At 75.9% G+C, this 47764-nt stretch carries 34 protein-coding genes and 1 pseudogene; 11 read left to right on the forward strand and 24 right to left on the reverse strand.

Annotation, left to right across the window (positions count from 1 at the left end):
- Positions 1 to 189: 189 nt before the first annotated feature.
- From ACI798_RS19785 to ACI798_RS19830, 10 genes are all read right to left on the reverse strand, one after another.
- Positions 190 to 4539, reverse strand: coding sequence for a PKD domain-containing protein (locus ACI798_RS19785; RefSeq protein ID WP_457048736.1), 4350 nt, complete (start codon positions 4537 to 4539; stop codon positions 190 to 192).
- Positions 4540 to 4813: 274 nt separating this feature from the next.
- Positions 4814 to 5491, reverse strand: coding sequence for a hypothetical protein (locus ACI798_RS19790; RefSeq protein WP_457048737.1), 678 nt, complete (start codon positions 5489 to 5491; stop codon positions 4814 to 4816).
- A complete protein-coding gene (locus ACI798_RS19795) occupies positions 5488 to 6243 on the reverse strand; it encodes a CDP-alcohol phosphatidyltransferase family protein (RefSeq protein ID WP_457048738.1) in 756 nt (251 codons plus the stop codon). The genes ACI798_RS19790 and ACI798_RS19795 overlap by 4 nt, the downstream gene beginning before the upstream one ends.
- The gene (locus ACI798_RS19800; protein ID WP_457048739.1) at positions 6240 to 7520 is read right to left on the reverse strand and encodes a DUF1972 domain-containing protein; all 1281 of its coding nucleotides are present in this window, start codon (positions 7518 to 7520) and stop codon (positions 6240 to 6242) included. The genes ACI798_RS19795 and ACI798_RS19800 overlap by 4 nt, the downstream gene beginning before the upstream one ends.
- 169 nt (positions 7521 to 7689) lie before the next feature.
- Positions 7690 to 9180, reverse strand: coding sequence for a sugar transferase (locus ACI798_RS19805; protein ID WP_456943029.1), 1491 nt, complete (start codon positions 9178 to 9180; stop codon positions 7690 to 7692).
- Positions 9181 to 9350: 170 nt separating this feature from the next.
- Positions 9351 to 9914 carry an aminoacyl-tRNA hydrolase gene (gene pth, locus ACI798_RS19810; RefSeq protein ID WP_456943030.1) on the reverse strand — a complete coding sequence of 188 codons (564 nt, stop codon included), beginning with the start codon at positions 9912 to 9914 and terminating at the stop codon, positions 9351 to 9353.
- Between the two features lie 92 nt (positions 9915 to 10006).
- Positions 10007 to 10711: a 50S ribosomal protein L25/general stress protein Ctc gene (locus tag ACI798_RS19815; RefSeq protein ID WP_456943031.1), complete on the reverse strand. Its 705-nt coding sequence runs from the start codon at positions 10709 to 10711 to the stop codon at positions 10007 to 10009.
- Positions 10712 to 10897: 186 nt separating this feature from the next.
- Positions 10898 to 12247, reverse strand: coding sequence for a glycosyltransferase family 4 protein (locus ACI798_RS19820; protein WP_456943032.1), 1350 nt, complete (start codon positions 12245 to 12247; stop codon positions 10898 to 10900).
- A 14-nt stretch (positions 12248 to 12261) separates the two neighbouring features.
- Positions 12262 to 13557 (reverse strand): glycosyltransferase, encoded by a 1296-nt coding sequence (locus ACI798_RS19825; protein ID WP_457048740.1) that lies wholly within the window; start codon positions 13555 to 13557, stop codon positions 12262 to 12264.
- A gap of 124 nt (positions 13558 to 13681) precedes the next feature.
- Positions 13682 to 15214 (reverse strand): DUF4082 domain-containing protein, encoded by a 1533-nt coding sequence (locus tag ACI798_RS19830; RefSeq protein ID WP_457048741.1) that lies wholly within the window; start codon positions 15212 to 15214, stop codon positions 13682 to 13684.
- A gap of 212 nt (positions 15215 to 15426) precedes the next feature.
- On the opposite strand from ACI798_RS19830, the gene ACI798_RS19835 reads away from it, so the two are divergent.
- Complete coding sequence (locus ACI798_RS19835) at positions 15427 to 16131, forward strand: polysaccharide deacetylase family protein (RefSeq protein ID WP_457048742.1); 705 nt, start codon at positions 15427 to 15429, stop codon at positions 16129 to 16131.
- Between the two features lie 7 nt (positions 16132 to 16138).
- On the opposite strand, the gene ACI798_RS19840 is transcribed toward ACI798_RS19835, so the two are convergent.
- Complete coding sequence (locus ACI798_RS19840) at positions 16139 to 17413, reverse strand: hypothetical protein (protein WP_457048743.1); 1275 nt, start codon at positions 17411 to 17413, stop codon at positions 16139 to 16141.
- A gap of 345 nt (positions 17414 to 17758) precedes the next feature.
- Between ACI798_RS19840 and ACI798_RS19845 the strand changes: the two genes are divergently transcribed.
- Genes ACI798_RS19845 through ACI798_RS19885 form a run of 9 tightly spaced genes read left to right on the forward strand, consistent with a single transcriptional unit; the run spans position 17759 to position 27803 of the window.
- Positions 17759 to 18820 (forward strand): glycosyltransferase family 2 protein, encoded by a 1062-nt coding sequence (locus ACI798_RS19845; protein ID WP_456943037.1) that lies wholly within the window; start codon positions 17759 to 17761, stop codon positions 18818 to 18820.
- Positions 18817 to 20055, forward strand: a complete 1239-nt coding sequence (locus tag ACI798_RS19850) for a rhamnosyltransferase WsaF family glycosyltransferase (RefSeq protein ID WP_456943038.1) — start codon at positions 18817 to 18819, stop codon at positions 20053 to 20055. The genes ACI798_RS19845 and ACI798_RS19850 overlap by 4 nt, the downstream gene beginning before the upstream one ends.
- A 3-nt stretch (positions 20056 to 20058) precedes the next feature.
- Complete coding sequence (locus ACI798_RS19855) at positions 20059 to 20823, forward strand: hypothetical protein (RefSeq protein WP_456943039.1); 765 nt, start codon at positions 20059 to 20061, stop codon at positions 20821 to 20823.
- A complete protein-coding gene (locus ACI798_RS19860) occupies positions 20813 to 22852 on the forward strand; it encodes an O-antigen ligase family protein (protein WP_457048744.1) in 2040 nt (679 codons plus the stop codon). The genes ACI798_RS19855 and ACI798_RS19860 overlap by 11 nt, the downstream gene beginning before the upstream one ends.
- Positions 22849 to 23829 (forward strand): glycosyltransferase family 2 protein, encoded by a 981-nt coding sequence (locus ACI798_RS19865; protein WP_457048745.1) that lies wholly within the window; start codon positions 22849 to 22851, stop codon positions 23827 to 23829. Before ACI798_RS19860 ends, ACI798_RS19865 begins: the two co-directional genes overlap by 4 nt.
- Positions 23826 to 24680 carry a hypothetical protein gene (locus tag ACI798_RS19870; RefSeq protein WP_457048746.1) on the forward strand — a complete coding sequence of 285 codons (855 nt, stop codon included), beginning with the start codon at positions 23826 to 23828 and terminating at the stop codon, positions 24678 to 24680. The genes ACI798_RS19865 and ACI798_RS19870 overlap by 4 nt, the downstream gene beginning before the upstream one ends.
- A gap of 10 nt (positions 24681 to 24690) precedes the next feature.
- Positions 24691 to 26280, forward strand: coding sequence for an acyl-CoA ligase (AMP-forming), exosortase A system-associated (locus tag ACI798_RS19875; RefSeq protein WP_456943043.1), 1590 nt, complete (start codon positions 24691 to 24693; stop codon positions 26278 to 26280).
- Positions 26277 to 27506, forward strand: coding sequence for a pyridoxal-dependent decarboxylase, exosortase A system-associated (locus ACI798_RS19880; protein WP_456943044.1), 1230 nt, complete (start codon positions 26277 to 26279; stop codon positions 27504 to 27506). Before ACI798_RS19875 ends, ACI798_RS19880 begins: the two co-directional genes overlap by 4 nt.
- 36 nt (positions 27507 to 27542) lie before the next feature.
- Entirely contained in the window at positions 27543 to 27803 is a 261-nt protein-coding gene (locus ACI798_RS19885; protein WP_456943045.1) for an acyl carrier protein, read from the forward strand.
- A 49-nt stretch (positions 27804 to 27852) separates the two neighbouring features.
- Here ACI798_RS19885 and ACI798_RS19890 read toward each other — a convergent pair whose 3' ends face one another.
- The 13 genes from ACI798_RS19890 to ACI798_RS19950 all read right to left on the reverse strand — a co-directional run bounded on the left by ACI798_RS19890 (position 27853) and on the right by ACI798_RS19950 (position 47324).
- Entirely contained in the window at positions 27853 to 29343 is a 1491-nt protein-coding gene (locus ACI798_RS19890; RefSeq protein ID WP_456943046.1) for an oligosaccharide flippase family protein, read from the reverse strand.
- Positions 29340 to 30581, reverse strand: coding sequence for a glycosyltransferase (locus ACI798_RS19895; protein WP_456943047.1), 1242 nt, complete (start codon positions 30579 to 30581; stop codon positions 29340 to 29342). The genes ACI798_RS19890 and ACI798_RS19895 overlap by 4 nt, the downstream gene beginning before the upstream one ends.
- Positions 30578 to 31177 (reverse strand): acyltransferase, encoded by a 600-nt coding sequence (locus tag ACI798_RS19900; protein WP_456943048.1) that lies wholly within the window; start codon positions 31175 to 31177, stop codon positions 30578 to 30580. Before ACI798_RS19900 ends, ACI798_RS19895 begins: the two co-directional genes overlap by 4 nt.
- Positions 31170 to 32303 carry a DegT/DnrJ/EryC1/StrS family aminotransferase gene (locus ACI798_RS19905; RefSeq protein WP_456943049.1) on the reverse strand — a complete coding sequence of 378 codons (1134 nt, stop codon included), beginning with the start codon at positions 32301 to 32303 and terminating at the stop codon, positions 31170 to 31172. The genes ACI798_RS19900 and ACI798_RS19905 overlap by 8 nt, the downstream gene beginning before the upstream one ends.
- The gene (locus ACI798_RS19910; protein WP_457048747.1) at positions 32300 to 33007 is read right to left on the reverse strand and encodes a NeuD/PglB/VioB family sugar acetyltransferase; all 708 of its coding nucleotides are present in this window, start codon (positions 33005 to 33007) and stop codon (positions 32300 to 32302) included. The genes ACI798_RS19905 and ACI798_RS19910 overlap by 4 nt, the downstream gene beginning before the upstream one ends.
- A complete protein-coding gene (locus tag ACI798_RS19915; RefSeq protein WP_457048748.1) occupies positions 33004 to 34167 on the reverse strand; it encodes a DegT/DnrJ/EryC1/StrS family aminotransferase in 1164 nt (387 codons plus the stop codon). The genes ACI798_RS19910 and ACI798_RS19915 overlap by 4 nt, the downstream gene beginning before the upstream one ends.
- A 91-nt stretch (positions 34168 to 34258) precedes the next feature.
- On the reverse strand, positions 34259 to 35305 hold the full coding sequence (locus tag ACI798_RS19920; protein ID WP_456943052.1) for a Gfo/Idh/MocA family protein: 1047 nt from the start codon (positions 35303 to 35305) through the stop codon (positions 34259 to 34261).
- A gap of 139 nt (positions 35306 to 35444) precedes the next feature.
- A complete protein-coding gene (locus ACI798_RS19925; RefSeq protein ID WP_457048749.1) occupies positions 35445 to 41375 on the reverse strand; it encodes a DUF4082 domain-containing protein in 5931 nt (1976 codons plus the stop codon).
- A complete protein-coding gene (locus ACI798_RS19930; RefSeq protein ID WP_457048750.1) occupies positions 41375 to 42880 on the reverse strand; it encodes a sugar transferase in 1506 nt (501 codons plus the stop codon). The genes ACI798_RS19925 and ACI798_RS19930 overlap by 1 nt, the downstream gene beginning before the upstream one ends.
- 325 nt (positions 42881 to 43205) lie before the next feature.
- On the reverse strand, positions 43206 to 44231 hold the full coding sequence (locus ACI798_RS19935) for a dTDP-glucose 4,6-dehydratase (RefSeq protein ID WP_456943055.1): 1026 nt from the start codon (positions 44229 to 44231) through the stop codon (positions 43206 to 43208).
- Between the two features lie 115 nt (positions 44232 to 44346).
- Positions 44347 to 45429, reverse strand: a complete 1083-nt coding sequence (locus ACI798_RS19940; protein WP_456943056.1) for a TolB family protein — start codon at positions 45427 to 45429, stop codon at positions 44347 to 44349.
- Positions 45422 to 46693, reverse strand: a complete 1272-nt coding sequence (locus tag ACI798_RS19945; RefSeq protein WP_457048751.1) for an MFS transporter — start codon at positions 46691 to 46693, stop codon at positions 45422 to 45424. The genes ACI798_RS19940 and ACI798_RS19945 overlap by 8 nt, the downstream gene beginning before the upstream one ends.
- A 31-nt stretch (positions 46694 to 46724) precedes the next feature.
- Positions 46725 to 47324 carry an acyltransferase gene (locus tag ACI798_RS19950; protein WP_457048752.1) on the reverse strand — a complete coding sequence of 200 codons (600 nt, stop codon included), beginning with the start codon at positions 47322 to 47324 and terminating at the stop codon, positions 46725 to 46727.
- Between the two features lie 187 nt (positions 47325 to 47511).
- Here ACI798_RS19950 and ACI798_RS19955 point away from each other — a divergent pair.
- Positions 47512 to 47764 (forward strand): annotated as a pseudogene (locus tag ACI798_RS19955) (UDP-glucose 6-dehydrogenase); the annotation flags it as partial.

A 47764-nucleotide genomic window follows, 5' to 3' on the forward strand; every position in this document is an offset into this window, starting at 1 on the left:
CCCCCCCCCCCCCCCCCCCCCCCCCCCCGCCCCCCCCCCCCCCCCCCCCCCCCCCCCCCCCCCCCCCCCCCCCCCCCCCCCCCCCCCCCCCCCCCCCCCCCCCCCCCGCCCCCCCGCCCCCGCCCCCCCCCCCCCCCCCCCCCCCCCCCCCCCCCCCCCCCCCCCCCCCCCCCCCCCCCGCCGGGGCGCTCACGCCGTGGCCGGGGCCGTGCCGGCCGGCCCGACCCAGACGTCGTCGACCCGGACCGCCGACGGCGCGGTGGCGCTGCCGGACACGTACTCCTCGAGGAACACGACGCCAGAACGCTGAAGCGCGGCGGTGGTGTCGGTGCGCTCGAGCAACCAGGCGGCCGGCTCGGCCGTCCCGGTGACCCACTGCTTCACCCGCAGGGTCGTCGTCCCCGTCCCGGCGGTCTCGAAGCGGACCGTCAGCGAGGTCCCGGGCGCGTAGGTGCCGGCCAGCCGAGCCGTGCCGAGCACCGTCTCCACGTTGCGCACCATGCGGACGAGCGAGAGGTCCACGGCACCGGTCGCGGTGAAGCGCAGCTTGACCCGGTAATCGGTCAGGCCGACGCGCTGGGTGCCCAGGCTGACGTAGGTCCCGCCCCCGGTGGGTGCCTGCGGCAGCGTCAGTTCCGCCTGGACCGCCACGTCGGTGCGGGAGACCGCGTCCAGGGAGGCCACGGTCCCCTGACCGGCCGCACCGCGCAGCTGTCCCGCGCCGCCGGTGACCGAGCCGTTGCCGGCCATCCCGGCGACGGTCCACGGTCCCCCGCTGTCCGCGGTCCCCCAGCCGTCGGTGACCTGCCGCTCGAAGGAGTCGGTCCCGAGGGCCGGGGACCCGGGCGTCGGGGTCGGCGTCGGGGTCGGCGTCGGGGTCGGCGTCGGGGTCGGCGTCGGGGTCGGGGTCGGCGTCGGGGTCGGCGTCGGCGTCGGGGTCGGGGTCGGCGTCGGGGTCGGGGTCGGCGTCGGGGTCGGCGTCGCGACCGTGACCTGGCGGGTGGTCGTACCGGTCGTGCCGAGGTCGTCGACGACGGTCAGCCGGACCGTGTAGGTCCCCGCAGCGCCGTAGGCGTGCGTCGCGGTGCGGCCGGTGGCCGACGTCCCGTCGCCGAAGTCCCAGGTGTGACCGGCGACCGCGCCGTCGGCGTCGACCGAGGCCGAGCCGTCGACGGCCACCGACAGACCGTCGGGGGTCGCGGTGAAGGCGGCCGTGGGCGCCCGGTTGGCCACCGTGACCGTGCCGGCCGGCTCCGCGCGGAGGTCGTCGACCCGCATCGTGACCGGCGCCGTGGCGCTGCCCGAGGCGTAGAGGTAGAGGAGCACGGCGCCGGGCCGCTGCAGGGCAGCCGTCGCATCGGTCGCGGTGACCGCCCAGGCGGCGGGCTCGGCGGTCGCGCTGCGCCACACCTTGGCCCGCAGCTGCGTCGTCCCGGTCCCCTGGACCTCCACGCGCACGGTCAGCTCCTCACCGGCGGCCACGGAGCCCGGCACCGCGTACTGGCCGAGGGTCCGCTCGGCGCCGTTGACGACTGCGACCAGCATCGCGGTGAGCTGGCCGGTGCTGCGGTACCAGAGCTTGAGCCGGTAGTCGCTGCTGCCGGACCGCCGCAGCGCCAGGCTCGCGTACGCCCCGCCACCGGTGGGGACGGCGGGGAGCACGAGGTCGGCCTGCGCGGCGACGTCCGTCCGCGAGACCGCGGCGAGCCGGGCCGAGGCGTCCCTGCCGGGCGCGGCCGTCAGCCGCCCGCTGCCGCCCGTGACCGCCGAGCTGCCGGCCGCCCCGGTCACCGTCCAGGCGCCGCCGACCTGGGCGGTCCCCCAGCCGGTGGCAACCTCGCGGTCGAAGGCGTCCGCCGCGATCGACCCGATGCCGGTGGGCGGTGCGGAGGCGGTGACCACCTGGCTGCTGGTCGCCGTCGCGCCGTCGTCGTCCGTGACCGTCAGCCGGACCACCTGGGTGCCGGGGGCCGCGTAGGTGTGGGTCAGCGTGCGGCCCTCGGCCGTCGTGCCGTCCCCGAGGTCCCAGGCCCACGACGTCACCGTGCCGTCGGGGTCGGCCGCGGCCGATGCGTCGAGCGCGACGGTGAGGTCGGTGGTCGTGCCGGAGAACATCGCCGTCGGGGGCAGGTTGGGGGTGTTGCCGGTGCTCCCGGCGGCGAAGTGCTGGGCGACCCGGTCCGCGGGGAGCACCGACTGGTAGACGGCCACCTCGTCGACCCGGCCGTTGTACCAGGAGTCGCCCGCGAACTCCCAGCTGTAGCCACCGCCGATCCGCCACCAGCCGTGACTCGGCTCGCCCATGAGCACGTCGGTGCGGGCGGCGACCTGCGCCCCGTCGACGTACAGGACCATCGACCCGGCCCGGAAGGTCGCGACCACGTGGTGCCAGCGACCGTCGTTGTACGCCCGGGGGCTGCTGATGACCTTGTAGGCGTTCTGCCAGACGCCGAAGTTCAGCCGGCCCGCACGGTCGAAGTAGACGAGGCGGTCGTGGGCGGGGGCGATCCCGGTGTTGCGGTTGCCGAACTCGACGACGATGCCGCCGGCCGTGGTCCGGGTGTTGACCCACGCCTCGAGCGAGAAGACCTGCGGGGCCGGCGCCTGGACGGTCGTGGCGGCCAGCCCACCGGCCCCGTTGAGCGCCGCGGCCGTGTCACCGTCTCCGGCCAGTGCGCCGGCCTGGCCACGCGTGACGCCGCCGTTCACCGCCAGGTCGTAGCCGCCGACCTGGTCCAGGGCGAAGCCGGTGTTCCCGAGCGACCACAGCGACTGGGCACCGTCGGCCCGGACCATCTCGACGTAGCCGCGCGCCGGGGTGGTGCCGGCGGACACGGTGACCGACGCCCAGGACCCGCTGTTGCGGTTGCCCTGCGGATCGGCCACGACGACCCGGTAGGTGTGCGCACCCGCGGTCAGGCCGCGGTCGGTGAAGGCCAGCGTCTCCCGGTTCCACCAGTCCTGTCCGCTGGTCACCTGGTACACCGGCGTGGGGACGTCGTCCCGGTAGACGGAGTAGGTGAGGTGCTCGTTGTCGGGGTCGTTGGCTTCACGCCAGACGACCCGGGCGGTGCCGGGGGCGGGCGAGGTGAGGGTGGGCGTGAGGGTGCCCGAACTCGGCGCGACGGTGCTCGGCGCCGTCCCTGGCAGCGCGAAGCGCACCAGGCCCTGCTGCGGCACGCCGTTGACGCTCGGGAACTCGCCGCCGTAGACGAGGTACTGGTCGTTGCCGGTGATCGACCAGGCGGACTGCTCCTGGCCGCTGGCGGTGCCCGGCGCCAGGGTGGGCCACCAGGTCAGCAGGGCGGGCGCCGGCGTGCCGGCGAAGTTGGCGTTGACGAACGTGAAGGGGCCGTTGGTCCCGGCGGCGGTGGCGCTGAAGGCCGCCGCGTACCGGTGCTGCCGGGGCTCGAACTCCGCCCACTCGCCGATGTTGCCGCAGAGGTGCACGTGCGAGCCGGTGTAGACGACCCCGCCGAGCGGCCAGCTGGTGTACGTGTCCCCGCGGCAGGTGCTGGCCCAGAGCAGTGCACCGTCGGTCGCCGAGGCGGCGAAGGCGCTCTCCATGTTGCCGGGGCCGTAGTAGTCGTAGCCGGTGCCGTACACGGCCCGTCCGTCGGTCGACAGGCTCCAGATGGCGGAGTTGGCGCCCTGGTTGGTGATCAGCTGGTTGACCGCGAAGGGACGGGTCGCCCCGCTGACCGGGTCGAGGGCACCGACCCCCGTGGCCTTGACGCCGTTGAGGCTGTCGAAGCGGCCCGCGGCGATGACCTTGCCGCCCGCGACGACCAGCGCCTGGACGTCGTTGCTCGTCCGCGAGTTGGCGGCCGTGTCCAGGACGACGTTGCCCTGGGCGTCCCGCTTGGGGGTGAGGGTCGCCTCGTCCTGCCAGATCGGCAGCACGTTGCCCGCCGTGGAGCCGATGCCGGGCACCGGGGCCCACGGCAGCAGGGCGCCGTTGACCGAGGACACCGCAGCCAGCCGCGTGCGGCTGGTCGTCCCCACCGCGGTGAACGCGCCGCCGAGGTAGACCGAGGTGCCGAGGGTGGCGATCGCCCGCACCTGCCCGCTGACGCTCGGGCGCCAGTCGGCGACGAGCGCACCGGTGGCGGTGTCGTAGGCCGCGACGCGGTTGCGGGGCTGGCCGTTGGCGACGGTGAAGTCGCCCCCGACGAAGACGCGGCTGCCGTCAGGTGAGGCGGCGATCGCCAGGGCCTGGCCGTTCAGGTCCGGCGTGAACGACGTGACCAGCTGGCCCGTGCGGATGTCGAAGGCGAGCAGGTTGTTCCGGACCGTCTCCTGCTGCCCTGGAGCTGCGCCGGCGGGACGGGCCCGCGTGAACTTCCCGGCCACGTAGACGGTGTTGCCGACGACGACCTGCGCCCAGACCACCCCGTTGACCTGGACGGTGGGGAGCACGTCGGCCGTGACGGTCGCCGGCGTGCCGGGGTCCAACGGCGTCGCGTCCGCCCGGGCGGTGGCCGGGACCGCGAGGCCCAGGACCCCGGCGACCAGCAGCAGGCTCAGCAGTCCCGCCACCGCCCGGAAGGACGCAGCAGGCAACGACCACACACGTGCAGACACGCTCGTCTCCCCCATGTACCCGGGCGGGCCGTCATCGGCCGCCCTTCACCGAGAGTGACGGTGACACGGGCACCGGGAGTGTGCGATCACCTGATCAGGTGTCCGGCCACCCACAGGTGGCCCCTGGTCACCCGCGCGGGTAACGCTCCGTCACCGGCGGCGGGGTCCCGGACGTACGACGGCGCCCGCCGGCCTCCGGGGAGGCCGGCGGGCGCCGGTCGGGGCGGGCTCAGTCGGCGGTGCCGGTGAACACCAGGTAGGGAGCGCCGGCCTGGTAGCCGACGGCGACCGTCACCGCGTCGCGGGCGTCTCCGGGCACGGTGAAGACGTAGACGCCGACGGCGTCGCCGCCCGGCTCGACGGTCCCGGTGAAGGGTGCGTACGACGCGTCCTCGAGCGGGGACGCAGGAGTGGCGTCCGGGCCGGTGGTCAGGTCCACGGCGACGGCGTCCAGCGAGACGGGCGCGTCGGTGCCGTTGGTGATCCGCACGGTCACCCGCACCGCGGGACCGGCGACCTGACCGGGACCCTCGGCGCTGCCCTCGACCGCCTCGAGGTCCTGGACCTCGGCCGTGACGCCGTCGCCCACGGCGGCCTGCTCACCCACCACCACGGGCGGCAGGCTCGGCGGCAGCGCCGTCGCGTCCTCGGTGGGACCGGTCGGCTCCGGCGTGGGTGGTGCCGGGGGCACGGTGCCGGTCGGGAGGACCACCTCGGTCGGGTAGGCGGTCGCCGTCGTCCCCGGGGCGGCGGTCGTCGCGGCCGCGGCGGTGTCGCCGTCCCCGCCGCCGCGTCCGGCCACGACCGCGAGGACGGCGAGCGCCGCGCACAGGAGGACGGCCACCCCGGCCAGCAGCAGGCGGCGGCGGGAGGACGGCGCCGGGGTCGCCTCGTCTCGGGGACTCATCGGGGCAGGGCTCCCATCTCGCGGTACCAGCGCCCCAGCGCCAGGACGACGTAGCCGGCCGTGCCGAGGGCCAGCAGCCCGTACGCGCCGAGGAAGACCGCCGGCGCACCGAGCAGGACGAAGACCAGGCAGAGGACGCCGTAGTCGGTGGGCGCGACGAGCAGCGAGCGCAGCACGCTCGGCCGGGTGTCGGTGGCGGCCGCCCGGGTGCGGACGCCGTGCCGGGCCCGCAGCGCCTCGTTGAGCAGGGTCGCGGAGAAGTGCACGACCGCCATGACCGAGAAACCAAGCGGGACCAGCAGCCAGCCACGGGCGAGGCCGTCGACACGGGTCAGGCAGAGCAGCACGGCGAGGTGGAGGCTGGCGATCTTGGCGCTGTCGACCACGTGGTCGAGCCACTCCCCCGCCGGCGACCCGCCGCCGCGGAGGCGGGCGAGCTGGCCGTCGGCCGAGTCGAGGGCGTAGCCGAGCACCAGGCACGCGGCAACCGCGGCGCCGGTGGCCCACGCCGGCGGCGCCACCGCGAGCAGCACGATGCCGGCCGTCGTCCACCCCGCGCTCACGGCGGTCACCGCGTTGGGCGTGAGCCCGGCGTGGAAGGCGAGCGCGGCCAGCACCCGGCCCAGCGGCCGGTTGACGAACCGCGAGTAGGCGGGGGCGCCCTGGGCGCCCTTCTGCGCGCCGGCCAGCCGGCGGACGGTCCCGGCGAGCGTCTCGCCGGCGGCGGGACCCGCCGCGGTCGCGGCGGTCACTGCTGGCCCGCCGGGAGGGAGCGCCAGCCGCCCGGCGCCGGGGTCGGCAGGGGGACGACGTTGTCGGGTACGACCTCGGCCGGCGGCGCCGGCTCGCCGGTGGGCACGGCCGGCGTCAGCGGCAGGTCGGCCGCCGTCGGACGCCGGCGGCCGCTGGGCCGCCGCCGGGGCACGTCGCGCGCGGCCAGCCGCAGGGCCAGCTCCTCGTAGCCGGCGGCGACCTCGTCCCAGTCGTAGCGGGCGGCGAGGATGCGGGCGCGGCGGCCGGCCCGCCGGGTGCCCTCCGGGTCGGCCTCGACGGCGGCCAGCTCCCGCGCCACGTCCTGCGGCGTGCGGAAGAAGCGGCCCGAGTCCCGGACGACCTCGCGGTTGAAGGACACGTCGAAGGCGGTGACCGCCGCCCCCGCGCCGATCGCGCGCAGCAGCGACGGGTTGGTGCCGCCGACGGAGTGGCCGTGCAGGTAGGTCGCGCAGTTGGCGTAGAGCTGGTCGAGCAGCTCCTGGTCCCACACCCCGCCGAGGAAGCGCACCCGCTCGTCGGCGAGCGCGTGCACCCGGCGGGTGTACTCGTCGGCGTAGGGCGCCGACCCGACGACGACCAGCGGCTTGCCCGCCTCGCTGGAGGTGTAGCCCTCGACGATCAGGTCGACGTGGTTCTCCGGCTCGAAGCGGGCGACGACCAGGTGGTAGCCGCCGGGCTCGAGGCCGGCCTCGGCGAGCCGGTGCGAACCCGGGGCGATCAGCGGGGCGCCGTAGGTGAGCAGCGTGGTCGGGGCTGCGAAGGCCTCGCGGTAGTACTCGGCGATGCCCTCGGCGTCGGCGATGAGGACGTCGGACCACCGGACGGCCAGGGCCTCGGTGACGCGGTAGTAGCGCCGGCCGACCGGACCCCACTTCGCGCGCTTCCACTCCAGGCCGTCGACGTGCGTGGCGACCGGGATGCGGGCGGCCCGCAGCGCCGGCAGCAGCGGCGCGTTGGCCGCGTTGAAGAGGATCGCCGCGTCGGTGCGGTGCGCCAGCAGGTGCCGCACCGACAGGGCGGTGTGGCTCAGGGTCTCCAGCGACCGGCGGCGGGCGGCGGGCAGGTGCACCAGCTCCATGCCGAGGTGCCCGGCCGGCGGGGGCTCCTCCGCCCCGGGGGCCGTGCGGCAGTAGACGACCACCCGGTGCCCGCGCTCGACGAGCCGGCGACCCACCTCCTCCACCGCCGTCTCGAAGCCGCCGTAGCGGGCCGGGACACCGCGGGTCCCCACCATGGCGATGCTCGTGCGGGCCATCGGTCGTCCTCCGGGAGGGTGTGGCGCCGCGCGGGTGCGCGAGCGGTGGGCCGGGGACCTCGGGCGGGAGGTCCGCTCCGACGCTAGGAACGGGGAGGAACTGCGCTCGTCCCCCCGCGGGGTGGCACGGGGGTGAGGCGGGGGTGAGACCGCGGCGGACGGCGGCGGCTCAGTAGGCGCCGGAGCTGCTGACCACGGCGCGCACCGTCTTGACGAGGATCAGCGCGTCCAGCGCCAGCGACCAGTTCTCCACGTAGCGGAGGTCCAGGCGCACGGCCTCCTCCCACGACAGGTCGCTGCGGCCGGAGATCTGCCACAGGCCGGTGAGGCCCGGCTTGACCAGCAGCCGGCGGCTGACCGAGGTGTCGTAGCGCTCGACCTCCGTCGGCAGGGGCGGGCGCGGGCCGACCAGCGACATGGACCCGCCGAGGACGTTGAACAGCTGCGGCAGCTCGTCGAGGGAGAAGCGGCGCAGCCAGCGGCCGACCCGGGTCACGCGAGGGTCGTGGCGCATCTTGAACAGCAGCCCGTCGCCCTCGTTGCGGTCGAGCAGCTCGGCCAGCCGGCGGTCGGCGTCGACGGCCATGCTGCGGAACTTGAGGATGGTGAACCGCCGGCCGTTCACGCCCACGCGCTCCTGGCGGTAGAGGACCGGACCCGGGCTGTCCAGCCGGACGGCGAGGGCCAGCGCCAGCAGCACCGGCGCCAGCAGCAGCACGGCGAGCGCGGCGACGGCGCGGTCGACGCCGCCCTTGACCACCCGGCCCCAGCCCTCGAAGCGGGGCTGCTCGATCGACAGCAGCGGCAGGCCCTCGAACGGGCGGATGTGCAGCCGCGGGCCGGCGACCTCGATGAGGCCCGGCGCGACCAGCAGCTCGGTGCCGGTGCCCTCGAGCTCCCAGGACAGCCGGCGGAGGTACTCCGCCGCGGTCTCGCTGGCGGAGGTCACCGCGACGGTGTCGGCCCCGTGCCGGGCCACCGCGGCGGCGACGTCGTCGAGCCCCGTGACCGGGACGCCGAGCACCTCGGCGACCCGCGTCCGGCTCTCCGGCGTCACGCAGGCGGCCACGACCTCCAGCCCGGCGAAGACCCCGCCGCGCAGGCGGGCCGCCAGCTCGGTCACCGCGCCGCCGCGGCCGACGACCACCACCCGCTTGGTGCACGAGCCCCGGGCCCGCAGCCGGCGCAGCCGGCACCGGGCGGCGTACCGGCCGGCGAGGGTCAGCACGGTCAGGCCGGGGACGGCGAGGACGACGAGGCCGCGGCTGAGGTCCAGGTGCGCGGCGTAGGAGGTGAAGCTGCTCAGGGTCAGCAGGAGGAACCCGGCCCGGCCGACGCGGCGGAACTCGTCGCTGCCGGTGCCGAAGACGCGCTCGTCGTGCGCGCCGGTGCCGACGAGCAGCACCGGCCAGACGAGCACCAGGGCGAGCGCCGGCAGCACCAGGGCGGCGCGCACCGGTGCCGGCGAGGCGAGGACCACGGCCCCGGTCGCGGCGACCGCGGCGGTGAGGTCGAGGGCGTGCAGGACGGCGGAGTAGCGGCCCTCCCAGCGGCGCGACGGCGGGCGGGGCACCGTCCGCAGCCGCGCGGCGACCGGGCCGGGGGTGAGCCGGGCCTGCGCGGCGGTCCCCGGTCCTGCACCGTGGCGGTCCAGCAGCACGTCTCCCCCTCGCCCCGCGTCACTCTGCGTGTGCGAGGGGGTCGCCCGTCACGGTGCGTGTCAACTCACCGGAGCGAACCAGCGCGGGACTCCCCCTCCGCGCCATCGACACTCACAGAGCGTCATGGGAGGGTCAATGCGGAGAGTGACTGTTCACCCGAAGGGGAGGATCAGGTGCGCGGGTGGACCACGTTCTGCGCCGCCTCGAGGCCCCGCGTGAGCAGCTCCTCGGCGGCGTCGGCCGCCTCGGCGACCAGCAGGTCGAGCTCCTTGCGCTCGGTGGCGGAGAAGTCGCGCAGCACGAAGTCGGCGGGGTCCTGGCGGCCCGGTGGCCGGCCGATGCCGACCCGCACGCGGAGGTAGTCCCTCGTGCCCGTCGCGCGGCTGATCGAGCGCAGCCCGTTGTGCCCGCCCTCGCCGCCGCCGCGCTTGAGGCGCACCGCGGCGAAGGGGACGTCGAGCTCGTCGTGGACGACGACGAGGTCCGTGGCCGGCAGCTTGTGGTAGTCGAGCAGGCCGCGCACCGGCCCGCCGGACTCGTTCATGTACGTGGTCGGCCGGGCCAGGACGACGCGGCGGCCGGCCAGGCGCCCCTCACCGGCCAGCGCGCGGGCGCGGGCGCCCTTGCCGGCGGTGAGCCGCACGCCGGCGCGGGCGGCGAGCTCGTCGAGCACCATCGCGCCGACGTTGTGCCGGTTGCCGGAGTAGGAGGGGCCGGGGTTGCCCAGCCCCACGACGAGGAACGGCCCCTCGGAGGGTGCGGACGCCGCAGGGGCGCCGGCGGTGCCGGCGCCCCTGCGGGTCGTGCTCTCGGTCAGCGGGGACCTCAGCTGTTCTCGGTCGACTCGATCGACTCGCCGCTGCCCTGCTCGAGCGGCTCGGGGACGACGTCGCCCTCGCCGGCGGCCTCCTCGGCCGGCGCGGACTCCTCGCGCTCGATGCCGGCCTCGGCCTCGGCCTCGGCGAGCTCGGCGTCGAGCTGCTCGGCGGTCGGGGCGGCCATGACGTTGACGACCAGCGCCTCGGGGTCGGTGAGCACGGTGGCGCCGCCGGGCAGCGACAGCTCGCCGGCGGTGACGCCGTTGCCGGCCTCGTGACCGGTGACGTCGACCTCGATCGTCTCGGGGATCGCGGTCGCGGGCGCCTCCACGGAGACGGTGTTCAGCTCGACGCTGACCAGGGTCTCGGCGGCGGCGTCGCCCACGACGACGACGGGGACGTCGACGGTGACGCGCTCGCCCCGGCGGACGACCAGCAGGTCGACGTGCTCGTGCTGGCGGGTCAGCGGGTCGCGCTGCACCGACTTGGTGAGCGCGAGCTGCTCCTGGCCGTCGAGGACGACAGTGATCAGGGCGTTGGTGCCGCCGTTGCGCAGCACCGCGGCGAACTCGAGGGCCGGCAGCGACAGGTGGACGACGTCCTGGCCGTGCCCGTACAGGACGGCCGGGATGCGGCCCGCGCGGCGGGTCCGGCGGGCGCTGCCCTTGCCGAACTCGGTGCGGGCCTCGGCGACGAGGCGGAAGTCAGCCACGGTGGTGTGCTCCTCAGACAGCGGATGGGCCTGGTGCCGGCGGCCGGGCGCGGCACACCTCGCAGGAGCACACGCACGTCGATCACGGAGCGCGGACGGACCGCCTCCCTCGCCGGGCTCCGGCCAGTGTACGTGGCACGCCCGGACCGGGTGCGCGGACCGGGGGTGCCGCGCACCCGGGCGGCACTACGGGGCGGTCGTCCGCGCCGTGCCGACCGCGGCCGGCGGGACCGGCTCGTCCCCGCGCGCCCGGACCAGGGCCTCGACCCGGTCCGGCGCCGGCCCGTCCGCCCGGCGCGGGGCCGGGACCCGGGGCAGCGGGCCGAGCAGCGCCGTCCAGGCGGTGAGGTAGCGCTCGGCCTGCGCCCGCCAGTCGAGCTCGCGCACCGCCCGGTCGCGGGCGGCCAGCGACAGCGCCACCCGGCGCTCCTCGTCGTCGAGCAGGTCGGCGATCGCCGACGCGAGTCCCTCGGGCCCGGCGGCCGGGTCCACGTAGACGCCGGTGTCGCCGGCCGACACCCGCGACTCCCGGAGGTCGAAGCCCACCGACGGCACCGCGAAGGCCATGTACTCCATGACCTTGTTCATGGTGGAGACGTCGTTGAGCGGGTTGAGCGGGTCGGGGCACACGCCGAGCGCCGCCGTCGACAGGTAGCGGGCGATCGTGGCGGCGTCGGCCCGGCCGGTGAAGGTCACGTGCTCGGTGAGGTCCAGCTCCGCGCTGAGGGCGACCAGGTCGTCGAGCGAGTCGCCGAAACCCAGCAGCGCCAGGTGGACGTCGGACCGGCCGTGCCGGTGCACCAGGACGTCGAGCGCCCGCAGCGCGACGTCGACCCCGTCCTGGGGGCCCATGATCCCCAGGTAGACGAGCAGGTGGCGGCGGCCGCGGCGCAGCTCCGGCTCCGGGTCGCGCGGCCGCATCACCGACGTGTCGGGCCCCGACCGCACCACCGTCACCCGCTGCGGGTCCCGCCCCCCGCGCTGCACGGCGATCGACCGGTAGGACTCGTTGGTGGAGACCACGTGGTCGGCGGTGCGGTAGGTGCTGCGCTCGAGCCACAGCAGCGTCCGGTACTGCAGCCGGGCCACGAGGCCGCGCGGCTCCCCGAACCGGGACCGGAAGACCTCGGGGTTGAGGTCGTGCTGGTCGTAGAGGAACCGCACCCCGGCACGCCGCCACAGCCGGGCCAGCAGCCAGTAGGTGTCCGGCGGGTTGCACGCCTGGATGGCGTCGAAGCCCACCCGGCGGCGGACCCGGACCGACAGCAGCGCCGTGCGCACCCAGGCGTACACGAACTCCCACAGGTAGGAGAGCAGGCCGCGGGTCGCCGGGGCGGGGCGGTACTTGAACAGGTGGACGCCGTCGAGCAGCTCGTAGCCGGGGTCGCCGGGTCCCTTGGGGCAGATCACCGACACGGTGACGCCGGCGGAGGCGAGGGCCTGGCACTCCAGCCACACCCGCCGGTCCAGCGGGACGGGCAGGTTCTGCACGATCACCAGCACGCGCGGGGATCGCGGGGACGTCACGGTACGCATGGCCCTCCTCGGGCTCACGAGGCGAGGTCGCCGGCGGGCACCGGTCGGGACGGGGGCAGGCGGCGGGACGAGGCCCCGGACGAGGAGCCGGACGACGGGCCGGACGACGGGCCGGACGAGGACCCGGGCGGGGCCTCCGGGGCGAGCAGCCGGGCGAGCTCGGCCGTCCGCGCGTCCCAGGTGTCGCCCGCCACGGCGGCGCGCCGCTGCGCGGCGTCCCCGGGCCGGGGGTCGGCCACCGCGGCGCGCACCAGGTCCACGAACTCGTCGGCGGACCGGGCGATGTCGAGGACGTCCGCGTAGCGCCGGGCCTCGGGGAAGTCGGTGGTGACCGTCCGCAGCCCGAGGGCCAGGTACTCCTTCATCTTGATCGGGTTGCAGGCCCGGATCCACTCGTTGTCCAGCCACGGCATCAGGGCGACGTCCAGGCCGGCGCACCAGCGCGGCACCTCCGCGTGCGGCCGCGCGCCGACGAGGTGGACGTTGGGCAGCTCGTCGAGCCCGTCGAGGTCCATGAACACGGGGCCGACGACGACGAGGGAGACGTCGGGCAGCTCGACGGCCACCCGGCGCAGCAGCTCCAGGTCGACGGTGTGGTCGCGCATCGTGCCGACGAAGCCGACCCGCGGACCCGGCACCCGCTGCAGCTTGGGCGGCGGCTCCCCGCCGGCGTCGTCGAACCAGGCGGCGTCCACGCCGTGGTCGAGGAACACCGCCCGCTCCCCCGCCAGCGGCGCGTCCTCGGCCATGAGGGAGTGGGCCACGTACAGGACGGCGTCGGCCTCCCGCAGCGACTCCTCCTCGAGGGCACGGATGTGGCCCGTGTCGACCTCCGACCAGGCCGAGAGCTTGTCCGACCGGTTGACCAGGACCCTCCGCCTCGGCAGGCCGCGGACCACGGACCAGGCGGTCGGCGGGCTGAGGAGCACCGAGGGGGCGGGCATGCGCAGCCACCACAGGACCGCGCGGACCTGCCAGCGCACCAGCCGGGTGTTCAGCGCCCGCCCCAGCCGCGAGCCGTAGGCCGGCACGCTCAGCGGCGAGTACACGTGGAAACCGGGGACGTCGGCCAGCGGCTGCCGCACCCCGCGGAGGACGCTCCGCAGCTTGCGGCCCAGCCGGCCGGCCACCCCGGAGGTCCGCCCCGGCCAGGGCACCCGCATGCCGATGCCGTTGACGAGCAGCACGCGGCGCTCCTCGGCCAGCCGGAACGCCAGCTGGAAGTCCGCGTGCGCGCGGTTGTGGTACCACCAGTCGAGGCCGGCGAAGACGAGTACCGGGTCTTTCTCCTGGTCAGCGGGCCGCCGCACCTCAGTGGGCCCCGTTGGTGGCGAGCATGCGGCGCAGGCTAGCGACGGGGGCCCCCTCGCGGGCCCCCTCCGCGCGCGCCTTCTCGCAGACCACCCCACCGGGTGGTCCGGCCGACGGCGGCGGTCAGGGTCGGGGCAGCACCGAGCCGTCGGCCGTGACGTTGTCCTCCCAGGCGTCCACCGACGCCCCGGGCGCGACGTCGACCTCGCCGTAGCCGTCCAGCGGTCCGAAGTCGTTGCCGGTCACGTCGGCACCGACGCACCCGGCCTCCAGGCGCAGCACGAACCCGCCGCCCACCAGGTAGTTGTCGGCCACGACCGGTGCGGTGAAGCCGCCGCCGTCGTCGCTGAGGAAGACCGCGGCGTTCTGGTTCTCGGCCGGCCCGTCGAGGACGATGTGGTTGCCCCGGACGACGACGTCGTCGCCGCCGTAGAGCTGGATGCCGTCGTTGTGGCTGCCGGGCAGGCTGCGCAGGTCGTGGACGACGTTCTCCTCGAACCGGCTGCTGCCGGTGCCCTGCTGGATGCCGTCGGGCGTCCCGGAGATGTCGTTGCGCAGCAGCACCATCCGCGCGTTGCCGTGCACCGCGCCGTTGCCCCAGTCGCCGGCCGGCGACGGCACGTCCTCCGGCCAGACGATCGTCGAGTCGCTGATCCGCAGCTCGCCGGCGGCGTCCTCGGCGAGGACCACCGACCAGGCCGCCCCGTTGGCCTCGACCACGCTGTCGGTGATCGTGAGGACGCCCGGTCCCGGGAGCACGACGCTGCCGCGGACCCAGACGTGGTCCAGCGTCACCTCGTCCCCGAGCACGACGAGCGTCCCGTCCTGCCACGAGGTGCCCGGCGGTGCGCTGTCGGGGCCGTCGACGACGGTGAGGTCGCCGCGGTCCCCCCGGAAGCCGACCTCGCCGGGCGCCGCGCGGCCGGAGGCGCCGGGGCCGGTGGGGGCCGGCGCCGGCGCGGACGTCGGGCTGCCCGGGTCGGCCGGGGCGGGGCCGGTCGCCTGCCCGGCCGGGACGAACAGCACGTCGATCCAGTAGTTGGCCGCGTCGTAGGTCCCGTCGGGCAGCACGGGCACGTCGCTGTAGCGGAAGACGCCGGCGCCGCCGTCGGCCACCACGGCGACCGGGCCGGGGTCCGGGAGGGGCTGGCGGAACCAGCCCAGCGACGCCACGTACCCGCCGTCGGCGTGGTAGCTGGCCACGTAGACGCCGCCGGCGGTCAGCGGGACCGGCCGGTCCAGCGGGGTCTCCTGCCAGCCGGGGGTGTCGCGGGAGGGGAACGTCGCCTCGCCGAGGACCGCTCCCGTCGAGGACCAGACGGTGGCCGCGTGCGCCGCGCCGTCGCCCGCGGCGCGGTAGAAGCGCAGGCCGGTCAGCGTGCCGTCGACCGTCGCGGTGAAGCGGATGCCGAGCTCGACGGGGCGCCCGTCGGTGTGCCCGACGTCGGAGTCGGGTCCCTGACCGTCCGGGAAGAGGGTGGCCGGGCGGACCGGGGTCACCGTGCCGCCCGGGTCGTCGCCCGTCCACGCGACCGCGAGCACCACCGCGAGCAGGACGGCGGCGGTGGCGCCGACGACGGCGAGCCACCGGCGGCGCGGCCCCGGCCCCGGGTCCGGTGGACCGGGCGGGACGAGGCGCAGCTCCGGCGGTCTCACGGTCGTGCGCTCGTGCACGGCGGCCCCCCTGCTCGTCGCGTCGTCCGGCGGCAGGGACCCGCCCGCGGCCGGGCCGTCCCCGCGACGCGGGTGGCGCACCTTATCCCCGAAGCGGTGACGGGCCGGGCGTTCTCGTGCTCCGGACGGCGTCGTTCACCTACAGTCACCGGGCATCCACGGACGCCATCCGGAGACAGGAGCGCCCCGGCCTCATGACCGCGGTCGAGCAGGGCCCGTTGCTGGTCGTCAACGTGCACGGCATCGGGCCCGAGCCCCCCGACGTGACCCCCGAGGAGCGGGACTACTGGGTGTCCACCGACGAGTTCGAGACGCTGCTCGACTCGCTGGACACCGCCGGGCTGCCGGTGGTCCTCACCGTCGACGACGGCTTCCTGTCCGACGTGACCATCGCCCTGCCGCGGCTGGTGGAGCGGGGACTGACCGCCGCCTTCTTCCCGTGCGCGGGCTGGCTGGAGCGCCCCGGCCGGGTCGGGGTGGACGGCGTCCGCGAGCTCGTCGCCGCCGGGATGCCGGTCGGCACGCACGGCTGGTGCCACCGCGACTGGCGCCGGCTGCGCCCGGACGAGGTCGACGAGGAGTTCCGCCGCTCCGCCGAGGTGCTCGCCGACGCCTCCGGCCACCCGATCACGGAGGCGGCCATCCCGTTCGGCCGCTACGACCGGGTGGTGCTGGCGCACCTGCGGCGGGCCGGCTACGAGCGCGTCTACACCAGCGACGGCGGCCTGGCCGACCTGCGCCGGTGGCGGGTGGCCCGGACCAGCGTGCGCCCGGGCGTCGACCGGGACTGGCTGCCGCGGCTGGCCGCCGAGGCGCAGCAGCCCCGGCGGCGGGCCCGCGACCTGGCGGCCCGGGTGGTCAAGGGCCGGCGCCGCGGTCAGGCGCCGGCGACCCCCTGACCGGGCGTCAGCTGCCGGTGCAGGACTGGCTGCGGCCGGCGCCGGTCGGCTGGTAGTCCGCACCGATCGGCACGACCCGCGCCTCCCAGGCGGTCAGGCCCGCGCAGCTCACCGCGACCGGTCCGTAGCCGTAGCCGCCGTCGGCGATCCGCAGCCCGCGGACCGACCCCGGCATGCCCAGCCGGAAGGAGTAGCCGCCGCCGGCGACGAGCAGCCCGTCGACGTCGACCGAGGTGTTGCCCTGCCCGGCCGGGTAGAAGAACGGCGCGGTGCCGTAGCAGCCGTCGGCCTCCACCATGTGCAGCGTGACGTTCCGGACGGTGAGCGCCGGGCCGTCGTAGCCCTGCAGCGCGTCGCCGTGCCAGTCGCCGCAGCGGTCCGGGGACGTGATGCGGGCGAAGGAGTCCTCGATGGTGACCGCGCCGCAGCCCAGGCTCCGGCCGGCCACCCGGAAGCCCTCGGGGAGTCCGTCGATCTCGACGCGGCGGGCGGTGTAGCCACCGGCGCCGACGGCGGGGGCGTCCCCGCCGGTCACCTGTCCCGGCGCCCGGACCACGGACACGTCCTCGAGCAGCAGGCCGTTGCGGCACCGCGAGCCGGCGACGTTGGTGATCGAGCCGCCCTGGACCTCGACCCGGCGGACGGTCACGTCGTCGGCGTCGATGACCAGGTCGGCGCCGACCAGGCGGACGTCCTGGACGACGGCGCCGGGGGTGGTGACGTGCAGGTCGGTCGTGCGCGTGGTGGCCGGCGTCCACCCGGCCGGGACGCCGGTGTTGGCGGGGTTCGGGACGGGGCCGGTCGCCGTCGAGGGCGCCGGCTGCGGCGTCGTCGTCCGCGGCGGCGTGGCCGGGGTGGACGGGGACGCGCTGCCGGTGGGGGCCGGGGTCGTCGGGACCGTCGTCGTGGGCACCGGGGTCGTGGGCACCGGGGTCGTCGGCGCCGGGGTCGTCGGCACCGGCGCCGGGGCGGACGGGGTGGTCGTCCCGCCCGGGGACGTCGCCGGCGGCCGGGAGGGGGCGGTCGAGGAGCGGGGCGCCTCGGTCCGCTGGCCCCGGCTGGCGCCGTGCTGGTCGCGGGAGACGAGCCGCTGCCACCACGCCGACCAGGAGGACGACCACGAGCCCGCCTCCGTGGTCTCGGTGACGGGCACCGACGACCCGGCCACCTGCAGCAGCGAGGCGCCGGTCAGCACCGCGGCGCAGACGAGCACGAGGGCGACCAGGCGGCGGCTGCCGGCACGGCGGGCGGGACGGCTCCGGGGGGAGCGGGCTCTCGGCACCGCGGGAACGTAGCGCCGAGTGACCGGCCGAGTACCAGGAGAAATCGGTCCGGGCGCCACAGGACTCCACTCAGGTCACAGGAGCGTCACGGGGCACCACGTCCGCACCGGCGGTCCCGGTCCGGCCGCGCGCCTCCCCCCTCGGCAGCCGGAGATGGTCCCGGAACCGCGGAGAACCACTCGTTGTGGGGGTTCCGGCTTCACCCGTCACCGGAACTCCCCTGTTGCGCCCTCCCAACTGGCACACTCCGCGCCCATGTGTGCCACGGGGACCAGGTCGTGACGGCCGGGGTCAGGCGTGCTCCCGGCCGGTCGGTCCCCCCGCCCGGACTGGTGCTCGCACGCGTGCGCAACCCCCCGGCGGCGCCCGTCCGGCGACCGAGGGTTAGCGTCGTCGTCCCCTGCTTCGACTACGCGCGCTACCTGCCCACCTCGGTGGGCAGCGCGCTGAGCCAGGAGGGCGTCGAGGTCGAGGTGGTCGTCGTCGACGACTGCTCGCGGGACGACTCGCTCGCCGTCGCGCGGCGGCTGGCCGCCGCGGACCCGCGGGTCACGGTGGTCGCGCACCGCTCCAACGCCGGGCCGGTCGCCACCTTCAACGACGGGCTGGCCGTGGCCGGCGGCGAGTACCTCGTCCGGCTCGATGCCGACGACGCGCTCACCCCCGGCTCGCTCGCCCGCGCCACCGCGCTCGCCGAGAGCCGGCCCGAGGTCGGCATGGTCTACGGCGCCCCGCTGCACTTCTCGGGCGAGACGCTGCCCCGCCCGCGCACGCGGGTGCGCGGCTGGACCGTCTGGTCCGGTCCGCGGTGGCTGGAGCTGCGCTGCCGGCTGGGCGTCAACTGCATCACCTCGCCCGAGGTCCTCATGCGCATGGACGTCGTCCGCGAGGTCGGCGGCCAGCGCGAGCTGGCGCACACGCACGACATGGAGATGTGGATGCGGCTCGCCCGGGCCGCCGACGTGGGCCACCTCCGCGGCCCCGACCAGGCCTGGCACCGCGAGCACGGGGCGAGCCGGTCGGCGCGCGCCGTCGACGTCGTCACCGACCTGCACGAGCGGGCCGAGGCGTACACGACGCTGTTCGAGGACGGCCTCGGCGACCCCGGCGAGGACCGCCGGCTGCTCGCGCTGGCGCGGACCGCGCTCGCCGACGAGGCGGTGGCGCGGGTGTGCCAGGCCTACGTCCGCGGCTGGGCCGGTGACGCGGTGACCGACGCCTACCTGGCCTTCGCCGCCGGTCAGGTCGAGGACCTCGACCGGCTGCCGCACGGGCCGCGGCTGCGGCGGTCGGTCGCCGCGGGGACGGCGCGGGCGCGGTACCTGCCCGGCCTGTTGCTGCCCGCGCTCGTGTACCGGGCCCGGCGCGAGGTGCACGCCCGCCGCTGGCGAGGGACGGGCCTGTGAACCCACGGGACGGCGTGGTCCTCGCCGGCAAGGCCGTCCGGGCCCTGCGCGCCGAGGGCCCCGCGGGCCTCACCGAGCGTGCCGTGCGCACGGCCACCCGGCGGCTCGCCCTCGGCGCCGACCTCGGCATGCACCCGGACGACGTCGTCGACTCGGCGCGGGTGGTCCTCCCGCCGCCGGGCCCGGTCCGCCCGCGCGGCACCGCCCTGGAGGTCGGCTGGGTGATCACCCCGCCGGGGCCGACCTCGGGCGGGCACACCACCCTGCTGCGCTTCGTCGAGGCGCTGGAGCGGGCCGGGCACCGCTGCGTCCTCTACCTCTACGACGTCGGCGGCGGCCCGGTGGAGCGGCACGAGGCGATGATCCGCGCGCGCTGGCCGCGGGTCCGCGCCGAGGTCCGCTCCGTGGCCGACGGCCTGCCGGCCATGGACGCGTACGTCGCCAGCTCCTGGGACACCGCGCACGTCCTGGCCCGCCACGGTCGCGGCACCGGGCACCGCTTCTACCTCGTGCAGGACTTCGAGCCCTACTTCTACCCGCGCGGCTCGCTCTACGAGCTGGCCGAGGACACCTACCGCTTCGGGTTCCAGGTGGTCACGGTCGGCCACATGGTCGCCGACGAGCTCCGCGAGCGCTTCGGCATCTCCCCCACCGTGGCCGAGTTCGGCTGCGACACCGCGGTGTACGGCGCCCGCGACGACGGCCCGCGCGACGGCGTGGTCCTCTACTGCCGGCCGACCACCCCCCGCCGCGGGTACGAGCTGGCGGTCCTGGCCCTGGAGCGGTTCCACCGCCTGCGCCCGGAGGTGCCGATCCACACCTTCGGCGCCCGGGTCCGGCGGCTGCCGTTCCCCGCCGACGTGCACGCGCACCGGACGCCCGCGCAGCTCAACGAGCTCTACCAGCGGTGCGCGGCCGGGCTGGCGCTGTCGTTCACCAACATCTCGCTGATCGCCGTCGAGCTGCTGGCGGCCGGCGTGCTGCCGGTGGTGAACGACTGGCGCGGGTCCCGCGCGGACCTCGACAACCCGTTCGTGGAGTGGGCCCGCCCCACGCCGGACGGGATCGCGGACGGGCTGTGCCGGGCCGTGGACCGGCGTGCGGCGCTGTCGACGCAGGACGTCGCCGCGAGCGTGGCGGGGCTGTCCTGGGACCGCTCCGAGCGGACGGTCGTCGACGTCATCGAGCAGGTGTGTGCGGGTGAGCGACAGCTCACCCGGGAAACGGGGAGGTAGGGCGTGAGCATCGGCGAGTTCTTCCGGATGGTGGTGCGCTGGAAGTGGGTGATCGTCCCGGGCCTGCTGCTGGCGCTCGGCGCCGGCGCCTTCGTGTACCAGCGCGGCGAGCCCGACTACACCCGGACGGCGAGCTACCTGCTGCTCACGCCGGTGCAGACCGAGTCGGGTGAGAGCAACCCGCTGCTCTTCCTCGGCAACGGCGTCACCATCACCGCCTCCGTGCTGGCCGCGAAGGTCAGCGACAGCGAGACGGTGGAGCAGCTGACCGCCGCCGAGCCCGGCGTGACCTACACCGCGGTCCTCGACGCCGCGGTCGGCGCCCCGGTGGTGCAGACCAGCGTCACCGGGCCCGACGCGCAGGCGGTCGACCGGGTGCTGGCCGCGCTCGGTGACGAGCTGGGCGCCGAGCTGGAGGCCCTGCAGCGGGAGAGCGAGGCCCCCGAGAACACGTGGGTCACCCTGCACTCGTTCACCCAGGACCCGCAGGCGGTGCCCAGCTCCGCCGGTCCCCTGCGCAACGCGATCGCCGCCACCGGCGCCGCGGTGCTGCTGCTGTTCCTCGTCGTCGGCGTGCTGGAGCGGAGGCGCCGGCTCCGCGAGGCTCGACTCGCCCCGGCCTCCGCGGCACACGACGGGGGGACGGGCCTGAACACCGGTCCCACCCGGCGTGTCAGCGGGGACCGGGGCCAGCTGCCGCCGGTCCCCGACACCGGGGAGACCCGGGCGAGGGGTCTCGCACGCATCTCGTCGGTCGATGGCCGGTGACCGTCCGGGGGGCGGCACCGGCACGCTGACCGCCCGCGGGGCGTCCGCGGCGGTCCCGGCCGCCTCCCGGACGACCGCCTCCGGCCCCGAGGCCGGCGGCAGGGCGGACTCGCTGGCCGTGCTCGTCCTCTACGCGGTGCTCCTGGTCGGGATCCCGTCGGTCTACATCGTCGGGCCGCTGGGCGCCCCGGGGACGCCCGCGGCGATCGTCGGCGTCGTCGCCCTGGGCCTGTGGGTGCTGCGCCGCCTCACCGGGGCCGCCGCCGAGCGCCCCACCCCCGTGCACTGGCTGCTCCTGCTGTTCGCGGCGTCGATCGCGGGTTCGGTCGTCGCCGCGGGCCTGCGGCCGATGGTCGAGCTGGAGTTCACCGCGCTGTGGCGCGGGCTGATCGCGGTCGCGTCGTGGATCGGGATCGCGCTCACCGTGATGGACGGGCTGCGGACGCGGGAGCGGCTCGAGCGGTTCCTGCGCGTGCTCGTCTGGCTCGGCGCCGGGCTGGGCCTGCTCGGCGGGCTGCAGTTCCTCACCGGCATCGACGTCGTCCCGGTGCTGCACGTGCCGGGGCTGACCCAGAACACCGACCTCGGCGGGCTCTACGAGCGGTCGGGGTTCAACCGGGTCAGCGGCACCGCCCTGCACTCGATCGAGTACGCCGCGGTCATGTCGATGCTGCTGCCGCTCGCCTTCGCCCAGGCGCTGCGCCGCGGGCGGTCGGTCACGGCCTGGCTGCCGGTGCTGCTGATCGCGGGCGCGCTGCCGCTCACCGTCGCCCGCTCGGGGATGCTCGGGCTCGGCGTGGCGCTGGCCTTCGCCTTCCTCATGACCCGCGGACCGCAGCGCGTGTGGCTGCTGGTCGCGGTGGCCGCGCTCGGCGTGGTGGTCCGGGCGCTGGTCCCCGGGCTCCTCGGCACGATCAGCAGCCTGTTCACCGCGGGCGAGCAGGACATCAGCATCGCCGGCCGGACCGCCGACTACGGCGCGGTCGCCGACTTCGTCTCGGAGTCGCCCGTCTCCGGCCGGGGGCTGTTCACCTTCCTGCCGAGCATCTACCGGATCCTCGACAACCAGTACCTGGGCACGCTCATCGAGGCCGGCGTCGTCGGCCTGGTCGCCCTCGTCCTGCTCATCGCCGGACCGGCGGTGCTGTCGCTCACCCACGCCGTCGCCCTGCGCCGTGCGGCAGAGGCCGGCGGCTCGCACCGGCCGCCGGCGGCCGACCACCTGCTGCCGCTGAGCCTGGGCGCCGCGCTGGTGGCGGCGCTGCTGCTGTTCGCGACCTTCGACGGGTTCAGCTTCCCGATGTGCATGGGGGTGTTCAGCGTGGTCGTCGGTGCCGTCGGCGCCACCTGGCGCCTGGGCCGGCCGGCGCCCGCGCCGCGGCCGGCCCGCGGGCGGTGGCAGACGCTCGTCGCGCTGGGCGTGGCCGCGGTCGTGGGTGCCGTCGGCCTGCTCGCCGTCCGCGCGGCCCAGCCGGCGTGGAGCGCGGAGGCGTCCCTGGCGATCGCCGTGCCCCCGGAGCCGGGCCAGAACATCTACTACGCGCGGGTGGACACCGACGGCGTCACCGACCTGCTGCGGTTCGGCCTCGACAGCACGCAGGTCCGCACCCGGCTGGCCGCGGCGGGGGCCGGCGAGTACACCGTCGCGATCGGCACCGGCAGCCTGGGCCCGCACACCGACGTGCTCGGCTTCGGCGACGTCATGCGGGTCGGCATGGTGGCGGCTACCCCGGAGGAGGCCACGCACACCGTGGACCTGCTGGTCCAGGAGGTCGACGACGAGCTGCGCCGGCTGCAGCCGGGGCGGGACCCCGCCTCCGCGGGCACGGTCACCGTCGTCGACGTCCAGCGCCCGGTGGTGGCCCTGGTGCCGGTGCACCCCGCCGCCGGGGCCGCCGGCGTCGCACTGCTGGCGCTGTTCGCCGGCCTCGTCGTGGCCGCGGTCCCGGTCGGGAGCCGGCCGCGGCCGGCACCGGCACCCGCCGCGGGCCGGCACCGGACGCCCGAGCCGGTGGGGGCCGGCGCGTGAGCGGGGACCGGGAGTCCGTGGCGGTCGTGGTGGTGACCTACAACAGCGCGCCGCTGCTGGCCGACCTGGTCGCCTCGCTGCCGGCCGGGCTCGGGGACCTGCCCTGGCACCTCGTCGTCGTGGACAACGCCTCCAGCGACGACAGCGTCGCCGTCGCCTCCCGCCTCCGGCCCGACGCCACCGTCGTCGCCACCGGCCGCAACGGTGGCTACGCGGCCGGGATCAACGCCGGGATCGCCGCCGCCCCGCCGCACACCTGCGTGCTGGTGCTCAACCCCGACGTCCGGCTGCAGCCGGGCTGCGTGCCGGCGCTGGTCCGCGCGCTCCGGCAGCCGGGCACCGGCATCGCGGTCCCGCTGCTCGTCGACGGCGACGGACGGCGCATCGACTCGCTGCGCCGCGAGCCCGCGGTGCACCGGGTCCTCGCCGACGCCGTGCTGGGCGCGACGCGGGCGGGGCGGATCGGCCGGCTCGGCGAGTCGGTCACCGCCGAGGCCCCCTACCGCCGCCCGGGCGTCACCGACTGGGCCGAGGGCTCCACCCTGCTGATCAGCAGCGACTGCCTCCGCGCCACCGGCCCGTGGGACGAGTCCTTCTTCCTCTACTCGGAGGAGACCGAGTTCGCGCTGCGCGCCCGGGACCGGGGCTTCGTCACCCGCTTCACCCCCGAGGCGCACGCGGTCCACCTCGAGGGCGGCTCGAGCACCTCCGCCGCCCTCTGGCCGCTGGTGGTGACCAACCGGGTGCGGCTCCACCGCCGCCGCCACGGCCGGGTGCCGGCCGCCGCCTTCTGGGCGGCCCTGCTGCTGCGCGAGGCCTCCCGCCTGCCGCTGCGCCGGCCGCCCAACCGGGCCGCGGTGCGCGCCCTGCTGGACCTGCGCGGCCTGCGCCGGCCCCCGGGCCCGCACAGCGTCGTCCCCCGTCCCCGCCGTGCCGGCGCTCGCCCGGCCCCGTCCGACACGCTGGAGGTCCGATGACGGTCACGGTGCGCCCCATCCAGGCGGCCGACCTGCCCCGGGTGGGGGAGTTCCTGCACCGGTCGATGAACTCCTCGCTCAGTCCCGGGCAGTGGGCGCGCGTGGCGCTGCCGACCTGGCCCGTCGAGTCGCCCAACCACGGGTTCTTCCTCGACGCCGACGGCGAGGTCGTCGGCGCTCACCTCGCCTTCTACTCCGAGCGCACGCTGGACGGCTCGACCGAGCGCATCTGCAACCTCGGGGCGTGGTGCGTGGAGGAGAGGTACCGCTTCCAGGGCATCCGCCTGCTCAAGGCGATCCTCGCCCAGGACGGCTACGCCTTCCTCGACCTGTCCCCCAGCGGCAACGTCGTGCCGCTCAACGAGCGGCTGGGGTTCACCCACCTGGACACCGCCACCGCCCTGGTCCCCTGCCTGCCCCACCCGAGCGTCCCGGGGCGGTGGCAGGTGCGCACCGGCGCCGCGGTGGCCGAGGTCCTCAGCGGGACCGACCTCGAGCTCTACAAGCACCACGCCGAGGCGGCCGCCGCCCACCACGTCGTCCTCTCGCGCGGCGACCGGCACTGCTACGTCGTGTTCCGGCGCGACCGGCGCAAGGGGCTGCCCCTGTTCGCCTCCCTGCTGTACGTCGGGGACCTCGACCTGTTCCGGTCCGGGATCCGGGTGTTCGCCCGGCACCTGCTGGTCCGCCACCGGGTGCTGGTCCTGCTGGCCGAGCTCCGGACGGTGGGCACCCGGCCGTTCCCGTCGGTCCGGGTCGGCACCAACCGCCGCAAGATGACCCGCGGCCTGCGCTCGGACCCCGAGCGCATCGACTACCTGTACAGCGAACTGACCTGCGTCCCCTGGTGAGGAGGGCACGATGAGCACCAGCACCGCACCGACGCCCACGCGGCTGCACCACCTGGTCCGGGACTCGGCCCGGTCGCACGGGTCCTCGCCGGCCCTCAGCGCCGGGGACACGACCCTGGACTACGCGGCCCTGTGGTCCCTGGTCGAGACGGCCGGGGCCGGGCTGCGCCGGCTGGGCGTCCGGCGGGGCGACCGGGTGGCGGTCTACCTCGACAAGCGCCCGGAGACCGTGGCCGCCCTGTTCGGCACCTCGGTGGCCGCGGGCGCGCTGGTCCCGGTCAACCCGCTCCTGCGGGCCCGGCAGGTGGGGCACATCCTCGCCGACAGCGGCGCCCGCGTGCTGGTCACGACGCCGCAGCGCTACGAGCAGCTGCGCGGGGAGCTGGCCGCCACCGGCGACCTGGAGCACGTCGTCCTCGTGGGCGGCACCGCGGACGCCGATGGGCTGCCGCACGCCGTCGGCACCTGGGACGAGCTGCTGGCGGACGCGCCGGCGGCCGTCCCCGAGGGGCCGACCGTCGACGTCGACGTGGCCGCCGTCCTCTACACGTCCGGGAGCACCGGGCGGCCCAAGGGCGTGGTGCTCAGCCACCGCAACCTGCTCGTCGGGGCCGCGAGCGTCAGCGAGTACCTCGGCAACACCGCCGACGACGTCGTCCTGTCCGCGCTGCCGCTGAGCTTCGACGCCGGTTTCAGCCAGCTGACGACCGCCTTCCGCGTCGGCGCCCACGTCGTGCTGCTCAACTACCTGATGCCGCAGGACGTCGTCCGGGCCTGCGTCCGGCACGGGGTCACCGGGCTGACCTGCGTGCCGCCGCTGTGGATCCAGATCGCCGCGCAGGAGTGGCCGGAGGAGGCGGGGCGGCGGCTGCGCTACTTCGCCAACACCGGCGGCCGCATGCCGCGGGCCACCCTCGACCGGCTGCGGGCGCTGTTCCCCGCGGCGCGGCCCTTCCTCATGTACGGGCTGACCGAGGCGTTCCGCTCCACCTACCTCGACCCCGCCGAGGTGGACCGGCGTCCCGACTCGATCGGCAAGGCCATCCCCAACGCGGAGATCCTCGTGCTGCGGCCCGACGGGACCGAGTGCGCCCCCGGCGAGGAGGGCGAGCTGGTGCACCGCGGCGCGCTCGTGGCGCTCGGCTACTGGAACGACCCCGAGCGCACCGCCGCCCGCTTCCGCCCGCTGCCGGGCGGGGCGCCCGGGCTGGCCGCGCCCGAGCTCGCCGTCTTCTCCGGCGACGCCGTGGTCCGCGACGAGGAGGGCTTCCTCTACTTCGTCGGCCGCAAGGACGAGATGATCAAGACGTCGGGCTACCGGGTGAGCCCCACGGAGATCGAGGAGGTCGCGTACGGCACCGGCCTCGTCCGCGACGCGGTGGCCCTCGGCGTGGACGACGCGACGCTGGGCCAGGCGGTGGTCCTCGTGGTCAGCCTCGTCCCCGGCATGCAGGACGAGGGGCAGGGGCTGATGAGCGCCCTCAAGCGCGAGCTGCCGCTGTACATGGTCCCGCGCCGGATCGTCGTCCGCGACGAGCTGCCCCGCTCCCCCAACGGCAAGTTCGACCGCGCCCTGCTGCGCGAGGAGGTCACGGCGTGAGCGGCCTGGACACCATCCGGTCCTTCGGCACGGTCGACGGCGAGCTGGCGGTCGGCGGCATCCCGGTCAGCCGGCTGGCCGAGCGGGTCGGCAGCACCCCGTTCTTCGCCTACGACCGCCGGCTGCTGACCGAGCGGGTGGCGCTGCTGCGCGCGACCCTCCCGCCCGCGCTGCAGTTGAGCTACGCGGTGAAGGCCAACCCGATGCCGGCCGTGGTGCAGCACCTGGCCGGGCTCGTCGACTCCCTCGACGTGGCCTCGGCCCTGGAGATGCGCACCGCGCTCGACACGCCGGTCCCCCCGTCGCACGTGAGCTTCGCGGGGCCGGGCAAGACCGACGCCGAGCTGGCCCAGGCGGTGGCCGCCGGGGTCACCGTGGAGATGGAGTCGGCCGGCGAGGCGCAGCGGCTGCTGGCCGCCGGGGAGCGGCTGGGCATCCGGCCGCGGGCCGCGATCCGGGTCAACCCCGACTTCGCGGTCAAGGGCTCGGGCATGCGGATGGGCGGGGGCCCGCAGCAGTTCGGCGTCGACGCCGAGATGGTGCCGCTGCTGGTCAAGGAGCTCGCCGACCGCGACGTCGACCTGCTGGGCTTCCACGTCTTCGGGGGGTCGCAGAACCTCAACGCCGACATCCTGTGCGAGACCCAGCGCCGGACCGTCGAGCTCGTCCTCCGCCTGGCCGAGTCGGTGCCGACCCCGGTCCGGTACCTCAACCTGGGCGGCGGCTTCGGCATCCCGTACTTCCCCAAGGACCGGGCGCTGGACCTCGCCGCGATCGGCGCCAACCTGCACGAGCTGCTCGACGGCCCGGTCCGCGAGCACCTGCCGGAGGCGCGCACCGTCGTGGAGCTCGGCCGGTTCATCGTCGGCGAGTGCGGCGTGTACGTGACCCGCGTGGTCGACACCAAGGAGTCCCGCGGGAAGCGGTACCACGTCGTCGACGGCGGGATGCACCACCAGCTGGCCGCCTCCGGGAACTTCGGCCAGGTGATCCGGCGCAACTACCCGCTGGCCGTCGGCAACCGGATGGACGACGAGGCGCTCGGCACGGCCACCGTCGTCGGCTGCCTGTGCACGCCGCTGGACCTGCTCGGCGACGACGTGTCGATCCCGGAGCGCACCGGCGTCGGTGACCTCGTCGTCGTCTTCCAGGCCGGCGCCTACGGCCTCACCGCCAGCCCCACCGCCTTCCTCGGCCACCCCGCGGCGGCCGAGGTGCTCGTCTAGCCCGTCCCCCGGGTTCGTCCCACGAGAAGGAGACCGATGAACGACACGTCCACCGACCTCGCCGAGGTCCGCGAGGTCCTGGTCCAGACCCTGGGCATCGAGGACCGCGCCGGCTCGCTGACCGCCGACACCGAGCTGTTCGGCAGCCTGCCGGAGCTGGACTCCATGGCCGTCGTCGAGCTGGTCGCGGCACTGGAGGACCGGTTCGGCCTCGAGGTCGACGACACCGAGCTGACCGGCGACGTCTTCGAGACCCTGGGCAGCCTGACCGAGTTCGTCGCCGCCCGGCGTTCCTGACCCGGACCGGCCGGGCCCGGGGTGCTCCCCCGGGCCCGGCCGTCGTCGGTCAGGCCCGCGCCGGCGACTCCCCGGCGACGGCCGCGGCGTCCGGGACCGGCGCGCCGTCGTCCGCGGTGGAGCGCGCGGCGTGCCGGCGCACCCACCGGAAGACCAGCAGCGCGTAGACGGCGGTCCCGCAGAGGCCGCCGGCGGCCAGCGCCAGCCACGACGACGAGAACTGGCCGCTCACCAGCCAGGCCACGGCCCCGGCGGGCACGGCGGCCAGCAGCGGCGGCCAGACGTTGCCCAGTACCGTCGACACCCGCCCGCCGGCCGCGCGGACGGCGACCAGGTAGACCGGCGCCACCAGCAGCACGCCGACCACGACGTGCGCCCAGCCGGCGCCGGCGAGCCCGCCCCACCGCACGCCGAGCACCATGGCCGGCACCAGCGTCACGATCCACCACACCTGGACCAGCAGGACCGGGCGGGCGGCGCCGCGGGCGACCAGGAAGGTGGCCAGGACGTCGAGGACCACCCGCAGCGCACCGAAGGCGGCCAGCCCGGCGAGCGCGTCCGCGGACGGCGTCCAGCGCGCGCCGTAGAGGGACACGACCACCGGCACCGCGAGGACGACGAGCATCGCGCCCGCCAGGCCCGCGACCGCGGCGGAGAGCCCGACGGCACGCCCGAGCGCCGCCCCGTCGTCGTCCTGCCGCCGGGCGAACGCGGGCAGGGTCACCGTCCGGATGGCCTGCCCGATCACGGTCATCGGCCAGGACGAGACGTTGAACGCCAGCACGTAGAAGCCGAGCGCGACCTCGCCCGACGTCCGCGCCACCACCACGTTGTCGACGCTGAGCAGCGCCCAGGACAGCAGGTTCGCCGCCGCCAGCGGGGCACCGAAGCGCAGCGCGCTCCCGGCGACGTCGCGGTCGAAGCCCAGCCGGAACCGGGTGCGGGTGAGGACGAACTGCAGCGTCGTGCCCACGAACTGGCCGGCCAGCCGCGACCAGGCCAGGGCCATCGGGCCCATGCCCATGAGGATCAGGCCGATCGTGACGACGGTGCTGACGCCGAAGTTGGACAGGTCGCAGACGAACGCCTTCGACTGCTGGAACTCGCGCACCAGCCGGGCGCCGGGCACCACGCCGGCGCCGCTGATGACCAGCGTGCAGGCCAGCACGACGATCACCGGCGCGGCCGCGGCGCTGCCCAGCGCGGTGGCCACCGGCACCGCCGTGGCCGCCATGAGCCCGGCGAGCAGGACCGAGCTGGCCAGGCTGATCGTGGCGACCGTGGGGGCGCGGCGGTCGGGGTCCTCGGCGCGCACCAGGTCGGGGGCCATGCCGAGGTCGGCGAGGGTGACCAGCACCGTCTGCACGGTCAGCGCCACCGCGAAGACACCGAAGGCCTCCGGGGACAGCAGCCGCGCGACGACGATGCCGATGAGCAGGTTCCCGGCGCGCAGCACGAGGCTGTTGAGCGTCCCCCACGCCACGCCGCGGCGGACCTGGCCCTCGAGGGCGGGGGCGCCGTCGGCCGGGGCGGTGGTCACCGGCCCGCTCCTGCCGCCACGCGCACCGCCTCTCGGCGGTCGGCCCAGCCCTGCAGGCGCGGCGAGGCCTCCACCGCCTGGAACTTCGCCAGCCGCACCGCGGGCCGGGCCAGCCGCCGCGCGACCTCGGCGCGGGTGAGCCGCCGCGCGAGGGCGCCGCGGTAGACCTCCTCCTGGCGGGCCGCGGCGGCGGTCAGGGAGAACCGGTCGGTGACCAGTCGGCGTCCCAGGGCGCCGAGCGGCACCAGCTGTGCGGGGTCGTCGAGCAGGTCGTCGAGGACCCGCTCGAGCAGCGCCGCGCCGTCGCCCTGCCCGTGGCCGTACCAGCCCTGCTCGAGGAACTCCGGCACGGTCTCCGGGGTGAGCAGCCGCCAGTACCCGTTGCTGCCCTGCACCACCAGCGGCTTGCCGAAGGCCATCCCCTTCATCGCGGAGCTGCCCATGCCGAGCACCACGTCCGCGGCGTCGTAGGCCGGCCGCGGGTCGACCAGCCCGCCGGCCACGACCACCGGCGGCCGGTCGGCACCGGCGTCGGCCGCGGCGGCGTTGACCTCCGCGGCGCGGCTCTCGACGTCGCCCGCGGCCGGGCCCTCGCCGACGACGAGCAGCCGCACGCGCCGGCGCCGGGACAACCGGCCGACGGCCGTGATCGCCTCCAGGACGCCGGCCGCCTTGTCCAGGTCCGCGCTCATCCGGCAGACGACGGCCAGCAGCACCTCGTCGTCGGCGACGCCGAACCGCCGGCGGGCGCCCGCCCGGTCGGGGCCGGGGGCGTTGAGGTCGGTGTCGATCGGCGGCTCGATGAGGTGCACCTCCCGGTGCCGCGTGCGCGCCTCGTCGGCGAGCTCGCGGGTGCCGACGACCAGCGGGAAGTGCCGTGGCAGCACGCGGGAGACGTACATCGACAGGACGGTGACCACCATCGGCACGCCCAGCCGCAGGTGCGGGCCGTAGGCGAGGTCCAGGGCCGGCCCCCACTCGTAGCCGTGCACCAGGTCGATGCGCCGGTCCCGCACCAGGCGGCATAGCTCGTTCATCGTCCGCACCGACGGCCAGGAGTTCTCGACCGGGGCGCGGTGGTACTCCAGGCCCAGCTCCCGCACCCGGTCGACGAGCACGCCGTCGGGGGCGAACACCAGCACCTCGTGGCCGTCGGCCTGCGCCCGGGCGGCCAGCTCGACGGCGGTGAGCTGGCTGCCGCCGATCTCCATGAGGTGCGGGTGCACGAGCAGCCTCATCCCGCCGCTCCCGTCGCGACGACCTCACGGAGCTCCCCCGCGGCGAGGACGTGGGGGCGCCCGCAGGCGGTGCAGGTCAGGTCCTCGGGCAGCCGCTCGCCGCAGGAGCAGACCCACCCGCGCCGGCGGGCCGGGTTGCCGGCGACGAAGGCGTGCGCCGGCACGTCCCGCGTGACCACCGACCCGGCGGCGGCGAAGGCGTGCCGGCCGATCCGGGTCCCGCAGACGACGACGGTGCCGGCGCCGAGGGTGACGCCGTCCTCCACGATCGTGGGCAGCAGCGCCTCCGGGCCCTTCTTGACGTGCGCCCGCGGCCGCAGGTCGTTGGTGAACACGACGTTCGGGCCGAGGAAGACGTCGTCGCCCACCTCGACGCCGTCGAAGACGAGCACCGCGTTCTTCACGGTGACCCGGTCGCCGAGCCGCGCGCCGCCCTCAACGAATGCGTGGTCGCAGATGTTGCAGTCGGCGCCGACGCGGGCGCCGGGCAGCACGTGCGCCCACGCCCACACCCGGGTGCCCGGCCCGACGTCGTCGCTCTCGCACAGGCCCAGCGGGTGCACCCGCACCCCGGCCGGGGGCTCCCGGTCAGCCACGGCGCGCGGCGACCGCGGCCGCCAGGGTCTCGGCGACGCGCAGCTGCTGGTCGGCGGTGATGCCCGGGTACAGCGGCAGGGAGAGGATCTCGCCGGCCGCCCGCTCGGTGACCGGGAAGTCCTCGGGACGGACCCCGGCGCCGGCGAGGGCGCCGGTGCGGGCCACCGGCACCGGGTAGTGGATCCCGGCCCCGACGCCGGCCGCGTTGAGCTCGGCGAGGACGGCGTCGCGGTCGGCCACCCGCACCACGTAGAGGTGCCAGACGTGCTCGTTGCCCGGGGCGACCCGGGGCACCCGCACGCCCGGGACGTCGGACAGCAGCTCGGCGTAGCGCTCGGCCGCCTCCACCCGCTCGGCGTTCCACTCGGTCAGCCGGCGCAGCTTGGCGCGCAGGACGACGGCCTGCAGGGTGTCCAGGCGGGAGTTGAAGCCCAGCACCGGGTGCTGGTACTTGACCTCGCTGCCGTGGTTGGCCAGCAGCCGCACGGCACGGGCCACCTCGGGGTCGTCGGTGGTCACCGCGCCGGCGTCGCCGAACGCCCCGAGGTTCTTGCCCGGGTAGAAGCTGGTGCCCGCGGCGTGGCCCCACCCGCCCATCGGCACCCCCTGGTGGGTGGCGCCCTGCGACTGCGCGGCGTCCTCGACCACGAGCAGGCCGTGGCGCTCGGCGACCTCCCGCACCCGGGCCATGGGGGCCATCTGCCCGAACAGGTGCACCGGCACCACGGCGCGGCAGCGGGCGGCGACCTGCTCGAGCGCGTCCGGGTCGAGGAGCAGGTGCTCGTCGTCGACGTCGACCGGCACCGGCCGCGCACCCGCGCGCAGCACCGCCTCGGCGGTGGCGACGAAGGTGTTGGCCGGCAGCGCGACGGCGTCGCCCTCGCCGACGCCGACGGCGCGGAGCGCGAACTCCAGCGCGTCGGTGCCGTTGCCGACGCCGACGCAGTGCGCGCGGCCGGTGTACGAGGCGAACTCCTCCTCGAACGCGGCGACGTCGGGACCGCCGATGAAGGCGGTGGCGGCCAGGACGCGGGCGAAGCCCTCGGCGACCTCCCCGGCGATCCGGTCGCGCTGGATGCCGAGGTCGACGAGCGGCACGGCCGCTGCCGGGGCGACGGTGGTCACGGGACAGCCTCCTCGAGGTGGGGGTGGACAGCAGAGCTGGGGAGCGGGCGGGCGGGGTTGCCGGCCCAGACCTCACCGGGTGGGACGTCGCGGACCACGACGGCACCCATGCCGACGACCGCGCCGGCGCCGATGCGCCGTCCCTCGCGGACGAGCGCCCCGGAACCGAGGTAGGCGGCCTCCCCGACGGTGACCCCGCCGGCCAGCCGGACCCCGGCGCCGAAGGTGACCGCGTCGCCGACCTCGTCCTCGTGGGTCAGGACGACGTGCGGCATGACCACGGCGTGCCGGCCGAGCCGGACGGCGGCGGTGAGCACGACGCCGGCGTGCAGGACGCTGCCCGGGCCGACGACGCTGTCGAGGGAGACGCTGGCCAGCGGGTGGACGACCGTGGCCCACGCCTCGTCGGGGAGGCCGAGCCGCGCCACCAGCCGGCGCCGGGAGTCCGGGGCGCCGGGGTTGCCGACGCAGGCGACCACCGCGGCACCGCGCGCGACGTGGGCGGCGGCGTCGTCGGTCGGCCCGGTGACCGGCACCCCGCCGACGGCGGTGCCGTGCCAGCGCGGGTCGTCGTCGAGCACGCAGGTGGGGGTGTAGCTCTCCCCGCCGGGGCCGCTGGCCGGGTGCGCGAGCAGCAGCTGGACGGTCTCCCGGGCGAAGCCCCCGGAGCCGAGCACCACCAGCGGCCGCGGAGCGCCGCTCACCGCAGCAGCACGTCGCGCAGCACCGCGACCACGCGGTCCTGGTCGACCTCGGTCATCTGGTGGAACAGCGGCAGGATCAGGCTCTGCGCGGTCAGGTGCTCGGTGACCGGGAGGCTCACCCGCGGCCGGTCCGCGTAGGCGGGCTCGAGGTGGGCGGCCATGATCCCGCGCCGGCAGGTGATCCCGGCGCGGGACAGGGTCTCGAGCAGGGCGTCGCGCGTGGTCGGTGCGCCCTCGGGCAGCACGATCCAGAACGACTGGTAGTTGGTCCGGCCCCAGGGCGGGTCGGTGACGGTGCGCAGGCCCGGGACGTCGGCCAGCAGCGCCTGGTACCGGGCAGCCAGCTCCCGCCGGCGGGCCACCATCGCCGGGAGGCGGGTCAGCTGCACCAGCCCGATCGCCGCCTGGACGTCGGTCATGCGGAAGTTGAAGCCCGGCTCGAGGTACTGCTCGGGCGCGACGATCCCGCCGGCGTGCCGCTCGGCGGCGCTCACGCTCATCCCGTGCTCGCGCAGCCGGCGGGCGCGTGCCGCCCACTCCGGGCGCCGCGTCACGAGCATGCCGCCCTCGCCCGTCGTCACCACCTTGCGGGGGTGGAAGGAGAAGGCGCCCAGGTCCACGTCGGCGCCGACCGGCCGGCCGTAGAGGGTGCTGCCGATCGCGCAGGCGGCGTCCTCGACGACCGGGATGCCGAGCGGGTCGAGCAGCCGGTGGACCGCCTCCGTGTCGGCCGGGACGCCGGCCTGGTGGACGACGACCACCGCGCGGGTGCGCGGGGTGAGGACCGCCTCGACCGTCTCCGCGGTGAGGTTGCCGGTGACCGGGTCGACGTCGGCGAACACCGGGTCGGCCCCGACGTACCGGGCGGCGTTGGCGGTGGCGATGAAGGAGAACGAGGGGACGACGACCTCGTCGCCGCGCCCCACCCCGAGCAGGTGCAGCGCGAGGTGCAGGCCGGTGGTGCAGTTGCTGACCGCCACGCCCTCGGCCACCTGGACCCGCCGGGCGAACTCCTCCTCGAAGGCGCGCACCCGGGGGCCCTGGGCCACCCAGCCCGACGCGACGGCCTCCGCGGCGGCCGCCGCCTCCTCGTCCCCGAGCCAGGGCCGCATCACCGGGATGGGAGGCAGGCCGGTCACGGGCGGTGTCAGGGCGGTCATGCGTGCTGCTCCTCGTCGGGGCGGCCCTGCGACGCGGCCGGCGGGGCCGGGCGCGCGGGGGCCGGGAGGTGGATCCGGTCGTGCCGCAGGGTCACCGCGGCGGCTCCACGGGCACCGCGCGCCCGTGCTCGCGCAGGCTCTGGCTGGCCGCCTCGAGCAGGCGCAGCACCCGCAGCCCGGCCCGCCCGTCGGTGAGCGGCGGCCGGCGCTCGGTGATCGCGGCGGCGAACTCGCCCATCATCACGCGCAGGGCCTCGCGCTCCTGCAGCGCCGGCGCGACCATGTCGCCGATCCGGTAGGAGACCCGCGTCTGGTTGCGGGCCTCGACGCCGAGCGTGCTCGGGTCGCGGGTCTCGACGCTGCGGTCGTAGACCGCCAGCCGCTGGGCCGGGTTGAGGTCGTCCCAGACGACGGTGCGCCGGGAGCCGCCGACGATGAACGTGCGGATCTTCGTGGGCGACAGCCAGTTCACGTGCACGTGTGCGAGGGCGCCGTTGGACAGCTCGATCGCCAGGTGCGCGACGCAGACCTGCCCGCAGTCCAGCGGGTCCGACCCCCGCGCGGCGACGCTGACCGGGACGACGCCCTCGGGCAGCAGCGAGTCGAGGATGGACAGGTCGTGCGGGGCGAGGTCCCAGATGACGTCGACGTCGGCCTGGACCAGGCCGAGGTTGATCCGCACCGAGTCCAGGTACTGGAGGGTGCCGAGCTCGCCGCCGTGCAGCAGCTCGCGCAGGTGGCTGACCGCCGGGGTGTAGCAGTAGGTGTGGTCGAGCATGAGGACCAGCCCGGCGTCCTCGGCGGTCTGCACGAGCTTCGCGCCGTCGGCGTACGTGGCCGCCAGCGGCTTCTCGACCAGGACGTGCTTGCCGGCGGCCAGCGCCGCCATCGCGATGCCCAGGTGGGTCCCGGCGGGGGTCGCGACCGCCACGGCGTCCACCGCGGGGTCGGACAGCACCTCGTCGAGGTCCGGCGTGGCCCGCACGGTGCTGTAGTCGCCGAGCACCTGGCGGGCCCGCGCGACGTCGAGGTCGCAGAGGTACTCCAGCCGCATCGCCGGGGTGGCCTGGGCGTTGCGCACCAGGTTGGGCCCCCAGTAGCCGGCGCCGATGACGGCGATGCCGATCCGATCGCTCACGTGCTCCCCCGTCGCTGCGTGGTGTGGTTCCTCGTCGTCCCGTGCACCGCCCGGGGCAGTGTGTCCTCTCGCGCGCCCGGTGTGACCGGCTTCGCGCGCGGCATCCCCCGGTGTGGCGACACGACCGGCTCGCGGACGCTCACCCGACCGTCACCAGCCAGGTCACCGGCGAGGCAAGGACGTTGCCGGCGCGGTCCCGGGCGGCGACCACCGACACCGTGTATCCGGCGCCCGGGGTCAGGGCCGCCTCCGGCTCCAGCCGGGCGACCAGGGTGACCGGGTCGTACACGGTGCGGGCCGGCACCGGCGCGCCGTCGGGCCCGGTCAGCACCATCTCGACGCCGGTCACGTCCTCGGAGAACAGCGCGGTCGGGGCGCTGCCGGCCGGGGCGGCGCCCTCCGGTCCCCGGGCGGTGACGACGGGCGCCACGGTGTCGCCGCCCTCCGGCGCGGCCGTGGTGACCACGACGTCCACCCAGGGGTTCGCCCCGGCCACGGACTGCGTCGGGAAGGCGCCCGGCGGGCCGGTGAGGCCGTTCGGCCGCTCGCCGTCGGCCGGCGCGGTCAGCGGTCCCGAGGACCGTGCCGCGGTCAGGCCCTCCGGCGTCGCCGACCACCGGCCCTCCGGCGCGGTGTAGCTCACGACGTACTCGCGGCCCGCGGCCAGCGGCACGGGGCTGCCCAGTTCCGCCACCTGCCAGCCGTCCGCGGTCTCGTCGGTGAAGGTCACCGAGGCCAGCCGCTGGCCGGTGTCGGACCAGAGGCTGCCGACGTGCGTCCCGGTGGCCCCGGCGCCCTTGGCGAAGCGCAGCGCGGTCACCCAGGTGTCGGTCGAGGAGGTGAACCGCATGCCCACCTCGGCCGGCGTCGCGTCGTCGACCGCCTCGGCCGGCGGGGTGTCGTCCGCGGTGAAGACCGAGACGGTCTGCGGCTCCGCGGGGGCGTCGGCCGCGGGTGTCCCCGGGGCCGACGGAGCCGGAGTCGACGGAGCCGTGGTCGTCGGCGCCGTGGTCGTCGGCGCCGTGGTCGTCGGCGCCGGGGACGTGGACGGAGCCGTGGACGTGGTGGTCGGGGCCGTGGACGACGGCGCCGAGGACGTCGAGGCGGGCGCCGGGCTCGTCGGGGCCTCCGCCGGCGTGGCGGTCCCGGTGTCCGCGACCCGGGTGGCCGTCGCGTCCGGCGCGGGCGCGGCGTCCTCGACCGCGGCGGCCAGCGTCACACTCGCCGCGGACGTCCCGGCCGGCAGCTGGGTCACGAAGACGACGTCGACCCAGTAGTTCGTGGTCGACCCCTGGTTCGGGAAGCGCGCGCTCCCGTAGGCGTAGACGCCGTTGGGCGAGCCGCTGGTCGCGGCCGGGGCGTGCAGCGGTCCCCGGTCGATCCCGGAGGTGGCGAACCCGTTGTACGTGTAGGAGTACCGCCCCACCTGGGTGGAGTAGGCGGCGGTGTAGACCTGCCCGGCGAAGACCTGCACCGGCCGGTCGAGGACCACCTGCTGCCACCCGGTGGCGCTCTCCGAGCGGAAGACGGCCGAGGCCAGCGGGCTGCCGTCGGCGGCCCACAGCGACCCGGTGTGGGTGCCGGTGTTGCCCGCGCCCTTGTAGAAGCGCAGGGCGGTGACCCAGCCGTCGACGTCGCTGGTGAAGCGCACCCCCAGCGTGACCGCGGCGGTGTCGCTCGCGGCCGCGACCGCGGGCGTCTCCCCCAGCCCGAACAGCGAGCACGGGCAGGCGGAGGGGTTGGTCGTCGCCGTCGTGAAGGTGAGCGTGTACGGCGCCGCCAGGGCGTTGCCGGCCCGGTCGCGGACCCCGCTGAGGACCGCGCGGACCTCGGCGCCCGCGGGGAGCGGCGCGGCCGGCGTGAAGACCAGCGTCGTCGCGTCGGGCGCGGAGACGGTGCCGGCGACGGCGGCGCCGCCCGCGGTGACCGCGACGCCCGCCGAGGCCGCGTCCACCGCCTCGTCGAACCGGAACTCGATCGGCGAGCCGGTCGCGACGCCGGTGTAGCCCTGCCCCGGCGAGGTGGCGCTGACCGCCGGCGGCGTGGTGTCGGCCGGTGCGGCGGTCGCGAACACGACGTCGACCCAGTAGTTGGTGGCCTGCCACGAGTTCTCCGGGAACACCCCGCCGTCGCCGTAGGCGTAGACCCCGTTGAGCGCGCCGGCGGTGCTCTGCAGCGCGTGCAGCGGCGGGTTGTCGCGGCCGCGGTCGGTGAACGTCCCGGTGTCGGCGGCGTAGCGGCCGTTGGGCGCGTGGTACGAGGCGACGTACGTCGTCCCGGCCGTGACCGGGACCGGCGTCCGGAAGGTCAGCTGCTGCCAGCCGCTCGCCGTCTCGTCGGAGAAGGACCCCGACGCCAGCACCCGGCCGTCCGCGGACCACAGGGTGCCGGTGTGCGTGCCGGTGTTGCCCGTGCCCTTGTAGAAGCGGACGCCGGTGATCCACCCGTCGACGTCGGAGCGGATCCGCACGCCGAGCTCGACGGCCGAGGTGTCGGACACCGCCGGCGTCGCGGGCACGGCGTCGCCGAACACGGTGCAGGGGCAGGAGCCGTTCCCGGCGGTGGTGAACCGCCAGGTGTGGGCCGACATGGTGTTGCCGGCCCGGTCCTTCGCCCCGGTGACGCTGACGGTGTAGGTCGCGCCCGCCGCGAGCGCCGCGGTGGGCGTGAAGACCACCCCGCGGCTGGTGTCGGTCGCGGCGACGGTGCCGGCGACCGCTCCCCCGCCGTCCCGGGTGACGGTCATCGTGGCCGAGCCGGCCTGGACCGGCTCCGTGAACGTGATCGACGGGCGGACGTCGACGGAGACGGACGTCGCGGCGGCGCCGGGCGTCGTCCCCTCCACGGCCGGCGGCGTGGTGTCCTGCGCCGGCACGAACACCGCGTCGACCCAGTAGTTGGCCGAACCGCGCTGCGTCGGGAAGGTGCGCGCCCCGTAGGAGTAGACGCCGTTGCCCCCGCCGTCGCCGTCGGCGAGCGCGGTGAGCGGTCCCGAGGTCACGGCGGTCGCCAGGCCGCCCGCGGTCATGGAGTAGCCGCCGGTGTCGGTGTGGTACGAGACGACCAGCGTCGTCCCGGCCGTGACCGTCACCGGCTGGCTGAAGGAGACCTGCTGCCACCCGCTGGTCGTCTCGGGGCCGAACGTCGCGCGTGCGAGCTCCTGGCCGGTGGCCGACCACAGCGTCCCGACGTGCGTGCCGGTGTTCTGCGGCCCCTTGTAGAAGCGGATGCCGGTGATCGTCCCGTCGACGGCGACGCGGATCCGCGTGCCGACCTCGACCCCGGCGGTGTCGGCGGCGGAGAGCACCGCCGGCACCGCGGTGTCGTCCCACACGCTGCACGGGCAGACGCCGGGTGTGGCCGGCGCCCTCATCGTGGTGAAGGTCCAGGTCAGCGGGCTCGCGAGCGGGTTCCCCGAGACGTCCCGCGCGGCGGTCACCGAGACGGTGTGCGCCGTCCCGGCGGCCAGCTGCCCGGTCGGGGTGAAACGGGCGCGGCGGGTGCCGGGGTCGTAGGAGACCGAGCCGGGCACCGCGGCGCCGTCGGCGCCGGTCACCGTCATGACGATGCTGGCCGGCTGCACGGGCTCGGAGAAGACGGCCTCCGGCGTCACGGTGCGGGCCACGCTGCTGCTCCCGGCCGCCGGCGACCCGACCGTGGCGGTCGGGGCCGAGCCGTCCGCGGGCGGCTGGGTCTGGAAGACGACGTCGACCCAGTAGTTGCTGCCGGCCCACGAGTCCTGCGGGAACCCGGGCGAGCCGGTGCGGTACACGCCGTTGGGCGCGGCAGCGGTGCTCGCCGGCGCGACCAGGGGCTCGTTGGAGACGCCCCGGGTGGTGAAGTAGTCGCCGGTGACCGCGTAGCGCCCCGCGGGGGCGTAGTACGAGGCCACGTAGGACTGCCCGGCGAAGACCGGCTCCGGCGTGGGGAGGACCAGCGTCTGCCACCCGGTGGCCGACTCGCTGCCGAAGCTGCCGGTGGCGAGCGGCTGGCCGGCCGCCGACCACAGGGTGCCGGTGTGGGTGCCGGTGTTGCCGGGGCCCTTGTAGAAGCGGATGCCGGTCACGTAGCCGTCGACCGTGGGCTGGAACCGGACGCCGACCTCGACCGGGGTCGGGTCGTCGGCCGCGGGCACCGACGGCGTCGTCGCGGTGGACCACAGGCTGCACGGGCAGGTCCGCTGCCCGACGGTCGAGTCGTAGCCGACCGGCGTCGACAGCCGCGCGCTGTCGTCGACCGCGCGGACGCGCACGCTCAGCGGTCCCGACGCCGGTGGGGTGTACGTGTAGCTCCAGTTCGCCCGGCCCTCCGCCGGGTGCCAGGTGGTGCCCCCGTCGACGGACACCTCGACGCCGCTCACCACGCCGGCGGCGTCGGTGGCGGTCCCGGCGATGGTCAGCGGGGTGCCGACGACGGCGCCGGTGGCCGGGGAGGTCACCGTGACCACCGGCGGGGCGGTGTCGGTGGTGCGGCTCGCCGGCACCAGGTCGCCCGCCGGCGTGACCGGCTGGACCCCCATGTCGGCGAACAGGTTGACGGTGGCCTGCCGCATCGGGGTGTTGGCCACCGCGTGGCCGCCGTCGTGGGTGTCGTCGAGCCCCCACGACCACTGCACGGTCCCGGCGCCGAACACCAGCGCACCGCTGGGTGCCCACCGGTACAGCGTGAGGGCGTGCGACGCCCTCCCCGGCGCGTAGGACACCCCGTAGTCGTCCTGCAGGACGTCGGGCTCGACGACGTCCACCGTCGTCGAGGAGAGCTTGGCCAGCCCGGCGGGCCGGTGGCCGTTGTCGAAGTCCGCGTCCCACTCGTAGCCCAGCGTCCCCGGGCCGAAGGTGTAGGTCCCGCCGGCCGGCTGGCGGGCGACGTCGGTGTTGCGCCACAGCCGTGCCCGGCCGAACTCGGCGGGGACGCTGATCGCGTCGGTGCGCCGGCCGTACTCGCCGTTGACCTTGAACTGCTGCCCGATGAGCGCGTTCTCGGGCGTCACGCCGGTGGCGAAGCGCGGGTCGCGCCAGGTGCCCGTCCACTCCCCCGTCGGGTCGGTGCGGGCGCCGTCGAGGCTCTCCTTGTACGAGACCATCGTCCGGTGGGCGTCGCGGCTGCCGGTGATCGACGGCTCCCAGCGGACCTTCCACCACATCTCGTTGCCGCTGAAGAAGGCGAGGTTGGTGCCCGCGTTGCGGGCGGCCTCGACGTGGCTGCGCTGGGCGCCGGACCAGTACTCGTCGTGGCCGACCGACAGGAACAGCCGGTGGTTGGCGAGCAGGGCGCCGCGCCGGTCGGCGTCGACGCCGGCGACGTAGGAGACGTCGTACCCGTTCTGCTCGAGGAACCGGATCATCGGGTACTCGGCGTACATGAGCCGGCCGGTGGTCACGTTCGGGTTCAGCGGCCGGTTGTAGCTGACCGCGTAGGCGCGTCCGGCCCTCCCGGGCCCGTTGCCGTCGTAGAGGCTGGCCCCGCCCCAGTTGTTGTAGGCGGCCCAGGTGGTGTCCGAGGTCTGCAGGACGACGTCGGACCGGGAGGCGTCGTCGCGGACGACGAAGGTGATCTGGTTCTCCGCGCCGGTGACCGCCCGCAGGTTGGCGACGTACACCCCGGACACGGCGCCGGTGGGCACCTGCCAGCTGGCCGACACGGTCCAGTTGCCGCAGTCGACCATGCCGGTCGCGGCGTTGCGGGCGCACTCCGGCTGCGCCGGGGGCGGCAGGGTGTTCGGCGTCAGCGTGGTGACGTAGCGCCCGCCGTCGCCGCCGTACCAGCCCAGCCGGTAGACGTCGATCGAGTACGAGCGGGCGGTCGTCCGGACCTTGAAGTCCACCCGGCCGCCGACGTTCGTGCTGATGTCGGTGGTGAAGCCCTCGATGCTCGTGTCGGGGCTGACCTGCCAGTCCGTCGTCCCCTGCAGGGTGTTCTCGCACGCCACCCGGCTCACGACGGGCGTGGCGCACGGGTCCGCGGCGCGGGCCGGGGTGGCGGAGAGGTTGACCGCCAGCACGGAGGCGGCCAGGACCACCAGGCAGACCAGCCCCCGCCGGAGGAGGCCGGCCGGCGTCCCGTTCGCCATCAGTAGGCCCCGTCCGCACGCACCACCGCGGAGAACGTCTTCCAGAGGATCAGGACGTCGAGGGCCAGCGACCAGTTCTCGACGTAGCGGAGGTCCAGCCGCACGGCCTCCTCCCAGGTCAGGTCGCTGCGGCCGGAGACCTGCCACAGGCCGGTGAGACCCGGCTTGACCAGCAGCCGTCGGCGGACCTGGTCGTCGTACAGGGCGACCTCACCGGGGAGGGGCGGCCGGGGTCCGACGAGGGACATCTGGCCGCCGACGACGTTGAGCAGCTGGGGCAGCTCGTCGAGCGACAGGCGCCGCAGCACCCGGCCGACGCGGGTGACGCGGGGGTCGTCGGCGACCTTGAACAGCAGCCCGTCGGCGTTCTGGTTGCGGTCGGCCAGCGCGGAGCGCCGCGCGTCGGCGTCGGTCACCATCGTGCGGAACTTGAGCATCGTGAACGGCCGGCCGTCGAGGCCGATGCGCCGCTGGCGGAACAGCACCGGACCGGGCCCGTCCAGCCGGATGGCCAGGGCGACGGCGAGCAGGACGGGCAGGACCGTGAGCAGCAGCAGGACGGCGACCGACCGGTCCATGGCGGCCTTGACCAGGCGCTTGGGGCCGGTGAACGCGGGCTCCTCGACGTGCACCAGGGGCAGGCCGATGAAGGGGCGCATGTGCATCCGCGGCCCGGCGATCTCCATGAGGCCCGGGGCCACGAGCAGCTCCACGCCCGAGCCCTCCAGTTCCCAGGACAGCCGGCGCAGGTAGACCGCGGCCGTCTCGCTGGAGCTGGTGACCGCGACGGCGTCGGCCCCCAGCCTGCGGACGGCCGCCGTCACCTCCGCCAGGTCCCCGGCGACCGCGACGCCCTCGGCCCGCAGCAGCTCCGCGCGCTGGGGGTCGGGGACGCAGGCGCCGACGACGTCCATGCCGCAGTTGCGGTCCCGGCGCAGCTGCCGGACCAGGTCGAGGACCGCCCGCTCCCGGCCCACCGCGACCACCGTGCGCAGGCACCGCCCGCGGGCGCGCAGCGCGTGCAGGCGGCGGCGCAGCAGGTGGCGGCCGAGGAGGCTGGCGAGGACGGCGGCCGGGACGGCGATGACCACCATGCCCCGGGACAGCTCGAGCGCCCCGGCGTAGGAGACCAGCGCGATGCCCGCCAGCAGGACGACGCCGGCCCGGAAGACGCTGCGGAACTCCTCGTTGCCGTTGCCCAGGTCGCCGACGGCGTAGCCGCCGGTCACGAACACGAGAGCGGCCCAGCCCAACGGCAGCAGCACGAGCGCCGCCGCCATCGTGGGCCCGACGTCGGTGCCGAAGCGGACGACCTGGGCGGTCACCCCGGCGAGGGCCGCGGCGAGCACGTCGGCGACGACGGCGGCGACGACGTACCAGCTCATCCACCGGCGCAGCGGGCGGCGGCCGCGGTCACCCCGTCCCGGGGACCCGCCGGCCTCCCGGCGCCCCGGGGAGAGCCCGAGGGCGGGCCGGCCGGGGCGCGCCCGGTCGTCGTCGAGCAAGCCGTCGTTCCCCATGAGCATCGCCCGGCCCCCCGTCGACCCATCAGCCGGAGCGCACCGGGCAGGTGGCTCCTCGTGCCATGCCTCACCCGCGAGCGCCCGGGGCGCCGGCTGGGGGAGGCCGCGTCAAGCAACCAGAGGGTGGTGACTCTGCGCAACCCTCTTGCGCACGGTGCCGCAGGAAGTCGCTGTTCAGTGGAGTGGCAGTGGCCAACTAAATGCGGAGAGTAGCGACGCGAGGGTGAGTCGCGGACACGGCTGTGACCCCGCGGCCGGAGGTCCCCCGGCCGCGGGGTCCGCGGTGCCGCGCGCCCGCGGGGCGCGGTCAGGCGGTCGCGGGCACCACCCAGTTGCGGTCCTCGATCCGCGTGAGCATCTCCTCGGGCGACTCCGGCCGGGCACGGAACCACTCCACGAGCTCGGTGATGCCCTGCTCGAACGACACCGCGGGACGGAAGCCGGTCAGCTCCTCCACCAGCCGGGCGTCCACCACCAGGCGCAGCACGTCCCCGGGGCGGGGCTCGAGGTGCTCCGGCGTGAGCCCGGGGACCCCCACCGCCGCGGTGACGACCTCGCACAGCCGGTTGATCGTGATCTCCCGGCCGGTCCCGAGGTTCACCGTCCGCCCCACGGCGGCGTCGGTCTCGGCGAGGGTCGCGAGGCCCGCGGCGGTGTCGGTCACGTGCATGAAGTCGCGGGTCTGCTCGCCGTCCCCGAACACCAGGGGAGGCAGCCCGCACAGCGCCCGGACGATGGTGCGCGGGATGACCTCGCCGCTGTCGCCCTCGAAGTGGCTGCGCGGGCCGAAGGTGTTGAAGGGCCGGGCCACGACGGTGGGCATCCCGTGGGTGCGGAACATCGCCCGCGCGTACGCCTCGCCGGCCAGCTTGCTGGCGCCGTAGACCGTCTCGGGCCAGGTCGGGTGCGTCTCGTCCATCGGGGCGTACTGCGCGGTGCCGAAGACCTCGCTGGAGCTCACGTGCACGAAGCGCCCGACGGCCTCGGCCCGGGCCAGCTCGAGCAGCTGGAGGGTCCCCTCGGCGTTCACCCGGTGGTTCTCGAAGGGGTCGTGCAGGCTGTGCCGCACGCCCAGGCAGGCCAGGTGGAAGACGACGTCGACGCCGTCGAGCGCCGCGGCGACGGCCGGCTCGTCCCGGATGTCGGTGACGTCGACCGCCAGCCGGGGGTCGTCGGCGAGGTGCGCCAGGTTGTCCAGGGTGCCGTTGCGCAGGTCGTCGAGCACCCGCACCTGGCCGACGCCGCGCCGGAGCAGCAGCTCCTCGACCAGGTGGCTGCCGATGAATCCGGCGCCGCCGGTCACGACGACCCTCGTTCCGTCCAGTGTGCTCATCGCTCTCCTCGGGAGGTGGTGCTCGGTCCGGTGGCGCACGCCGGCGGTCGCCGTCGTCCGCCCGTCCCCCGCCGGCCGGCCGGGGACGGATGTTCGGTCGTGGTGGCCGGGTGCACTAGCCCCCACCCACCACGGAGGGGGAGGACGCGTCGGGGACGAGGAGGACCGGCTGCCCGCCGTCGACGTCGGCCACCCACACGTCGAAGTCGACCGAGGAGGCCACGCCCTTGCCGACGGAGTAGAGGACCCGCCCGTCGTCGAGCCAGGTGACCTGGTCGTCCACGATCCGCCCCTCGGTGAGCGGGGTGCGCCCGCCGGAGGCGAGGTCGAGGGCGACGAAGTGGTCGTTGCGCGACTCGGGGTCCTGCTCCTTGAGGACGACGGTCGTCCCGTCCGCCGAGACCGACGGGCACGCGCCGTTCTCCGCCGCCACCGTCAGGGTCCGGGTGGTCACGTCGCCGCGGACCAGGTACCGCTCACCGCCGGTCCCCATCGTGGCGTAGAAGGCCGGGCCGTCGCCCACGAAGGAGACGCCCCAGAAGTTGCGGTCCTCCGCCGTCACGGCGACGCCGTCGCGCAGCGTCGTCCAGGTCTCCAGGTTGCCCAGCGACGTCCGGCCGGCCATCTCGGTGATGACGGTCTCGGTCGAGAACTGCGCGTCGGTGTACGCGTGCCCGGTGACGAACACCGTCGACGCCGCGTAGGAGCCGCCGCTGGACATGCGGGCCCGGCTCGGGATGCCGCCGAGGTCCTGCGTGCCGACCTCCGTGAGGTCCCCGTCGAGGAGGACCGCCCGGTACGTCGTCACGAGCCCCGGCACCTCCTGCAGGCAGATGGCCCCGCGCTCGACCGCGGAGATCCGCTCGCAGGACAGGTCGAGCACGGCCCGGGGACCGTCCGGGTCGGACAGCGGCACGAGCGCGACCTGCCCGTACGAGGGGCCGGGCTCGGTGGTGCGGACCACGAGGTGCGGCACGGCCAGCACGTCCTCGACGGCCAGCCGGGCCCGCGCCGCCTCGTCGGCCGCGGCGGCGGCAGCGGCCGCGTCGTCGGCTCGCCGCTGCACGACGAGGTAGGCGACGAGGGCGCCGATGCACAGCACCGCCACCGCGGCGACGACGCCGATGCGGCGCCGGGACACCGGTGGCGGGGCCGGGGGCCGGCCGCGCGGCGGGGCGGACGTCCTGCGCTCAGGCACCGGCGTCCCCTCCCCCGGCCGGGACGCGCTCGACGCCCCGCAGCAGCCGCCAGACCACGGGGACGGCGAGGGCGAGGGCCACGGTGAACGCCGCCATCGCCGTCTGCTGGTCCCACGCGGTCCACAGCAGCCCGAACAGGACGGCGGACAGCAGGCGGCCGCCGGCGACCGCCGTCTGCACCGCGGCGATGCCCGACGTGCGCAGGTCCGGGGGGCTGAGCTCGGCGGCCAGCGCGGACACGACGCCGTCGGTGGCCGCGTAGTAGACGCCGAGGCCGGCGAGGACGACGGCGGTCAGCCCGGCGCCGGCCCCGACCCCGAGCAGCAGGGCCGCGTAGGCCACCAGCAGGGCGACGTGCCCGCCGACGAGGACGGGCACCCGGCCCACGCGGTCGGCCAGCCGGCCCATCGGGACGGCGAGCACCAGGTACACGAGCGCGGTCCCGACGAACAGCAGGGGGAAGTACCGCGCGCTCACGGCACCGTGCTCGCGCAGCAGGAGGTAGAGGAACCCGTCGCTGACGGTCAGCAGGCCCAGGAACCCGCCGGTGACCACCACCCGCCGCAGCGACCGGCCGGTGAGCAGCCGGCCGAGGCTGCGCCACCCCGGCGGTGGGGTGCCCACGGCGGCCGGGCGCTCGCGGACGAACCCGGCCAGGACCGCCACGCCGAGCACCGCGACGACGAAGCTGGCGAGGAAGACGCTGTCGTAGTCGCCGGGCAGGTACAGCAGGAGCGCGAAGGCGACCAGCGGCCCGAGCAGCGCGCCGACGGTGTCCATCGCGCGGTGCACCCCGAAGGCGCGGCCGAGCAGGTCCGGCGGTGCCGCCGCGGCGATGAGCGCGTCCCGCGGCGCGGTCCGCAGCCCCTTGCCCGTCCGGTCGACGGCGAGCACGGCACCGATCGCGGCCGCCCCGCTGACCACCAGGAGCCCGACCTTGCAGACCGCCGAGAGCCCGTACCCGGCCAGGGCGGTGGCTCGCGGACGGCGGGTCCGGTCCGCGGCGAACGCCGCCGCGACGCGGACGAGGACGGAGACCCCCTGGTGGAGCCCGTCGAGGACGCCGAAGGCCAGCGGCGTGAGCCCGAGCGCCAGCGTCAGGTAGACGGGCAGCACCGCGGACACCATCTCGGAGGAGACGTCGGTGAGCAGGCTGACGGTGCCCAGCGCGACGACGGTCCCGCCGACCCGGGTCCGTGTCCCGGACGTGGGCCGGCCGCGGGACGGCCCGGTGCGCGGGACGTCTCGGACGCTCGCGTACATGTTCTCCCTCAGGACGGGGGCGGTCCCGCCGTCACTTCCAGTCGACGTCGGTGCGGATGACCTTGGCCGGGACGCCGCCCACGAGGGTCCGGGGCGGCACGTCCCGGGTCACGAGCGCACCACCGGCGACGACCGCGCCGTCCCCGATGGTCACCCCCGGCATGATCATGGCCCGGCTGGCGATCCAGACGTGGTCGCCGATGACGATCGGTCCGGGGCCGGACCCGCCGGCGATCCAGTGGTCGTCGCTGTCGCGCATGCTGACGCCGAAGCCGATGAAGCAGTCCCGGCCGATGGTGATGGCGTTCGAGCAGAACAGCTGCAGCCCGTAGTTGGCCCCGCCGCCGGTGCCCAGGGTGAGCTCGGCGCCGTTGTCGACCCAGATCTGGAAGTCGGTCCCGACGACGAACGTCCCCTCGACGCGGATGCGGCCGCCGCTGCGGACGACCAGCTGCGACGGGTAGGGCCGGCCCTTGTCGTGCCGGAACCCCAGGTCCAGGTACTCCCCCACCTCGATGGCCGCGCCCGGTTCGCGGGTCAGCCGGGCGAGCCGGCGCACGCGGGTCCGCGGTGCTCCCTGCAGCAGCCCCCGGACCTCGGCCAGCCGCGTCAGCACGTGCCTCAGCTCCATGGCGGGCGACTATGGCAGCAGATCCGGCTCTTGTGGGTCCGGATGCGCGCCGCAGTCGCACGACCACCCCCTGGTGTGACCGCTGGTGGTGGTGGCCGTGGGGCAGGTGGTGGCGCTGGGACCACCCGAGGACCTACCGTTCGCCCGCTCCCCCCCTTTCCTGCAGGTCACCAGCGAGGAGTTCGGCGTGCGTCTGTCGGTCATCGGCTGCGGCTACCTCGGGGCCGTGCACGCGGCCTCGATGGCCGAGCTCGGTCACGAGGTGGTCGGCATCGACGTCGACGAGCGCAAGGTCGCCGCGCTGGGTGCGGGTCGGGCGCCGTTCTACGAGCCCGGCTTCGAGGAGCTGCTCGGCGCCACGCTGGCCTCCGGGCGGCTGCGGTTCAGCACCGACGTCGCCGACGCGGCCGGTGCCCGGGTGCACTTCCTGTGCGTCGGCA

This window comes from Geodermatophilus sp. SYSU D01045 (assembly GCF_054050295.1).

Coding starts and splice junctions, on each gene's coding strand:
- ACI798_RS19790 (WP_457048737.1), bottom strand. CDS start 5,491: ATGAGTCCCCGAGACGAGGCGACCCCGGCGCCGTCCTCCCGCCGCCGC.
- ACI798_RS19800 (WP_457048739.1), bottom strand. CDS start 7,520: ATGGCCCGCACGAGCATCGCCATGGTGGGGACCCGCGGTGTCCCGGCC.
- ACI798_RS19820 (WP_456943032.1), bottom strand. CDS start 12,247: ATGCGTACCGTGACGTCCCCGCGATCCCCGCGCGTGCTGGTGATCGTG.
- ACI798_RS19835 (WP_457048742.1), top strand. CDS start 15,427: ATGACCGCGGTCGAGCAGGGCCCGTTGCTGGTCGTCAACGTGCACGGC.
- ACI798_RS19860 (WP_457048744.1), top strand. CDS start 20,813: ATGGCCGGTGACCGTCCGGGGGGCGGCACCGGCACGCTGACCGCCCGC.
- ACI798_RS19870 (WP_457048746.1), top strand. CDS start 23,826: ATGACGGTCACGGTGCGCCCCATCCAGGCGGCCGACCTGCCCCGGGTG.
- ACI798_RS19875 (WP_456943043.1), top strand. CDS start 24,691: ATGAGCACCAGCACCGCACCGACGCCCACGCGGCTGCACCACCTGGTC.
- ACI798_RS19885 (WP_456943045.1), top strand. CDS start 27,543: ATGAACGACACGTCCACCGACCTCGCCGAGGTCCGCGAGGTCCTGGTC.
- ACI798_RS19895 (WP_456943047.1), bottom strand. CDS start 30,581: ATGAGGCTGCTCGTGCACCCGCACCTCATGGAGATCGGCGGCAGCCAG.
- ACI798_RS19915 (WP_457048748.1), bottom strand. CDS start 34,167: ATGACCGCCCTGACACCGCCCGTGACCGGCCTGCCTCCCATCCCGGTG.
- ACI798_RS19925 (WP_457048749.1), bottom strand. CDS start 41,375: ATGGCGAACGGGACGCCGGCCGGCCTCCTCCGGCGGGGGCTGGTCTGC.
- ACI798_RS19935 (WP_456943055.1), bottom strand. CDS start 44,231: ATGAGCACACTGGACGGAACGAGGGTCGTCGTGACCGGCGGCGCCGGA.
- ACI798_RS19945 (WP_457048751.1), bottom strand. CDS start 46,693: ATGTACGCGAGCGTCCGAGACGTCCCGCGCACCGGGCCGTCCCGCGGC.
- ACI798_RS19950 (WP_457048752.1), bottom strand. CDS start 47,324: ATGGAGCTGAGGCACGTGCTGACGCGGCTGGCCGAGGTCCGGGGGCTG.